The organism is Nostoc sp. (assembly GCF_036917465.1).
In the GTDB taxonomy this organism is placed as follows: Bacteria; Cyanobacteriota; Cyanobacteriia; order Cyanobacteriales; family Nostocaceae; genus Nostoc.
Window position 1 is genome coordinate 1 of the sequence record NZ_JBALDL010000006.1, and the last position, 56,598, is coordinate 56,598.

The 56,598-nt window shown below is 41.5% G+C and carries 64 protein-coding genes, 2 tRNA genes and 4 pseudogenes (1 of these 70 only partly in view); 44 read left to right on the plus strand and 26 right to left on the minus strand.

Annotated elements, in window-relative coordinates:
- Together V7K38_RS01255 and V7K38_RS01260 are read right to left on the minus strand one after the other, a co-directional pair.
- The coding region (locus V7K38_RS01255) for an NACHT domain-containing protein (protein ID WP_334855047.1) at positions 1-3,098 on the minus strand (3,098 nt) is incomplete at its 3' end.
- A 535-nt stretch (positions 3,099-3,633) separates the two neighbouring features.
- A complete protein-coding gene (locus V7K38_RS01260; protein ID WP_334854904.1) occupies positions 3,634-4,599 on the minus strand; it encodes an NAD(P)-dependent alcohol dehydrogenase in 966 nt (321 codons plus the stop codon).
- 135 nt (positions 4,600-4,734) lie between these two features.
- Here V7K38_RS01260 and V7K38_RS01265 point away from each other — a divergent pair, with 135 nt between their 5' ends.
- The 4 genes from V7K38_RS01265 (at position 4,735) to V7K38_RS29510 (ending at position 5,671) form a co-directional block, all read left to right on the plus strand.
- On the plus strand, positions 4,735-4,995 hold the full coding sequence (locus tag V7K38_RS01265; protein ID WP_334854905.1) for an element excision factor XisH family protein: 261 nt from the start codon (positions 4,735-4,737) through the stop codon (positions 4,993-4,995).
- Positions 4,996-5,158: 163 nt separating this feature from the next.
- On the plus strand, positions 5,159-5,302 hold the full coding sequence (locus tag V7K38_RS29500; protein ID WP_442940733.1) for an element excision factor XisH family protein: 144 nt from the start codon (positions 5,159-5,161) through the stop codon (positions 5,300-5,302).
- Positions 5,284-5,520: an element excision factor XisI family protein gene (locus V7K38_RS29505; protein ID WP_442940734.1), complete on the plus strand. Its 237-nt coding sequence runs from the start codon at positions 5,284-5,286 to the stop codon at positions 5,518-5,520. Before V7K38_RS29500 ends, V7K38_RS29505 begins: the two co-directional genes overlap by 19 nt.
- A 1-nt stretch (position 5,521) precedes the next feature.
- The gene (locus V7K38_RS29510) at positions 5,522-5,671 is read left to right on the plus strand and encodes an element excision factor XisI family protein (protein WP_442940735.1); all 150 of its coding nucleotides are present in this window, start codon (positions 5,522-5,524) and stop codon (positions 5,669-5,671) included.
- 35 nt (positions 5,672-5,706) lie between these two features.
- Here V7K38_RS29510 and V7K38_RS01275 read toward each other — a convergent pair whose 3' ends face one another.
- On the minus strand, positions 5,707-6,285 hold the full coding sequence (locus tag V7K38_RS01275; protein ID WP_334854906.1) for a Uma2 family endonuclease: 579 nt from the start codon (positions 6,283-6,285) through the stop codon (positions 5,707-5,709).
- Between the two features lie 899 nt (positions 6,286-7,184).
- Positions 7,185-7,343, minus strand: coding sequence for a hypothetical protein (locus V7K38_RS01280; RefSeq protein WP_334854907.1), 159 nt, complete (start codon positions 7,341-7,343; stop codon positions 7,185-7,187).
- On the opposite strand from V7K38_RS01280, the gene nifB reads away from it, so the two are divergent.
- From nifB to nifD, 7 genes are all read left to right on the plus strand, one after another.
- Positions 7,337-8,788, plus strand: a complete 1,452-nt coding sequence (gene nifB / locus V7K38_RS01285) for a nitrogenase cofactor biosynthesis protein NifB (RefSeq protein WP_334854908.1) — start codon at positions 7,337-7,339, stop codon at positions 8,786-8,788. The genes V7K38_RS01280 and nifB overlap by 7 nt on opposite strands.
- A gap of 127 nt (positions 8,789-8,915) precedes the next feature.
- Positions 8,916-9,272: a 4Fe-4S binding protein gene (locus tag V7K38_RS01290; RefSeq protein ID WP_334854909.1), complete on the plus strand. Its 357-nt coding sequence runs from the start codon at positions 8,916-8,918 to the stop codon at positions 9,270-9,272.
- A 38-nt stretch (positions 9,273-9,310) separates the two neighbouring features.
- On the plus strand, positions 9,311-10,519 hold the full coding sequence (gene nifS / locus V7K38_RS01295) for a cysteine desulfurase NifS (protein ID WP_334854910.1): 1,209 nt from the start codon (positions 9,311-9,313) through the stop codon (positions 10,517-10,519).
- 129 nt (positions 10,520-10,648) lie between these two features.
- Entirely contained in the window at positions 10,649-11,548 is a 900-nt protein-coding gene (gene nifU / locus V7K38_RS01300) for a Fe-S cluster assembly protein NifU (RefSeq protein ID WP_334854911.1), read from the plus strand.
- Positions 11,549-11,864: 316 nt separating this feature from the next.
- Positions 11,865-12,221, plus strand: coding sequence for a globin domain-containing protein (locus tag V7K38_RS01305; RefSeq protein WP_334854912.1), 357 nt, complete (start codon positions 11,865-11,867; stop codon positions 12,219-12,221).
- A gap of 347 nt (positions 12,222-12,568) precedes the next feature.
- Positions 12,569-13,462, plus strand: a complete 894-nt coding sequence (nifH, locus tag V7K38_RS01310) for a nitrogenase iron protein (RefSeq protein WP_334828188.1) — start codon at positions 12,569-12,571, stop codon at positions 13,460-13,462.
- A gap of 156 nt (positions 13,463-13,618) precedes the next feature.
- Complete coding sequence (gene nifD, locus V7K38_RS01315) at positions 13,619-15,085, plus strand: nitrogenase molybdenum-iron protein alpha chain (RefSeq protein ID WP_334854913.1); 1,467 nt, start codon at positions 13,619-13,621, stop codon at positions 15,083-15,085.
- A 373-nt stretch (positions 15,086-15,458) separates the two neighbouring features.
- Here the strand turns inward: nifD and V7K38_RS01320 are convergent, their stop codons facing one another.
- From V7K38_RS01320 to V7K38_RS29515, 9 genes and pseudogenes are all read right to left on the minus strand, one after another.
- On the minus strand, positions 15,459-15,728 hold the full coding sequence (locus V7K38_RS01320) for a hypothetical protein (RefSeq protein ID WP_334854914.1): 270 nt from the start codon (positions 15,726-15,728) through the stop codon (positions 15,459-15,461).
- Between the two features lie 540 nt (positions 15,729-16,268).
- On the minus strand, positions 16,269-16,538 hold the full coding sequence (locus V7K38_RS01325; RefSeq protein ID WP_334854915.1) for a hypothetical protein: 270 nt from the start codon (positions 16,536-16,538) through the stop codon (positions 16,269-16,271).
- On the minus strand, positions 16,538-16,825 hold the full coding sequence (locus tag V7K38_RS01330) for a type II toxin-antitoxin system HigB family toxin (protein WP_334854916.1): 288 nt from the start codon (positions 16,823-16,825) through the stop codon (positions 16,538-16,540). Before V7K38_RS01330 ends, V7K38_RS01325 begins: the two co-directional genes overlap by 1 nt.
- Before the next feature lie 734 nt (positions 16,826-17,559).
- Entirely contained in the window at positions 17,560-18,099 is a 540-nt protein-coding gene (locus tag V7K38_RS01335; RefSeq protein WP_334854917.1) for a DUF2267 domain-containing protein, read from the minus strand.
- 281 nt (positions 18,100-18,380) lie between these two features.
- Positions 18,381-18,876 (minus strand): annotated as a pseudogene (locus V7K38_RS01340) (class I SAM-dependent methyltransferase).
- Between the two features lie 317 nt (positions 18,877-19,193).
- Positions 19,194-21,389 (minus strand): sensor histidine kinase, encoded by a 2,196-nt coding sequence (locus V7K38_RS01350; RefSeq protein ID WP_334854920.1) that lies wholly within the window; start codon positions 21,387-21,389, stop codon positions 19,194-19,196.
- A gap of 300 nt (positions 21,390-21,689) precedes the next feature.
- A complete protein-coding gene (locus tag V7K38_RS01355; RefSeq protein ID WP_334854921.1) occupies positions 21,690-22,115 on the minus strand; it encodes a hypothetical protein in 426 nt (141 codons plus the stop codon).
- Positions 22,116-22,658: 543 nt separating this feature from the next.
- A complete protein-coding gene (locus V7K38_RS01360; RefSeq protein ID WP_334854922.1) occupies positions 22,659-23,618 on the minus strand; it encodes an orange carotenoid protein N-terminal domain-containing protein in 960 nt (319 codons plus the stop codon).
- A 388-nt stretch (positions 23,619-24,006) separates the two neighbouring features.
- Positions 24,007-24,258, minus strand: coding sequence for a TraX family protein (locus V7K38_RS29515; protein WP_442940736.1), 252 nt, complete (start codon positions 24,256-24,258; stop codon positions 24,007-24,009).
- Positions 24,259-24,426: 168 nt separating this feature from the next.
- Between V7K38_RS29515 and V7K38_RS01365 the strand changes: the two genes are divergently transcribed.
- From V7K38_RS01365 to V7K38_RS01395, 7 genes are all read left to right on the plus strand, one after another.
- On the plus strand, positions 24,427-25,005 hold the full coding sequence (locus V7K38_RS01365) for a hypothetical protein (RefSeq protein ID WP_334854923.1): 579 nt from the start codon (positions 24,427-24,429) through the stop codon (positions 25,003-25,005).
- 265 nt (positions 25,006-25,270) lie between these two features.
- The gene (locus V7K38_RS01370; RefSeq protein ID WP_334854924.1) at positions 25,271-25,483 is read left to right on the plus strand and encodes an immunity protein TriTu family protein; all 213 of its coding nucleotides are present in this window, start codon (positions 25,271-25,273) and stop codon (positions 25,481-25,483) included.
- Between the two features lie 296 nt (positions 25,484-25,779).
- Positions 25,780-26,037: a hypothetical protein gene (locus V7K38_RS01375; protein WP_334854925.1), complete on the plus strand. Its 258-nt coding sequence runs from the start codon at positions 25,780-25,782 to the stop codon at positions 26,035-26,037.
- A 136-nt stretch (positions 26,038-26,173) separates the two neighbouring features.
- A complete protein-coding gene (locus tag V7K38_RS01380; RefSeq protein WP_334854926.1) occupies positions 26,174-26,668 on the plus strand; it encodes a COP23 domain-containing protein in 495 nt (164 codons plus the stop codon).
- A 137-nt stretch (positions 26,669-26,805) separates the two neighbouring features.
- Positions 26,806-26,883, plus strand: a tRNA-Met gene (locus V7K38_RS01385).
- Positions 26,883-26,959, plus strand: a tRNA-Met gene (locus V7K38_RS01390). The genes V7K38_RS01385 and V7K38_RS01390 overlap by 1 nt, the downstream gene beginning before the upstream one ends.
- A gap of 666 nt (positions 26,960-27,625) precedes the next feature.
- On the plus strand, positions 27,626-29,152 hold the full coding sequence (locus V7K38_RS01395) for a slipin family protein (protein WP_334855049.1): 1,527 nt from the start codon (positions 27,626-27,628) through the stop codon (positions 29,150-29,152).
- Between the two features lie 69 nt (positions 29,153-29,221).
- On the opposite strand, the gene V7K38_RS01400 is transcribed toward V7K38_RS01395, so the two are convergent.
- Both V7K38_RS01400 and V7K38_RS01405 read right to left on the minus strand, forming a co-directional pair.
- On the minus strand, positions 29,222-29,824 hold the full coding sequence (locus V7K38_RS01400) for a hypothetical protein (RefSeq protein WP_334854927.1): 603 nt from the start codon (positions 29,822-29,824) through the stop codon (positions 29,222-29,224).
- A gap of 169 nt (positions 29,825-29,993) precedes the next feature.
- Complete coding sequence (locus V7K38_RS01405) at positions 29,994-30,140, minus strand: hypothetical protein (protein WP_334854928.1); 147 nt, start codon at positions 30,138-30,140, stop codon at positions 29,994-29,996.
- Positions 30,141-30,206: 66 nt separating this feature from the next.
- Here V7K38_RS01405 and ppk2 point away from each other — a divergent pair, with 66 nt between their 5' ends.
- Positions 30,207-31,160, plus strand: a complete 954-nt coding sequence (ppk2, locus tag V7K38_RS01410; RefSeq protein WP_334854929.1) for a polyphosphate kinase 2 — start codon at positions 30,207-30,209, stop codon at positions 31,158-31,160.
- A complete protein-coding gene (locus V7K38_RS01415) occupies positions 31,129-31,305 on the plus strand; it encodes a hypothetical protein (protein ID WP_334854931.1) in 177 nt (58 codons plus the stop codon). The genes ppk2 and V7K38_RS01415 overlap by 32 nt, the downstream gene beginning before the upstream one ends.
- Positions 31,306-31,472: 167 nt before the next feature.
- Here V7K38_RS01415 and V7K38_RS01420 read toward each other — a convergent pair whose 3' ends face one another.
- From V7K38_RS01420 to V7K38_RS01440, 5 genes and pseudogenes are all read right to left on the minus strand, one after another.
- Positions 31,473-32,807 (minus strand): reverse transcriptase domain-containing protein, encoded by a 1,335-nt coding sequence (locus tag V7K38_RS01420; protein WP_334854932.1) that lies wholly within the window; start codon positions 32,805-32,807, stop codon positions 31,473-31,475.
- Positions 32,808-33,313: 506 nt separating this feature from the next.
- Positions 33,314-33,490 (minus strand): hypothetical protein, encoded by a 177-nt coding sequence (locus tag V7K38_RS01425; RefSeq protein ID WP_334854933.1) that lies wholly within the window; start codon positions 33,488-33,490, stop codon positions 33,314-33,316.
- A gap of 15 nt (positions 33,491-33,505) precedes the next feature.
- Positions 33,506-33,706 (minus strand): type II toxin-antitoxin system VapC family toxin, encoded by a 201-nt coding sequence (locus V7K38_RS01430; protein WP_334854934.1) that lies wholly within the window; start codon positions 33,704-33,706, stop codon positions 33,506-33,508.
- Positions 33,707-33,970, minus strand: coding sequence for a hypothetical protein (locus V7K38_RS01435; protein ID WP_334854936.1), 264 nt, complete (start codon positions 33,968-33,970; stop codon positions 33,707-33,709).
- An 85-nt stretch (positions 33,971-34,055) separates the two neighbouring features.
- Positions 34,056-35,399 (minus strand): annotated as a pseudogene (locus tag V7K38_RS01440) (site-specific integrase); the annotation flags it as partial.
- Positions 35,400-35,701: 302 nt separating this feature from the next.
- Here V7K38_RS01440 and V7K38_RS01445 point away from each other — a divergent pair.
- The 13 genes and pseudogenes from V7K38_RS01445 to V7K38_RS01505 form a co-directional block, all read left to right on the plus strand.
- Positions 35,702-35,881, plus strand: a pseudogene (locus V7K38_RS01445) (hypothetical protein); the annotation flags it as partial.
- Between the two features lie 220 nt (positions 35,882-36,101).
- The gene (gene nifK, locus V7K38_RS01450; RefSeq protein ID WP_334854938.1) at positions 36,102-37,637 is read left to right on the plus strand and encodes a nitrogenase molybdenum-iron protein subunit beta; all 1,536 of its coding nucleotides are present in this window, start codon (positions 36,102-36,104) and stop codon (positions 37,635-37,637) included.
- A 167-nt stretch (positions 37,638-37,804) separates the two neighbouring features.
- A complete protein-coding gene (locus tag V7K38_RS01455; RefSeq protein WP_094327421.1) occupies positions 37,805-38,152 on the plus strand; it encodes a Mo-dependent nitrogenase C-terminal domain-containing protein in 348 nt (115 codons plus the stop codon).
- Positions 38,153-38,302: 150 nt separating this feature from the next.
- Positions 38,303-39,685, plus strand: a complete 1,383-nt coding sequence (gene nifE / locus V7K38_RS01460) for a nitrogenase iron-molybdenum cofactor biosynthesis protein NifE (protein WP_334854939.1) — start codon at positions 38,303-38,305, stop codon at positions 39,683-39,685.
- The gene (gene nifN / locus V7K38_RS01465; protein ID WP_334854940.1) at positions 39,685-41,022 is read left to right on the plus strand and encodes a nitrogenase iron-molybdenum cofactor biosynthesis protein NifN; all 1,338 of its coding nucleotides are present in this window, start codon (positions 39,685-39,687) and stop codon (positions 41,020-41,022) included. The genes nifE and nifN overlap by 1 nt, the downstream gene beginning before the upstream one ends.
- Before the next feature lie 189 nt (positions 41,023-41,211).
- Entirely contained in the window at positions 41,212-41,625 is a 414-nt protein-coding gene (gene nifX, locus V7K38_RS01470) for a nitrogen fixation protein NifX (protein ID WP_334854942.1), read from the plus strand.
- Positions 41,622-42,098 (plus strand): NifX-associated nitrogen fixation protein, encoded by a 477-nt coding sequence (locus tag V7K38_RS01475; RefSeq protein ID WP_334854943.1) that lies wholly within the window; start codon positions 41,622-41,624, stop codon positions 42,096-42,098. The genes nifX and V7K38_RS01475 overlap by 4 nt, the downstream gene beginning before the upstream one ends.
- A gap of 149 nt (positions 42,099-42,247) precedes the next feature.
- Positions 42,248-42,463 (plus strand): CCE_0567 family metalloprotein, encoded by a 216-nt coding sequence (locus tag V7K38_RS01480; RefSeq protein WP_334854944.1) that lies wholly within the window; start codon positions 42,248-42,250, stop codon positions 42,461-42,463.
- Positions 42,460-42,777 (plus strand): nitrogenase-stabilizing/protective protein NifW, encoded by a 318-nt coding sequence (nifW, locus tag V7K38_RS01485; protein WP_334854945.1) that lies wholly within the window; start codon positions 42,460-42,462, stop codon positions 42,775-42,777. The genes V7K38_RS01480 and nifW overlap by 4 nt, the downstream gene beginning before the upstream one ends.
- A 10-nt stretch (positions 42,778-42,787) precedes the next feature.
- Positions 42,788-43,585 carry a HesA/MoeB/ThiF family protein gene (locus V7K38_RS01490; RefSeq protein WP_334854946.1) on the plus strand — a complete coding sequence of 266 codons (798 nt, stop codon included), beginning with the start codon at positions 42,788-42,790 and terminating at the stop codon, positions 43,583-43,585.
- 101 nt (positions 43,586-43,686) lie between these two features.
- Positions 43,687-44,058 (plus strand): HesB/IscA family protein, encoded by a 372-nt coding sequence (locus V7K38_RS01495; RefSeq protein WP_094339971.1) that lies wholly within the window; start codon positions 43,687-43,689, stop codon positions 44,056-44,058.
- A gap of 265 nt (positions 44,059-44,323) precedes the next feature.
- Positions 44,324-44,623 carry a 2Fe-2S iron-sulfur cluster-binding protein gene (locus tag V7K38_RS01500; RefSeq protein WP_334854947.1) on the plus strand — a complete coding sequence of 100 codons (300 nt, stop codon included), beginning with the start codon at positions 44,324-44,326 and terminating at the stop codon, positions 44,621-44,623.
- Between the two features lie 111 nt (positions 44,624-44,734).
- The gene (locus V7K38_RS01505; RefSeq protein ID WP_334854948.1) at positions 44,735-44,986 is read left to right on the plus strand and encodes a FeoA family protein; all 252 of its coding nucleotides are present in this window, start codon (positions 44,735-44,737) and stop codon (positions 44,984-44,986) included.
- 231 nt (positions 44,987-45,217) lie between these two features.
- Here the strand turns inward: V7K38_RS01505 and V7K38_RS01510 are convergent, their stop codons facing one another.
- The gene (locus V7K38_RS01510; protein WP_334854949.1) at positions 45,218-45,427 is read right to left on the minus strand and encodes a TOBE domain-containing protein; all 210 of its coding nucleotides are present in this window, start codon (positions 45,425-45,427) and stop codon (positions 45,218-45,220) included.
- A 659-nt stretch (positions 45,428-46,086) separates the two neighbouring features.
- Between V7K38_RS01510 and V7K38_RS01515 the strand changes: the two genes are divergently transcribed.
- Genes V7K38_RS01515 through V7K38_RS01525 form a run of 3 tightly spaced genes read left to right on the plus strand, consistent with a single transcriptional unit; the run spans position 46,087 to position 48,217 of the window.
- Positions 46,087-46,575 (plus strand): ankyrin repeat domain-containing protein, encoded by a 489-nt coding sequence (locus V7K38_RS01515; protein ID WP_334854950.1) that lies wholly within the window; start codon positions 46,087-46,089, stop codon positions 46,573-46,575.
- On the plus strand, positions 46,538-47,824 hold the full coding sequence (locus tag V7K38_RS01520) for a SagB/ThcOx family dehydrogenase (RefSeq protein WP_334854951.1): 1,287 nt from the start codon (positions 46,538-46,540) through the stop codon (positions 47,822-47,824). Before V7K38_RS01515 ends, V7K38_RS01520 begins: the two co-directional genes overlap by 38 nt.
- A gap of 18 nt (positions 47,825-47,842) precedes the next feature.
- On the plus strand, positions 47,843-48,217 hold the full coding sequence (locus V7K38_RS01525; protein WP_334854952.1) for a hypothetical protein: 375 nt from the start codon (positions 47,843-47,845) through the stop codon (positions 48,215-48,217).
- A gap of 26 nt (positions 48,218-48,243) precedes the next feature.
- On the opposite strand, the gene V7K38_RS01530 is transcribed toward V7K38_RS01525, so the two are convergent.
- On the minus strand, positions 48,244-48,714 hold the full coding sequence (locus V7K38_RS01530) for a hydrogenase maturation protease (protein WP_334854953.1): 471 nt from the start codon (positions 48,712-48,714) through the stop codon (positions 48,244-48,246).
- A 191-nt stretch (positions 48,715-48,905) separates the two neighbouring features.
- Positions 48,906-49,328 (minus strand): hypothetical protein, encoded by a 423-nt coding sequence (locus V7K38_RS01535; protein WP_334854954.1) that lies wholly within the window; start codon positions 49,326-49,328, stop codon positions 48,906-48,908.
- A 114-nt stretch (positions 49,329-49,442) separates the two neighbouring features.
- On the opposite strand from V7K38_RS01535, the gene V7K38_RS01540 reads away from it, so the two are divergent.
- The 4 genes from V7K38_RS01540 (at position 49,443) to V7K38_RS01555 (ending at position 51,117) form a co-directional block, all read left to right on the plus strand.
- Complete coding sequence (locus tag V7K38_RS01540; protein ID WP_334854955.1) at positions 49,443-49,841, plus strand: hypothetical protein; 399 nt, start codon at positions 49,443-49,445, stop codon at positions 49,839-49,841.
- An 18-nt stretch (positions 49,842-49,859) separates the two neighbouring features.
- Entirely contained in the window at positions 49,860-50,510 is a 651-nt protein-coding gene (locus V7K38_RS01545; RefSeq protein WP_334854956.1) for a hypothetical protein, read from the plus strand.
- Between the two features lie 97 nt (positions 50,511-50,607).
- Positions 50,608-50,973, plus strand: coding sequence for a hypothetical protein (locus tag V7K38_RS01550; protein WP_334854957.1), 366 nt, complete (start codon positions 50,608-50,610; stop codon positions 50,971-50,973).
- Positions 50,974-50,976: 3 nt separating this feature from the next.
- A complete protein-coding gene (locus tag V7K38_RS01555; protein WP_334854958.1) occupies positions 50,977-51,117 on the plus strand; it encodes a hypothetical protein in 141 nt (46 codons plus the stop codon).
- Between the two features lie 51 nt (positions 51,118-51,168).
- On the opposite strand, the gene V7K38_RS01560 is transcribed toward V7K38_RS01555, so the two are convergent.
- The 3 genes and pseudogenes from V7K38_RS01560 to V7K38_RS01570 form a co-directional block, all read right to left on the minus strand.
- A complete protein-coding gene (locus V7K38_RS01560; RefSeq protein ID WP_334854960.1) occupies positions 51,169-52,764 on the minus strand; it encodes a nickel-dependent hydrogenase large subunit in 1,596 nt (531 codons plus the stop codon).
- 222 nt (positions 52,765-52,986) lie between these two features.
- A complete protein-coding gene (locus V7K38_RS01565; protein WP_334854961.1) occupies positions 52,987-53,949 on the minus strand; it encodes a hydrogenase small subunit in 963 nt (320 codons plus the stop codon).
- A 185-nt stretch (positions 53,950-54,134) separates the two neighbouring features.
- Positions 54,135-54,518, minus strand: a pseudogene (locus V7K38_RS01570) (Rpn family recombination-promoting nuclease/putative transposase); the annotation flags it as partial.
- A 442-nt stretch (positions 54,519-54,960) separates the two neighbouring features.
- Between V7K38_RS01570 and V7K38_RS01575 the strand changes: the two are divergent.
- The 4 genes in view from V7K38_RS01575 to V7K38_RS01590 are tightly spaced (at most 42 nt apart) and all read left to right on the plus strand, a layout consistent with a single transcriptional unit that may run on beyond the window.
- Entirely contained in the window at positions 54,961-55,932 is a 972-nt protein-coding gene (locus V7K38_RS01575) for a hypothetical protein (RefSeq protein WP_334854962.1), read from the plus strand.
- Between the two features lie 27 nt (positions 55,933-55,959).
- The gene (locus V7K38_RS01580) at positions 55,960-56,226 is read left to right on the plus strand and encodes a hypothetical protein (protein WP_334854963.1); all 267 of its coding nucleotides are present in this window, start codon (positions 55,960-55,962) and stop codon (positions 56,224-56,226) included.
- An 8-nt stretch (positions 56,227-56,234) separates the two neighbouring features.
- Positions 56,235-56,459, plus strand: a complete 225-nt coding sequence (locus tag V7K38_RS01585) for a hypothetical protein (RefSeq protein WP_334854964.1) — start codon at positions 56,235-56,237, stop codon at positions 56,457-56,459.
- 42 nt (positions 56,460-56,501) lie between these two features.
- Positions 56,502-56,598: the 5' end (the start) of a NifU family protein gene (locus V7K38_RS01590; protein ID WP_334855050.1), read on the plus strand. 749 nt of this gene lie beyond the right edge of the window; only the first 97 of its 846 coding nucleotides appear in the window; the start codon lies at positions 56,502-56,504; its stop codon lies off the right edge, out of view.

The following is a 56,598-nucleotide window of genomic DNA, read 5'->3' on the forward strand; positions in this document are numbered from 1 at the left end:
GTGTCGGGGTCATCTTTGAAGTTATTCGCTAATTGTTGGACTGCTGCACGTCGCACATCTTCGTGATCATCCTGGGTAGCGCGTTCTTTGAGCCAGGTTTTGGTGTCGGGGTCATCTTTGAAGTTATTCGCTAATTGTTGGACTGCTGCACGTCGCACATCTTCGTGATCATCCTGGGTAGCGCGTTCTTTGAGCCAAGTTTTGGTGTCGGGGTCATCTTTGAAGTTATTCGCTAATTGTTGGACTGCTGCACGTCGCGCTACCCAGTTATCATTCTGGGTAGCGCGTTCTTTGAGCCAAGTTTTGGTGTCGGGGTCATCTTTGAAGTTCTTCGCTAATTCTTCGACTGCTGCACCTCGTACATAGTTGTGATCATCCTGGGTAGCGCGTTCTTTGAGGATGGATTTAGTGTCGGGGTCATCTTTGAAGTTCTTCGCTAATTGTTGGACTGCTGTACCTCGCACAAAATAGTCATCATCCTGAGTAGCGCGTTCTTTGAGCCAGGTTTTGGTGTCGGGGTCATCTTTGAAGTTCTTCGCTAATTTTTGGACTGCTATATGTCGCACAAAATAGTCATCATCCTGAGTAGCACGTTCTTTGAGCCAGGTTTTGGTGTTGGGGTCATCTTTGAAGTTGTTCGCTAATTGTTGGACTGCTGTACCTCGCACATCTTCGTGATCATCCTGAGTAGCGCGTTCTTTGAGCCAGGTTTTGGTGTCGGGGTCATTTTTGAAGTTGTTCGCTAATTCTTCGACTGCTGCACCTCGTACATAGTTGTGATCATCCTGGGTAGCGCGTTCTTTAAGCCAGGTTTTAGTGTCGAGAGATTCTTGCCAGGTCGTTACAATTGCTATGACTGCTTGAGTGCGAATTTCCCTAACTAACTCAGTTTCTTCTCCATATCGCTGGGGAGCATAATAGTAGCAGAGGTCATATTGAGTTAAGTCTTTTAGCTTGTTAAGTAATTTATTAGCCGTTGACGCGATCGCCGAACGATTTCTCACCTCTACAAGGCACTTAGCCGCTAAAAAGAGGTTGACAAACTTTTCCTCTTCGCCATCTTGCGCCATTAAATACTCAAGAATTTCGCCAACAAATTTAGATTCAATCATTCCCGCAATTAGCAGCAAGACTTCATGCCAACTTTCATCTTTCCAGTGTTTGCCAAAAACTTCATTCTTAAGTTCCTCAATAGTCAGCGTTTGCGTTTCTTTAAACTGCCAGACAAACTCCCAAGCACAGAAATATTCTAAAAATGTCCGATGCACAAAAGCATAATAATCGGCACACAGGAAACATAACATAAAGTTGCGAGTCCGCAGTTGATTAATCATCACCCGCGCAACATCTCTGGGTTTATCAAATTCTATAGTTCTCAGATAGTCAGTCAGAACTTTGACTAAATCATTCTCATTAATCAAATTCCCTGCCAAACCTTTCTCACCAGTTTGCATAAGATAAGCAACCTGACGCAACATCGCTTGCTTATCTTTATAATCAATCGTTTTAGGATCTAACCTCTTATCTTCAATCAAAGCGCGTTCCACATCCCATTGATGCAGCAACACCCGCGATGCTTGATTATAAAGCTCCGCTCTATCTCTTGGTAGCTCTTGATTCCGATTAAGAATTGCCATCATCGTCAACAGCAGAGGATTTCCCGCCAATTCTGCAATAGATTTGGAAGCTGCAATTCCTCTTTGTAGCCGTTCCCGTTTTCTCACCTTATCTACAGCATCGGTAAAAGTTAACTCATGCCAACGGTTGATAAAATCCTGAATTTGTTCTGAGTCTAAATCTTGTAATATAAAGTGGCGAAACTCAGCATTAAGCAATCGTTGCGGTTTATAGCCAATAATCCGAGAAGTGACAATTACCTGCACATCAGGATAGTCATTAGTAAAGCGATGAATATCAGTAATTACATCCTCTCGCTTACCAGGGTCAAATACCTCATCTAAACCATCAAACATCACTAAGGCATTACCAGCTTTTAATTGTTTATCTAGTTCAAGCTGATTGAGATGATGAATTGCCCCACTACAGTTATGAAAGAATTCGAGAAAATTATTGCACTCTTTATCTTCCCGTCGCCGCATATAAGTGCGTAATTCAATTAGCAAGGGAATTGGTAAAGATATAACATTATCCAGTGGTGACTCAGCCCAATTCAAAGCCAGAAATTGCAACAATGTAGACTTCCCGGAACCAGGATCGCCCAAAATCACAATATATTTATAATCTTGCTTTTTATTGACAACATCTAAAACTGAACGGATCGGTTGTTCAAAATAAACCCGTTTGTGGCGTTCTAATTCTTCTAATTCAACAGCTTCTACTTGGTCGCTATCTCGCAGCCGTCTAAGATGTTCTTTAGGTAGTTCGTGAACTTGTGCTAAAACTTGATGAGTTTCCCGGACATTTTGAGCAGTAAAAATCCGCCATAATTTCAGTTCGTTATAGGCATAGCCGCTAGTATCTAAGCTATCTAACTTGAGATTGCCATAGCACTCACGGATTCCTTTTTGATATTCTGGCAAATCAAAGTCAGGAATAATGCCAGCAAACTCTCTTGTGTTCTCTTGGATATTTTCCAGATTTTTGGAATCAAGAATAACTCTGAGTTCAGGAATTCCTTGAATAATATCTTTAACCTTTTGCTGATATTTCTTACCAACCCGCTTCCAGTTAAAATCATCTGGTAAGGGATTTGAAACATTAATTTTATCCCAAATCTCTTGTAATCTATTAGTGTCTATAGCTGGATTATGATCTTTAAAGGCATTTCCCAAAATTTCTTTGACTTCTTGATTTTTGAGAAATTGCTTTATCGGCTGCGTATACTTTTTGATTTCATCTTCAGAAAGTTCTCCACCTTTTAAATCTTCCTGCACAAGTTGTAAAAATTCTTTTAAAGCTTTCCCAGCAGCAATTTCTATGTCTTCTTTCTTAAGTTTCTCTAAAATATTGCCAGGGATGCCTTTTAATAAATCTTTAGCCCAATCTTTAGTAGCATCCTTGGCTAAGTCTTCCAGAATGGGTTTAAAAATCAACCCGGCGGCCTGAGTTACACCCCAAATAGCTAACCAGTCCAGCATAATACTCGCTTCTGTTGAGAGTTTGACTACGAGTATATCCACTAATTTGAGTCATGTTTCCAGATTTCAGGACAGGTTATCTGAAGAACCTCTCTCTAAATCTCTCTCCTAAGCGGCTACGGTGTACACACAAGTCAAATTACCCCCCTTAATCCCCCCTTGGAAAGGGGGGAAACAGGAAATCTAGTTCCCTCCCTTTTGCAAGGCTACGGTGTACACACATCTCTGTACAACACCCAAAATCGTTGGAGATCCCCCTAAATCCCCCTTCTTAAGGGGGACTTTAAGAGACTTTTGCCCCCCTTTTTAAGGGGGGTTGGGGGGATCAAAAGGCTCTGGGGCAACTCTAGAAGACTTGTGTATACACGCCTTTGCAAGGGGAGGGTTAGGGTGGGGTAAAACTAACGCTCAAACCCAAATGAGTAAGCTATTTCAGACTTGTGTGTACACTGTAGCCTAAGAGGAGAGAGACTTTGAATTTTTCTCCATTCCTGCGTCGGGAAGAGGGGGTTAGGTTTCGCGTTGGTTTTTCAGATCAATTGCTAAGTGCGATGTCTACGACGGGCTGCGCGATCGCAATTTTTCCCACAGCCCGCCCAGTTTCGCTATAACTATGAGCCGCCGCTACTTCTTGTAAGGGATATGTGCGATCGATCACCACACGAATTTTACCCGCTTCAATCAATTCTTTGAGAAAAAGCAAGTCTTTGGCGTTAGGTTTCTCAAAGATAAATTTAGCTTTTTGACCGGGAAGGAACGCTGTTAGGATGCTCTCTAACATGACTTCGGGGCTGGGTACGGTGGTGATATAAACTCCATTGGGTTTGAGGACTTTTTTGGTTTGTGAGAGCGATCGCTTACCCACTGCATCAAAAATAATGTCATACTGCGCTATATCTTGAGTGAAATCTTGCTGCGTATAATCAATCACGCGGTCTGCTCCCAAAGATTTCACCAAATCCAAGTTTTTAGTACTGCTAACTCCCGTCACCACTGCCCCTAAAGCCTTGGCAATTTGCACCGCAAAAATCCCCACACCGCCCGCAGCACCATTAATCAAGACAGTTTGTACTGTTTGAATATTTCCTTGCTCTCGCAGTGCTTGCAAAGCCGTGAGTGCTGCTAAAGGCACAGCCGCAGCTTCTTCATAAGATAGATTCGTTGGTTTGAGCGCCGCCAAGTTTTCTGGGATGGCTGCAAATTCGGCATAACCTCCTCCAGGGAAGCTAGTACTACCATAGATAGCATCTCCGGGTTTAAAACGGGTGACACCAGAGCCAACACTTACGACTTCTCCCGCCACATCAAACCCCAGAATTTTCGGAAATTTGCTGCCGGTAATCAAACTCAACATCCCTTGGCGGATTTTCCAATCAACGGGATTAACGCTGCTAGCGCGAACTTTCACAAGTAACTGCGTTGGCTCAATTTTCGGCTGCTCCACATCTTCATACTGCAACACCTCAGCCGCGCCATACCGACGGATAATTACTGCTTTCATAGTATTCTCCTGCTACTCTGGCAATCTGTTTTTCATTATGAATCCACTGTAACGATGTCTACAACGCACCACCTCTACGCATGGATCGCTAGGCGCAGTGACAAAATAGAAATATCAGTCTAAAACTACACCTGTATGCAAACTAGAGATTTATATCACGATAATGTCAAAAATGCTTTGATTAAAGACAAATGGATAATTACTCATGACCCACTGACACTAAAATTTGGTAAAAAAGATTTGTATGTTGATTTAGGTTCTAGACAGATGTTGGCGGCGCAAAAAGCAGAATCTAAAATTGCCGTTGAGATTAAAAGTTTTACTGGCAGATCGGATGTTGATGATTTAGAAAAAACGTTGGATCAGTATATTTTATATCAGGATATATTGACTTAATTAGATGCAGAGCGAGTGCTATATCTTGCAGCAATACGGTTCGGTTAACGTGTTTATTCCTCGAAGATCCCCCCAACCCCCCTTAAAAAGGGGGGCTTAGAACCTTCTTTTACCCCATTTTTAAGGGGGTCGCCGTAGGCGGGGGGATCTTAACCGAACCGTATTGTATCTTGCAGTACCTAACAGTGTTTTTAATGATTTTTTTGAAGAACCTATCGGCAAACTATTACTGAGAAATCATCGTTTTAAGCTGATTACTTTTGATCCAAAACAGGAGGTTATTAAACAATGGATTATACCAAATTAGACCACTATCGCCAGGTGATTGAAACTATCCTCAGTGAATATGCTTCACTACCCTATTCTTACGCCAATATTCAATCAGAAGTGGTATTTGATCGAAACCACGTTGGCGCAGCCTCTCTGAAAGAGACTCGCTATTTGTGGATGGATATAGGTTGGGATCGCGAATGCCTACGGCACGCTACGCGATCGCTGCATTCATGGCTGTCTGGTTCATATTGACTTGATTGATGGCAAAATCTGGATTCAACGGGATGGTACAGAAGAAGGCATCGCCGCCGATTTAGAACGGGCTGGAATTCCTAAAGAACATATAGTGCTTGGCTTTCGTCCACCAGAGTTAAGACCTTACACAGGCTATGGAGTTGCTTAAGGAGCGTAGGCGCAGCCCGTCGTAGACATCGCTTTTCATTCTTCAGTGCTAAATACAACACCTTCATACAGCAGTTCAATCGGACATTCAAATTCAATGCTCGATAAAGTGACGATATCTCCAGCCGTGTAGGGATAGTAAAGCCACATCCTACCTTCTCCTCGGCAGTAACGCTCAACGGAGATTTTTTCCGAGTCAATCAAGATATATTCTTGCAAACTGGGGATTTTCAGATAATAAGTAAATTTTTCATCCCGATCTTTAGCGCTTGTCCCTGGTGAAAGAACTTCGGCAATTAGCTTGGGATGTTGAATAAATTTGCGGGCATTGAGGTCTTGAGGGTCGCAACTGACAATAACATCAGGATAATAGTAGCGACTCTGGGGAGTGAGTTGCACTTTCACATCTGACACATTCGCTCGACAACCTCTAGAACGCAGATGAGGGTACAAAGCTCTGTAGAGATTTAGTGCAATGTCGTTATGGGGAATTGTACCGCCTGTCATGGCAAATACTTCACCATTGGCATATTCATAGCGAACGTCTTGCTGAGGTTCCCATTCTAGATATTCCTCAACGGTCATTTTTGGCGCTTCTTGGGGGATGGCTATCATAACTCAGATTTTTTCACGCTTAGTTTAATTGTAGCCGCTTAGGGGGTTAGGTTTTTGCTAAGGTTTGTAATAAGCAATTCAGAAAAATCATTGCGATCGCACAATCATGTTAGATTATAGTTTGTTGTTTCTCTTAAACACAAAATCCGAGAGTTTCCTACCCATCTCCTGATTGTGGGAATGAAAAAAAAGGAGTTGAAAGTTAACTTTTTTGAAAAATATGTGCAGTAACCACATCCATTTTCATTACCTCATATCGCTTACCAGATAAGACTTAGAACCACAATTGAATATCGTTGTCAAAGCAAAAATTAAATAAATATGAATTGCATTTTTACCCTCAAAAAAATGATATGTTAGATACAGAATTGAATTTCGCACGTTTCTGGAGTACAACGATATAGACTACTCCAGTTTTTCACCCTCAAACCCTTGGCATTTATTGCTTTTGACGGAAATTGAGGGCAATCTGAGTACACATTTAAATAACCCAAGCCCAGTTACAAGTAGATTAAATTCCTTGCTGGGATTGGGTTTTGGCTGAGTACAAAGAAATCCTGAACCCCCATCTATAAACACTAGAACCCTAACCAAAAAAGACTAGAACCCCTACCTGAAAAAAACTTTTTTAATTCTTGTAATGCTTGAAAAATTAGGGTTTTTAGTATTTGAGTACAAAAGTAATAAATCCAATAAATTCTATCCTAGAGAGACGCAACATCTGGCTAGGAGACGGCTGCTATAAATCTTATATCGCCAATCACCTAACGCTCTGAAACAAAACAAAGCGCTAAGTGAGTGGAGGGATGACATAGCACCATGCCTGAAGTGAAGAGAAGTCGCGGCTGTAAGCACCAATTCTACCCAAGAACCGAACGTTGACACACACCAGCCGAACATCAGATATCTATTGCCTGCCTGACTTGAAAACAAGTCGCCCGAACCCAAGGGTTTGCAGGCAGTGTGGAAGACGCGACTTCAATTCTGGGCATAGAGAGCAGCAACATCTCCCACAGTGGCAGCCAAGTCCACCGACCTTTTGCGAAACTCAATGACATCACCGTCTACACGACTCCTCAACTCCAACGCTACGGAATCGCCAACCCAAGCAAAATCAGGTGGTTGCGGCTGCGACAGCCCCAGCAGCGCCACCGTGGAAAGGGATCAAAAGCTCGAAGAACGCATTGCTAAACATCCCTGCTACAGCGAAGACGCTCATCACCACTATGCCCGGTTGCACGTTGCAGTTGCACCAGCTTGCAACATCCAATGCAACTATTGCAACCGCAAATATGATTGCGCTAACGAAAGCCGTCCTGGAGTAGTTAGCGAATTGCTAACACCAGAAGAAGCAGCACACAAAGCTTTGGTCATTGGTGGTAAGATTCCCCAAATGACAGTTGTGGGAATTGCCGGCCCTGGCGACCCATTGGCGAACCCAGAAAAAACTTTCCGCACATTTGAGTTGATTGCAGAGCAAGCACCAGATATTAAGCTGTGTTTATCAACCAATGGTTTAATGCTGCCTGACTATGTTGATCGCATTAAAGAATTAAATATAGATCACGTTACGATCACCATTAACATGGTAGATCCAGAGATCGGTGCATTAATTTATCCTTGGGTTCACTACAAGCGCAAGCGTTATAGAGGTCTTGAAGGCGCAAAAATCCTCCACGAAAGACAGATGGAAGGATTGCAAGCCCTCAAAGATGCTGACATCTTGTGCAAAGTTAACTCCGTGATGATTCCCGGAATTAATGACCATCACTTAGTCGAAGTGAATCGAGTCATTCGTGAGAAAGGTGCATTCTTACACAACATCATGCCATTGATTTCTGCACCAGAACATGGCACACACTTCGGTTTAACCGGTCAACGCGGACCCACACCCAAAGAACTCAAAGAAGTCCAAGACAACTGCTCTGGTAACATGAAAATGATGCGTCACTGTCGCCAGTGCCGCGCCGATGCAGTAGGATTGTTAGGAGAAGACCGCAGCCAGGAATTTTCCAAAGAGAAATTCTTGGAAATGACTCCAGAATATGACATGGAGAAACGTCAAGAAGTTCATGACGGGATTGAGAAGTTTAAAGAAGAACTTAAAGTAGCCAAAGACAAGGCGCTTGCCGGCAAGAAATTTGCCAACAGTCCAAAAATCCTCGTTGCAGTAGCAACTAAAGGCGGCGGATTGGTTAACCAACACTTCGGTCATGCCAAAGAATTCCAAATTTACGAAGTGGATGGAAACGATGCTCGCTTTGTCAGTCATCGCAAAATTGACCAATACTGCCAAAGTGGATACGGCGAAGAAGCTTCTTTTGAGCATATAATGAAAGCGATCGCAGATTGCAAAGCAGTTTTAGTCTCCAAGATTGGTAACAGTCCTCAAGAAAAATTGCAAGAAGCTGGAATACAGGCTATTGAAGCTTACGACGTGATTGAAAAGGTTGCTTTGGAGTTTTACGAGCAATACGTTAAGGAATTAGGGAATAACGAATAGGGCATGGGGCATAGGGCATGGGGCATGGGATAAGAATTATCCTCAATGCCTCCCCTAAACCCAATCCTCAATCCTCAATCCTCAATGCCCAATGCCCAATGCCCCATTCCCAAAAGGAGAATAAATCATGGCTTACAAAATTCTTACTAGCCAGTGTATTTCCTGCAATCTGTGTCTAACGGTATGTCCGACAAATGCAGTCAAAGTGGTTGATGGACAGCACTGGATTGACCCTGAACTTTGTACAAACTGTATTGGTAGTATTCATACCATGCCTCAGTGTAAAGCTGGTTGTCCCACCTGTGACGGTTGCGTTAAGCAGCCTAGCGATTATTGGGAAGGCTGGTTCGCCGATTACAACCGCGTAGTTGCTAAATTAACAAATAAACAAGATTACTGGGAACGTTGGTTTAACTGTTATTCCCAGAAATACTCGGAACAGTTGCAAAAGCGCCAATCCCAAACAATAGGTGCAGAAGCTTAAATAATTCGTAATTCTTAATTCGTAATTAGAAGACAACAATGCAAAATAACTGCATCTATCTCGATAATAATGCCACCACTAAGGTAGACCCACAAGTTATAGAGGTAATGCTACCTTACCTGACGGATTATTACGGCAATCCCTCCAGTATGCATACCTTTGGTGGGCAAGTCGGTAAAGCAGTGAGAACAGCAAGAGAACAACTTGCAGCTATCCTGGGAGCCGATGAGTCAGAAATTGTCTACACAAGTTGCGGTACTGAGGGAGATAACGCGGCGATTCGAGCCGCACTGTTGGCGCAACCTGAAAAGCGACACATCATCACTACCCAAGTAGAACATCCGGCAGTACTCAATGTCTGCAAACAATTAGAAACCCAAGGTTACACTGTTACCTATCTATCAGTAAATCATCAAGGGCAGCTGGATCTAGATGAACTAGAAGCTTCCTTGACGGGTAACACCGCCTTGGTGACAATTATGTATGCTAATAATGAAACCGGAACGGTTTTCCCGATTGAACAAATTGGGTTGCGCGTTAAAGAGTATGGTGCTATCTTCCATGTAGATGCGGTGCAAGCAGTGGGAAAAATCCCGTTGAATATGAAGACTAGCACTGTGGATATGTTAACTCTGTCTGGTCACAAACTGCACGGGCCGAAAGGAATTGGTGCTTTATATATCCGCCGTGGGGTTCGGTTCCGTCCCTTTATTCTTGGGGGACACCAAGAACGCGGACGCAGAGGCGGAACAGAGAATGTTCCAGCAATTATCGCCTTGGGCAAAGCTGCGGAACTGGAACTGTTACACTTAGAAGAATCGATCGCAAAACAAAGAAAGCTGCGCGATCGCCTTGAACAAACTTTACTCGCTACAATTCCCGATTGTGTAGTCAATGGTGACGTTACGCAAAGATTGCCCAACACCACAAATATCGGCTTCAAGTATATTGAAGGTGAAGCTATCTTATTATCCTTGAATAAATACGGTATCTGTGCATCATCCGGTTCTGCTTGCACCTCCGGTTCACTAGAACCTTCCCACGTCCTTCGGGCAATGGGCTTACCCTACACAACTTTGCACGGTTCCATCCGCTTCAGTCTTTGTCGCTACACTACAGAAGCCGAAATCGATCGAGTCATAGAGGTAATGCCCAGCATTGTCGAACGTTTACGCGCCCTCTCACCCTTCAAAAATGATGAAGCCGGTTGGTTGCAAGGACAAGAACAAGCACTGGCGCATCGCTAAGGACTGGGGACTGGGGATTAGGGACTGGGGACTAGGGAAGAATTTTCCCAATACCCAGTACCCAATCCCCCAATCCCCCAATCTAAAATCCAAAATCTAAAATCCAAAATCTAAAATCTAAAATTCATTATGTGGGACTACACCGATAAAGTATTAGAACTGTTTTACAATCCCCTGAATCAGGGAGCGATTGAAGAATCTGGCGAACCTGGGGTTAAGCTTGCAATGGGCGAAATCGGTAGCATTGCTTGTGGCGATGCTCTGAGATTGCACCTGAAAGTTGAGGTAGAATCTGATAAGATTCTAGATGCTCGTTTTCAAACCTTTGGCTGTACTAGTGCGATCGCATCTTCTAGTGCATTAACCGAAATGATCAAAGGTTTAACCTTAGATGAAGCTCTGAAAGTGTCCAATAAAGACATTGCAGATTACCTCGGTGGTTTACCAGAAGCAAAGATGCATTGCTCTGTCATGGGGCAAGAAGCGCTAGAAGCCGCTATCTATAATTATCGTGGCATTCCTCTAGCTACCCATAATGATGACGACGAAGGCGCGTTAGTTTGCAGTTGCTTTGGGATCAGCGAGGCCAGAATTCGCCGCGTCGTTCTAGAAAATAATCTCACTGGTGCCGAAGAGGTAACAAATTATGTAAAAGCTGGTGGCGGATGCGGTTCCTGTTTGGCGAACATCGATGATATAATAAAATCAGTTCAACAGGAATACGCCTCACCTGCTCTCAACAATTACGGCGTACAAGTTGCCACAGAAATTGTTACGTCTAAAGAGCGATCGCTAACAAACGTCCAAAAAATTGCTCTAATTCAAAAGGTTCTCGATGAAGAAGTCAGACCCGTACTCATTGCAGATGGGGGAGATGTAGAACTCTATGATGTAGAAGGCGATCGCGTTAAAGTTGTCCTGCAAGGTGCTTGCGGTTCCTGTTCTAGTAGTACAGCAACTCTGAAAATTGCGATCGAAGCCAGATTACAAGATCGTGTCAGCAAGAGCCTTGTAGTCGAAGCAGTTTAGGAATTGCTGTAGGACTTACATACTCTACAAATACGCCCTAATATGCATTCAGCCAAGAACAGAAAATAGGATTTGAACCGAATCATTGTCTCCACTCAATGCTTCATACCAATTCGCCAAAAGAAAGTCACAGATTCAAACTTAACTTTCTTAATTACAAATTACGTAGACACCCGAAGGATTGCTCCCCTGAAGGTATTACGAATTACGAATTAGTATCAATCCTATCACTATGACGGCTAAGAGCATATAGGCTTCATAGATTAAGCGCCTACTTGCGAATTTCATCATCTAACTCGCTTCAAAGGAACAGAATATGAGTACATTGTACGACAAACTTGGCGGACAACCAGCTATTGAACAAATAGTAGATGAACTCCACAAACGCATTGCCACAGACAACCTCCTCAGTCCCATTTTTGCCGGTACAGATATGCCCAAGCAACGTAATCATCTAGTTGCTTTCTTATCTCAGATTTTTGAGGGGCCAAAGCAATACGCCGGTCGTCCAATGGACAAAACCCACGCCGGAATGAATCTACAGCAACCACACTTCGATGCGATCGCTAAACATCTCGGCGAAGCAATGGCTGTGCGCGGAGAGTCAGCAGAAGACACCAAAGCTGCACTAGAGCGTGTCACAAACATGAAAGGCGCTATTTTAAACAAGTGATAGGACTTATGCATTGATTGTTGACAAATAGCAAAGTCAAGTCCTATTGAGTCTTTCCATCTGAAACACATTATGACGTATTTGTAAATCGTGTAATTTTCTTTGTTCTTTGTCAAAAGAAATGACAAAGGACAAAGGACAAAAAACAAAAAGAAAAAAATTTAACGACGAAATATATGTACCTACTCTCGATCATTTTAGCTGTGGAGCGATCGCCCCCAGCAGGCATTTATGCCAACGCTATCAACGATGCTCTACACGCGCTCACTACTGTCGCTCAACTGGCGTGAACGCAACTGACAAACGCGCATACCCACTAACCAACCAATTGCAGGGAAATACGAATCATGACTGAAGAAAAGATTAGACAGATAGCTTTCTACGGTAAGGGCGGTATCGGTAAATCTACCACTTCCCAAAATACCTTAGCAGCTATGGCAGAAATGGGTCAACGCATCCTCATCGTCGGTTGCGACCCTAAAGCTGACTCTACCCGTTTGATGCTGCACAGCAAAGCTCAAACAAGCGTTCTCCAATTGGCTGCTGAACGTGGTGCAGTAGAAGATATCGAACTTGAAGAAGTAATGCTCACCGGTTTCCGTGACGTTCGTTGCGTAGAATCTGGTGGTCCAGAACCCGGTGTAGGTTGTGCTGGTCGTGGTATCATCACCGCCATCAACTTCTTGGAAGAAAACGGTGCTTATAAAGACGTTGACTTCGTATCCTACGACGTATTGGGTGACGTTGTGTGCGGTGGTTTCGCAATGCCTATTCGTGAAGGTAAAGCCCAAGAAATCTACATCGTTACCTCCGGTGAAATGATGGCAATGTATGCAGCTAACAACATTGCTCGTGGTGTTCTCAAGTATGCTCACACTGGTGGCGTGCGTTTGGGTGGTCTGATTTGTAACAGCCGTAACGTTGACCGGGAAATCGATCTCATCGAAACCTTGGCAAAACGCTTGAACACCCAAATGATTCACTACGTACCTCGTGACAACATTGTTCAACACGCAGAATTGCGTCGGATGACCGTGAACGAGTACGCACCTGATAGCAATCAAAGTCAAGAATATCGCGCATTAGCCACGAAGATTATCGATAACAAGAACCTCACCATCCCCACACCTATTGAGATGGAAGAGTTGGAAGAGTTATTGATTGAATTTGGTGTTCTCGAAAGCGAGGAAAATGCTGCAATGCTAATTGGTAAGAGTGCTGCTGAAGCTCCTGTAGTATAAATCGCTGCTAAGAAATAATGCTTTAGCACAAGGAAAAAGGAAAGATATCAATCTTACCTTTGACCTTTCATCCTCTCGCTTACATCTCCCCCCTAACTTTAGAGGGGACTCCTAGTCCCCCTATGCCCCGATCCTTACGAGTCACAGAGGCTAAATATGACACCTCCAGAAAATCAAAACATCATCGAAGAAAGAAAAGAACTAATTAAAGAAGTTCTAGAGGCTTACCCCGATAAAGCTAAGAAAAAACGGGAAAAGCACTTAGGCGTATACGAAGAAGGTAAGGCCGACTGCGGCGTTAAGTCTAACGTTAAATCCCTTCCTGGTGTCATGACCGCTCGTGGTTGTGCTTACGCCGGTTCTAAAGGTGTGGTTTGGGGCCCTATTAAGGACATGATCCACATCAGCCACGGGCCTGTTGGTTGCGGTTATTATTCTTGGTCTGGTCGTCGTAACTACTACATCGGTACTACAGGCATTGACTCCTTTGGTACCATGAACTTCACCTCTGACTTCCAAGAAAGAGATATCGTCTTTGGTGGAGACAAGAAACTTACCAAGCTCATCCAAGAACTTGATGTACTTTTCCCTCTTAACCGTGGTGTTTCCATTCAATCTGAATGTCCCATCGGTCTAATTGGGGATGACATCGAAGCTGTTGCTCGCAAGACATCGAAAGAAATTGGCAAGCCAGTTGTACCTGTGCGTTGCGAAGGCTTCCGGGGTGTTTCCCAATCTTTGGGACACCACATTGCTAACGACATGATTCGTGACTGGGTTTTCACCAGATCCGACCAAGCTAAGAAAGACGGTACACTCAATTTTGAAGGTACTCCTTATGATGTAGCCGTCATTGGTGACTACAACATCGGTGGAGATGCTTGGGCTAGCCGCATCCTGTTAGAAGAAATCGGCTTGCGCGTAGTCGCTCAGTGGTCAGGTGATGGCACCATCAACGAAATGTTGATGACCCCCAATGTGAAGATGAACCTCATCCACTGTTACCGGTCGATGAACTACATCAGCCGTCACATGGAAGAAGCTTACGGTATTCCCTGGTTAGAATACAACTTCTTCGGCCCCACCAAGATTGCTGAATCTTTACGGGAAATTGCTTCCAAGTTTGACGAAACAATCCAAGCAAACGCTGAGAAAGTTATCGCCAAGTATCAGCCAACAATGGATGCGGTAGTCGGTAAGTACCGCCCCCGCTTAGAAGGTAAGACTGTTGCCATCATGGTTGGTGGTCTACGTCCTCGCCACGTTGTCCCAGCCTTCCTAGACTTGGGCATGAAGATGATAGGTACTGGTTATGAGTTCGCTCATAACGATGACTACAAACGTACCGCTGGCTACATCGAAAACGGCACCATCGTTTATGACGACGTTACCGCTTACGAATTTGAGGAATTTATCAAAGCGCTGAAGCCTGACCTAGTTGCTTCTGGTGTGAAAGAGAAGTACGTCTTCCAAAAGATGGGTCTACCTTTCCGTCAAATGCACTCTTGGGATTACTCCGAACCTAGCGATGCCTCCGGCGGGCTACGCGCCAACGCTCCTAAACATCATAATAATGCAAGGTTTTTTGGCGGCGGGAGAAAAAAGAGCCTATTTCTAGACTAAATGCAAGTTGCAGGGTTATGTAGTAACAATCTATTTTGATGCTTCAGATAGTATAACTCTTATAGAGTCTGGTTTTTAGATTTTTATTGCATTTTGCTCTAAGAAAAACTGTAAGATAAAAGACTATTTTAAATGATGATTTTTTAGATTAAATGGTGCGATCGGCTAGACCGTTGAATACTCTGCCTAAATTAGTCTTTCATTGCTTCACTTAATTTTGAGATGGTGAAACTACTCTAACAAGCCTAGCGATATCTTCTCCAAGTTCATTTTTTCCAACTACGTACTCAACACTACTGTCAACTTCTAAATTATTAAAGCTTTTAGAGTCTTCTAAGAAAGTAGAGTGAAAGTAAAGGTTTTCTGGTTGAGCCTAAATGAACCCAAACCATTTATCCTTATCAATACGAGATATAGTGCTTTTCAAAATCGGCTGTGTTTTTCCATTGAAAGAGTAGACGACTTTCTCGATACCGATTGCAATATCTTCACCATTGCGATTCTTCCCAATTTGATATCGCACTACATCGTGCTGAGAAAGCGATTGAAATTCTAATTGATTTTTCATATAGTACTGATTAAAATACAAATTCCCATTTTTAGAATATATAAACCCCCATTTTTTATCAGAATTTAAACTCAAAATTGTACTCTCTCGAATAATTAGATCATTCTCTGGATTCTGAACACTCTTATGAATAAACTTCTTGGTAGAGTTGAAGCAAAACTCTGAGTTAATCTTTATTTCACTCATAAAATCACAATATCCCTACGTCATTAGCGTGATTTTTTACACTTAACAGACTCAAGACTACTCCTTTCAAACCAAAGTCGTCAAGTTAGTGTAGTAACTATAACTTTCAGTAACACACCAGAGTCTTCCAGCACAGTCCCCAACTCGACAACATACCATTGCATATTTAGAGATTATGTGTCGGATGCACAAGAAGTAGAACGTTTTAGCGATGTCTACGACGGGCTATTCGGCATCGCCCTCACTCGACAATAAACTAGGCGATCGCATTAAACCGTCCAATTCTCAATTAACAATCCCGATACTTTGCCCAAATCGCTATGATTGCGCGTTAATAAAACTAATTTGCGAGATAGTGCGACACCAAATAGCCCGTCGTAAACATTGCCCTAAATCGACAACACGCCACTGTATATTCATAGTTCGCTCTTAGCGGCTTGTCGTTCGCGCAGCATCTCCGTCAGGAGATGGCATCGCCTCTAACTCAGGAATGCTTTCAGTTTCGTAGTTTTCAATTAAAACACCGATAACTTCCATTAGAGACGCAAGCGGATGGATTTCGTCTTCACCAACTTGATCGATGAGACAATCGAGGATCTCAACCAAGTGTTCATATTCCTCTTCTGTGTGCGGAACAAAGACGTTTTCGCCAATGGATGACCAAGCAGTGATGGTTTTATCTAGGTTGAAGCTTTGCATTATTCCTTCCACTTTCCCATATCATATTCTGAATGCGTTAATACAGCCCGAATGTAGACTTTTCGGCGGTTGTAATGAATTGCAGCAATCAGTCTGACTTTGTTAGCACCAATATTAAACACTGCCAATTTACCGACTTGATCTGCTGATGGAAACATTTCACGGAGTTCCACAAATGAGGCAAACTCATTTCCCTTAACCAATTGATACCACTGAGCCAAGGCATTATTTGTATCTGGATAAAGTTTAGCAAATTCATTTAGCCGTTTACGAGTAATAACGTGCATCTAAAAACTCTTAATGTTTTAATAAATCTGTCATCTATATAATTCACCTGCGATCGCTAATCTTATATTCTGATCATCGCGCCAACTTTACAACATTTAGAGAACGACGGGCTATTTGTTGTCGCATTTACTCGACAACTAGGTTGCGATCGCATTAAACCGTCCAATCCTCAATTAACAATCCCGGTACTTTGCCCAAATCCCGATGATTGCGCGTTAATAAAACTAATTTACGTGATAGTGCGTCGCTGAATAGCCCGTTGTAGCGATCGCAGTAACATTCCCTATCATCCTACGCAGATAACTTTGCAGACTTAATTGATCGCTTCTATGCTTCGGCTTCAACACCTTGTTGTACTGATGATTCTAAAACTTTTGTATGCTGCTCTTTGTACTGAATAAGATGGGGATATTGCTTCTAAAGTTCAATGTAGTAATTGCACCAACTTATCAGGGTTATGTCCATTTTGCTGAGATATTATGTGGCGAATTTTACGTATTTGGTTGAACGTATAACCTCAGCATAACGTTCAGCCGTCGAATATACCCAGACTTGTTGGCATTTGCCAAGTGGCGACAATTCCAAGTCAATAGAAAATCACATTTATGATACGAAGCCAGGGCAAGATGTAGTCCATCTCCACTTTTTTTACAGTGAATTAATAAATATATTATATAGAAAGTCTGTTTATGAGTAATCATCACAAACAGACTTGACTTTTTCACCTTTCTAATTAAGCTTGCTCCCAAAGTTGACGGACATAATCAGGTAGCCAGCTAGCAATTTCTTGAATCCGCTCTTGGGAAAGTTCGTCTTTGGTGGCAGAAAATACTGCTTTAACCGCTTGCTCTCGCTCAACCGATCGCGGCATTCCACTTTCGTTAGCAACTCGGAACAAGAAGCGATCGGAATCGATATTGAAAATACCTGGGCCTTTCCAGGGTGGACGAACCCGGCTCAAAAATCCCACAATTGGATTAGTATCTTTCCACAAATCAGACACTTCAAACTGGAGCGCTTTCTCATCTGTAGGTATAGCCTCTGTATGCAGTTCTGCCTCAACGCGATCGCTCGCTTCTGTTGTCATTAAATCGCGCATGACGCGAAACACAACTTCGGTAAAGTCTCTTGCATCATAGGGATCTGCGAATCCGGCTTTGACCTGGACTTTTTCTAGGAACGAGCGATGTTCATCTGCGATCGCAGTTCGAGTATCTTCTATCTCTGTTGGATCAACTTCTGGAATATTTTTTCTAAAACTTTGATCTGGCATTGTTTTTTGTTGTGGTTATTAATTTTGAGTCTTTATGCTTACTTTATGTAAGATCGCACAAATCAAAAACCCTTGGAATCTTCCAGAAGTTTGAGATGACAACTATTCAAAAGTTAGAAATTTATCCGATCTGCTTACAGTAGCAAGGTCATGGTTAAGGGTAAGCGATTTTCTTTCATTTAACACAGCAATTACCGTTCGTAGACATTGCCCATTGGTGTCGAAAAACAGTCACAATAAATAAGTTGGTATAAAAGCAGCCGAAACAGATCCTATTGCTTTTAACCTTTTGAGTTTTTCAACAGTAATTGACAACCACATAAAAACGGGTTTGGATTTTCTATCCGATTGTCCGCAAGCACTTCAATAGTCAGCTTACTGTTGTAAATTAATTCGTCATAATCCATCAACCCATCCCACTTGATTTTGCCAGTCGGGAAACCTAGTTGTGAACTACCATCAGCTATTAACTCTTGCCATTTTTGAATCTCTGGATCTTGCGATTTGCAGTAATCGAGAATGGCAATTAATGCACCAGGCTGGATTTCTTTAAGAGCAAGAACTGGATCTTCAACGACACAGAGGGTAAATCCTGACGCTGCTGCATCAAAGCTATTATCAGGAAAATTAAGATTGCAGAGATCCGATACTTTGAAAGTGATGTCTGCGGATACGTGCTTCATCCAGCATCTTTTCAGAAAGATCGATACCCACAACATTTATTCCTACCGGGTAAGCTGAAAGATTAAGACCTGTTCCTACCGCAGCATCTAGCACAGTTTGTCCTGACTGAAGCTGCAAAGAAGCAATGTGCCAGTAACGCTTTATAATCTACTGCCCCGCGATCGGAGGTTTCAATCACCTGATTTATCTGCATCGATTTTTTAACAACAAATAGGACTATTTATTTAACTAAGCTAATCGTCATTAATTTTTCCAGACTGATTCGCTTGTAGTAAGGGCTTCAGCCCTGCTTTTATGCAACTTAAATGCTGATTAGCTTATCTGTGTCAACTGTATGGTGTGTTAATGCCTAAATATTGTATCTTTTACTACTACTGTAAATAACTTGACAATTTCAAAACAGGATCAAATTAAACCACTGCATCAACTTTTAGCTGGAGAGGAATCTGAATGATAAACTCGGTTCCAAATCCCAAAGTTGAGAAGAACTCTAGTTTGCCGCCATGTTTTTCTGTGATGATTTGGTAGCTAATAGACAGACCCATTCCAGTCCCTTTGCCAACGGGTTTGGTGGTGAAAAAAGGATCGAATATTCGTTGCTGAAATTCTTTAGAAATACCGACTCCGTTATCAGCGATCGCAATTTCTAACCATTTTGAATCAACTACAGATGTGCGAATCTTAATTTGACTAGGATTTTCTTCGATCTCTTGATAGGTACGCTTGGTATTATTTTCTTCTAATGCATCAATCGCATTTACTAAGATATTCATAAATACCTGGTTGAGTGGCCCAGCATAGCATTCTACTAGGGGTACATTGCCGTAGTCTTTAATTACCTCAATTTCAGGTTGTTCTGGTTTAGCTTTGAGGCGGTGTTGCAAAATCATCAAAGTACTATCAATGCCCTCATGAATATCAACCCTTTTAAATTCTGCTTCATCGATGCGGGAGAAGTTTCGCAGCGACAGGACAATTTGGCAAATGCGATCGGTTCCTACTTTCATAGAAGACAATATTTTTGGTAAGTCTTCCTGCAAAAACTCTAGATCGATATCTTTAGCAACCGATTGAATTTTAGCCGCAGGGTTAGGATCGTACTGCTGATACAACTGCACAAACGCTAATAAATCCTGGGTATATTCCTGCACATAATCGAGGTTGGCATGAATAAAGTTGACTGGATTATTTATTTCGTGTGCAACTCCAGCAACTAGTTGTCCGAGACTAGACATTTTTTCGCTTTGAATAACTTGAGATTGAGTGCGTTGCAATTCCCTTAATGCATTTTTGAGTTCAGTAGTACGTTCTTCTACTCGATCTTCTAATTTTTCTTTGCTTTTCTCTAAAGCAGTAAACGATTCATGCAGTTGTTCTGCCATGTGGTTGAAAGAGTTAGACAGGGTATTAAGTTCTTGAATACCGCTAATTTCTACTGTCTGAGCTAAATTGCCGGATGACATTGCCTCACTTGCCCAATTTAGGCGCAGAATCGGTCGTACAATCCAATGGGATGTAAACACACCCATTATTGAGGCAATAATCAATGCACCAAAACAAAGTGCAAGCGTGGTGTACGTACTAGTGTTGATTTGCTCCATAAATGTGTCTTCAGGCACACTCACTACCATCAACCAATTTAAGCCATACTTATCACGCCAAGGTGCAACATCGACAAAATGCCTTTTTCCTTGCACCTCAAGTTTAAAATCTGTGTCTTGGGTGATAGAGCCAAACCCATAGGTTTGGAGGTGTTTAGCAATATTTTGTATGATTGGGTCAGAACTATCGATCGCTTTCAATCGCCGGATATCTTGATTGACGAGAAGAAAAGGCTTCTCTGTACCAGAACTGGCGATTAATGTGCCATCCCGCTCCAAAAGCAACACTCGCCCAGAGTGAGTAATATCTAAACTGCGTAAAAAATCGCTGAGTTTCAGCAGGTGAATATCCGTTGCAATCATTCCTAGTAAGCGATTTTGCGAATCATAGATGGGACGACTGGCAGAAACGCCGATATAGGGGCCAGTTGGAAAATTTGCAGTTACAATCTTTCCCCAAATAGGTTTACCAGCAGCGATTGGTTGGATATACCAAGATTCATTGAAATTGTTCCAATTCCAGCGAGCATTAACCTGAGTTCGATTACCTTGATTATCTGTGGCATAAGTGTAGGTATTATTGGGAGGTTTGGCAGTCCAATCGTCAATAGTGATCGTCTTGCCATCATAACGAGCCACTCCTACCCCTTCACCCGTTGTTAGTCCTATACCAATATAAGTTAGGTTATATGCTTGCATCTGATCCCAGAAATATTTCCCCAGGGTTTGGCGATCGCGCACGTCCAATATTCCCCTGCTGATGGCATTTGCATTGATCTGATTAAGGGTTTGCGGAATGGAGAGATAAGACTTCAGGTGTTCATCCACTACCTCGCTGGTACGATCCATTAACTGTTCTGCTAAGTCGTTAACTGCTCTTTGTCCGTTTTTAAAGGACAAATAACCCACTAAACTGACTGCTGCAAAAATTTGGAGCAAGAAGGGAACAACAAGAACAGTCTGCAAGGGGAACGCTTTAGCTTTGTTGGGATAGTGAGTCTTCATTGCTGGAAGTTGGAAGTTGTAGTAATTTGATTTACTTCTATAGTTCCCAAGATGCCCAGAGACTCATCTTTTTTGAACTTTTTTTAAAAAGCTGCTGTAGGGTGTGTTGTCACAAAGTCCAAGGCATGATCATATTAATCTTTCCTGTCAATGCGTAAATTCTATAATCATAAAACCCTTTAACAGAAAAATTTTCAATCCAAAATACTATAAGGTGCGTTGCTCTTTGTCACAACACACCATAATATCGCTTTATGCAATTATTTGGGTTTGACAAAACTTTGAATAATTGCACATATTCTAACTTGTGGCTGCTGGTTTCTTTCCATTCTTGCTGTCCACACTGGCAATGAATGACGGTTCCTCGGTAGTAGGAGTTTGCGAATCGCCTCGCAGTCCCTTACGACGCTGGTTTTTAGGAACTCCTCCTGCCATACCATACTCGAGACTGCTTTTACCATATCGAGTGCCAACTGCCATTAGCATATGTTCTGTCATATCTCCTAACTGGTCTTCTGTATCTAGCATTTCCCGATACAATTTATCCAAGCTAGAAAGGGCGCTGTTATATGTATTTTCTCTAGTTCGCATCGTTTCAATCAGAGTTGAGAAAGCAGGTAAGCTTAGTCCATTGCCTAAATCTAAATTCGGAGCAATTGAGTTTATACCAGCCGCACGACGCACTGCTTTTTCTAACACTAAGGAAGTTCTTTTTCTCCGAGCCATGAGCTACACCTGATAATACAGTACGGTTAACATTATTTACCTTAAAGTATTTCCGTATGAATTCGGCTGAGAGAATTCCGGCAAATCTGCAATAGTTTTTGCTACAAACGCGATCGCTGTCATAAATGCGCGAAATACTGAAATGAGAAAGCAAACTGGGGTTTGAGAAAGTAAAAGCTGCTTTTGCTTGCGGAAAACACCCAAATGAATAAGTCAAAGCTTGTTTTGCTTGCGGAAAACACCCAAATGAGTAAGTCAAAGCTACTTTTGAGTAAGTCAAAGCTTGTTTTGCTTGCGGAAAACACCCAAATGAGAAAGTAAAAGCAGCTTTTGAGTAAGTCAAATGCCGTTTTGCTAACTAAATTCGGCTTTATCTATATTTTTGCGCTGTAATGGCTAGTTGCGATCGCAAAACATACTGCCTAAAGGGAGCAATCCAAACAACCGCAAGAAATTGCTAAAATATGACTAAAGCTCGGTTTTAGGTGAACCGAGCATGGATTGCAATTTTATTTGATGATCTTGTATTAAGGCAAAGGAATTTTACTTGCGAGTTAGGTTAAGCAGTTCTTTAGGAGAAGCAAGTAAATCAATAGCCACGAAATAAATTTGACCTTGAGGATCAAGTAAAAATCGCCAAGCAATGTTCATCCCAACATTACCTCCAAACCAAGGAGTTTCAACTGTACCAGTAATTTTATGCTGTGTATAACCATCTTCGATAGTTTCCGAAACGCCTTTAGTTGGCTTCATCACTAACCCTTGTCCCTCATCTCTTAGGTAAGAAGTGATAGCTTCTCGGCCAACAATTGGTTTTTGAAAAGGTGGTTGCAATGCCCCGTTGTTAGCAAATAAAGCAACAGCAGCTTCAAAGTTATCTGCATTCATCGCTTCAATGTATTTCAGCACTGTTGGCTCTGTAACTCCCTCAATAGTAAATTGGGGACTTAGGGATGTACGCGGGAACTTAAAGTTTATGACTTCTGCCTGTTTTTTATCAGCCAGAGACGGATCAAACCCCATATTTACTACAGTATTGCGTAGTACAGTAATTTGCTGACTCTGATCGATTTTCTGAACAGCTTCTAGCACTGCTTTAACTTGAGTTGACATTTGATAGCCAACTGGCATCGGAGCTACAATACCCTGTTTCATCCACTCTCCTAACTGCCACCAAAATCCTAGCTTGGCGTTGACACCAAAGTATGCATAAGAACGGCTGATAGAAGTGTCAGCATTACTTGCTAAATCTCTCATTAATTGCGTTTGTTCTTCATGAGACATCCGCTTAATATCGTTGAATATACCTTCCATTAATTGGAGATTTGCTTTTCCAGGAGCAGCTGGAGTAATTGTACGACCTAGTTCAGCGTAGGCATACCAAAGAAATGCCAATTGATCATCAATATTGAGTTCAGCAAACATTGCTGTAGTGGCTGGAACCGCATCTGCCACTTGAGTACTAGAGAAAATATTGCGTGCAGACTCGATAGTATAGTTCATGCTTGTTACCTTAAAGATTTACCTGTTGAATAGTTAATTTCGGCTACATTTTGTAGCTTGGAAGATAAATCTAGGGCTTTTTTTTTGAATGACACAATTATCCCTAGATATCTAAATTCAAATCATTATCATTCACTACTCTGGTATCATAGCTGGTAAACGTTAACAAAAGACTAAGATTTATCTAATGAATATCATTGAATTAAATGTATATACTATTATTTTTTAATTTTATAGGTTCCTAATTTTTTTTGAGGAAAATATCTCTATCTAAAGAAAGATATTAATGATTTAGGATTGCTATAGCATCTATAGCAATCCTAAATCATTGGCGAAAATCCCTCTTTATTTTCTCTGTGTTCTCTACGCCACGCTGCGCGAATAAAAATCAAAACGGATTGCTATATCTGCTATAGATTGGCTGAGATATAATTGCTGCAATTAATAATCTACTACTATAGCGGTATACATTTTGGGTGTGTTTTTCACCTTTAGCCAGAAGCCATGCAAAGAGAGGAAAGCTCAATCGTCCAATAAAGTGCAAGATTCTTAACTCTGGCATTAGCAAATAGCACACACGATCCATAACCATGAACACTGCGGCTAAGATTTTAATGCCAAAAGCTGAAATTTTAATCACAACGTTACAGTTACCTTGGATTCCTTGATATAAAATCCCTAAAATCTTATTAATTTAATATACATAGTTATTCAAAATCCTCGCAATTTGATAACATTAAGAATAAGGGCAATGTATTCGATGGGCTAATTCCACGTCACCCTCTTCAGCAGAGAAAGCAGAAACACTATGGCAAAGCGTAAAAAAAGCAATCTCCAGTGGATTAAAGAAACGCTTGAACTAAAACCTGACCATCGCTGGGAATCTCCATCAGGTTACAAAATATTTGTAGCAGATAGAGGCGCTGTTCGCTTCAATGTTCCCCAGGATTGGATTCTTGAGCCACAAGAAAAATCTTTCAAGTTCCTCGATAAAAAACCGCCCAACGATGATTGCTGCCTAGAAGTATCTTTTAATCGCCTGCCACCCAACGACTGGAGTCAGTTTCCACTAAAATCTACTTTGAAGAAAATACTAGAAGACGATAGTCGCAACGTCATTGCTAGGGGAGAAATTGTTACCATCAAGCGCCAAACCGCCAGAATTGTCTGGACAGAGATGAAGTTCATTGACACTCAAGAAGAAGCACGGGAAGCATTTTCACGAACTTGTATTGGTTTGGGTTCAAATGTTCAGTGCTTGATTACATTCGATTATTGGGTAGATCAAGCAGAACAATTAATACCTGTTTGGGATGAAGCTATGCGTAGCCTCACATTAGGATTATATATTCGTGACCCTATGACCGGACTAGCTTTCCCAGACTAAGCACAAAAATAAATCGTCAGCATCAGTCAAATTCAGGCGTAGGCGTAATTCAGTGCAGACATTATATTTGAGGAAATTGTTTTTTGCAGAGTTGGGGTAAATTAATAATACTCCTACTTTCAATATAAGGAATGAGTCTAAATCCACTAACGCAGCTAATTTCAGAACGAGGTTTTGACCGATTTCAATCAGGATTAAGATCGCGTTTTGCTGGTTATGGCTGGAATATACACTGACTTACTGTAAACCTACTGATAATGCAGCTATGCGTCTTGACTTTGAAACTTCATTGCATCTCGGTAGAGTAACGGTTTGGGAGTCAGGAGCTTGTGAGATGGATATTCTTCAAATCTCAACTGGTAACAATGTCTTTGATGAAAGTCACCAGTTCAACAACGAAAAAGAATTTCATCATACTTATCCAAGACTGGTGATTTTTATGCGTGATATGTTGCGACTTCAGTCAGACGATATTTAGTTAAAAATCAGTATAAATAAATACCAAATCTTGGGTTTGTCTTAGTTGCATTTAGCTATAAGGCTTATTTGATTCGGTATCATAGCCATTTTATCTCCCCTTCACCGCAGGATAAACAGCATTTGTGATTCAAACCTTAAAACTCTGACGTTAAAGATTACTTAAGTCATAATTCAATAGTTACTTTTATCACTAGTTCATAGCTGTTTTAACTCATATCCTTATAAACATAAGACATCAACCAGATTAAAGTTTTTTGAACTTTAATCATCCAGTTTACTAAAGGAGATTGAGTTATGAATATCAAACAGATTCTTGCTGGGGTAGCACTTATTTTACCATTTGCTGTTACTTCTATTCCTTCACAAGCATCAGCATTACAGGTTAATATTAATTCCCACGCTATTAATAGACCCGCTCAAATAATAGCAAAAAAACCACCACAAATTAAGCGTTATGCACCACCAGTCAAAAAGAAAGTGTTAGTTCCTGCACATTGGGAAAAAACAAATCATGGTCGCAAGTGGGTTGCAGCTCGTTATATATACAAATAAAAACGTCTAAAATTCCAATCACTTGGGATATAAGAAGGGAAATCTTCTTATCACTTCCCTACTAAATGAAGTAGGAAAAGTGCTAAATGAATGCAAGGCAAATAAAAACTTTTTACTCAACATTTGAGAGATACTTATGAAATTAGCATCATTGACAAATATTTTGGTTGCAGGTGGAATTGCCCTCAGTGCAACTGCAACCATCAATCAGCCAAGTCAAGCCGAAAGTAGGCGAGGATTTTATTGTGACACATCAGGAAACAAACCTGTGACGGTGTACACAAATTCTAGAGGTGTTAGTGAACCTTGGATTCGCTGGACTTCCAATTACTTCAGAGATGCTGGCTACAATAAACTAACGCGCTGTCAAGACGTAAGCCAACGTTTGGACAATTACCGTCGCAACAGAGACTTGAGATTTATTACTGTCGGCAAAATGAACGGACAAAATGTGATTTGTACCGCCAATCAAGTCAATGGACGCTGTGAAAAGTTGATATTGACTCTCAAACCGAATGAAGATGGGGTACAAGCGCTAAATAATCTCTTAGCTTGGCGGCAACCTTTAAGTAAAAGTAATAGAGCGCCTTACGTTGATTTGAGGGAACATCTAGGGATTCCCAAAGAATAAATTACAGCGATTTTCGTGTGCTACATTTGAAGCGGGATAGTAATAAAGTTATAAAGCTATAGTTTAGGTTCTATATGCCTAACTGGTGCGCCAATCTCTGATACAAGCGTATGCCGCCGAGTACTTTAAACTATATCGTTTGATTAGCTCAGTTGGTTTAGAGCGATCGACTCATAATCGATGCGTCACAGGTTCGACTCCTGTATCAAACCCCAGGAAGTTAGCTCAATTGGTTAGAGCAATCGACTCATAATCGATGTGTCGTAGGTTCGATTCCTGCACTTTCACCCAACCCTGTCCGGGTTAAAAGACAATACCCTTCCAAGGTAGCCAATATGGTACGGGAGAAATCCCAAAACGGTTCGAGTCCGTCATTTTCCAAACTCTGCGATGCAAGTGTTCTGCTGTCGGTCATTACTCGTAAGGGTGATGTTCGGTAGCCACAGTCAAGGAGCAAGCGCAACTGCATTTCTCTCTAACTTGAGTATGTCCCTTCGTTTTCTACATCTAGTTTTCCTTCGGGGATTGTGGATTGGCTATCGAACGGCATATTTGAGCGCAGTTCTCTTTTTCTAAATTGCTATTGAGCAGTCTCTTGAAAAGTAACAGCAATCTTAATCCAGCTTTGGAGAAGCTTTTGCCCACACCTAAACTGTAAACACTTGCACTTGCAGAGTAAATAAATCTTTTGCCCGCACCAGAACTGTAAAAACCTGCACTTGCAGAGTAAATAAATCTTTTGTAGTATATAGTAGTACAAAGAGATGAAACCAATCCTTTAGCCTTTGTCTAGAGGGTTCTAAAGCCTAAGAACCTCTAAATGAATTCTGTGTACTCCAGTACTTAAGCTGTGAGACACAGGTGCTATTTGAGTTCAAGCAGGGTTATAAATGTGTTGATCGAATCTTCTTAGCTAGCTTACTTAAGCGATCGCACAAATTATTTATGCAAATTACTATGTGGCAAACATTTTATATCAAACTTAACGAAATCGGCATCTTATATCACCGCAGTGACTTTAAGAAAATTTTGCAGCCTGGAACACACACATATTTTGGTCGGCATTGGCAAGTAAAAATCTCTGACCTCAACCAGCCACAAGCTCAGATTGAAAACCTAGAACTGTTGTTGCGAAGTCACGAAGCCGAACTACAAGAACATTTATTGATTATCAGAACCGCATTCAACCAAGTTGCGTTAGTCCGCTACGGTCAGAATTGGGTAAGCATTGCACCAAATAAATTGATTGCTTTTTGGCGTGGTTTTATTGAGGTAGAGTCTCATCTCTTCAACTTGGAAGAAAGCTTAGAATTACCTAATTCCTTTGTGCAGCAATTACGCTCAGTTACGTTGAATGGAGTGAAGAAGTTCCAAATCTCAGAGTCTGAAATTGGTTTACTATATCTGCAAAACAATTTTGTGCGACCTCTAGAAGCAGGAGAGTATGCTTTTTGGTCGGTAGATAGAGATGTAACAGTCCGAATTCTCAGCCAAATTATCCCTAACCCAGACTTTCCCCTCGAAGATGTACTCATTGAAAAACATCCCGACTTTATAGCTGCCTACTGTGAAGTCGTGCAATTACAGACTTCGCAAGTTGCAATTGTGCGATATCGAGGGAAAGTGATTTCTATTTTGCCACCCACCAGCCGCAAACTATTTTGGCAGGGTGTTGTAGTGGAAATTCTCGATATTAGCGCTGATGCTCAGTTACAGCCTAGCTTAGTGTCTGAGTTAGTTGAGGGTTCAGCAGAAGTGAAATTGCTCAGTCGTAACTGTTTGCATATTTGCCAAGTTCCCGCCCAGCACGTTGGATTAGTATACATTAATCAAGAGTTTCAAGGACAGCGATCGCCAGGGGTACATGCTTGGTGGTTATTTGGCCGCTCCTTTCAAACCGAAGCCATTGACTTGAGACTACAAAATATGGAAGTATCCGGTCAAGACATCCTCTCTAAAGATAAAGTACCTCTGCGGTTAAATTTAACAGCTGGCTTCCGCATACTCGACCCATTGAGGGCAAAAAACGGGTTATCAGATATTTCTGGTTATTTGTACAAAGAATTACAGTTTGCTTTGCGTGGTGCAGTTGGCGAACGCAACTTAGATACTTTATTAGAAGATAAAGGTGCAATTGATAGAAGCATCTCTGAATACATTCGCCAGAAAGCCGCAGACTATGGAATTGAAGTAGATTCTGTAGGTGTGAAAGATATTATTTTACCTGGTGAAATTAAGACTATCTTGAGCAAGGTAGTCGAGGCAGAAAAAACCGCTCAAGCAAACGTAGTCAGACGTAGAGAAGAAACAGCTGCTACCCGCAGTATGCTAAACACTGCCAAAGTGATGGAAGATAACCCCGTCGCCTTGCGTTTGAAGGAACTCGAAGTATTAGAGCGGATTGCAGAGAAGATCGATCGGATTCAAGTTAACGGTAGCTTGGATAGTATTTTAACAGACTTGATTCGGATGAATCCTCAATAAGCAGAGCAAATATTCACCAAAGAGAGCAGGGAAAGAAGAATGTCTCTTCTCTCTCTGCTTACCAATCTATCAACCGCTTTGAAGCATCCAAACTAAAAATCCTAGAATTTGTTCTACAGGTGGAAGGGGATAATCCATCAAGTCAATAGTGACAGTATTCTCTTCCAGTTTCAGGAATCGCCATTGCGTACCACTGCTAATGGAACCATATATTACCGGAACTAGACGATTTTTTGCAGCGTTGAATCTTTGTGCTGCAACCATTTCGGCAATACATTGTCCAAACCCAGTTCTTAAATCAGCTTTTTTTGCTTCGACAATTACAATGCATGGTGCTTCAATTTCTAGCACTTCCGGCGAACGACTCAAAAGGAAATCACACATTCCATTAAGTCCAACTGCCTCATCAACTGTAAAATCTTCCCCAGAGAATAAACTAATTTGTCGATTTAATATTCGTCTAACTTCCAATAATATTGGGTAAATAATTCCTTCTGAACGTGCTTTTTCACTTGCGGAAGAAACAAGTGGTAGGCTTTCTTCAAGATATGCAGTCAGTGTGGCAGATGCTTCGATAGGTTTCGTGACAGGAAGAAATCGCCCACCCTCCTGTGTTTTTAACCCAAAAGCTTCTTTAACTTTACTGATATTTGTAAACTGACTATAAGGCATAATTTCTAATTACTTTACGGATTCACATTCAGTTTAGCGAGTTAGGGCGATGTCTATGACTGGTTCTTGTCTATCGATTCTTATCAACCGAACAACTGTATAGAATAATTAGATGCTGCAAATATATTTACTGAATCGGTGGTGATGACTTCTTAGATGAAGAGTCAAGTTATTTCGTACCGATTCCTGTCGCTTTGGTTGCAATTGTTGATGATAGCCTGGAGGTTAAAGAATTCTGATCGCATGATGGAGGATGCGATCGCCTACCTTGTTGTCGAGTTGGCGTATCACCGATGACTACAATCATCCTCCGCATCTCGCATCTGTGTATATTTACACTCAATTCGCATTAAAATATATACTTGATAGATAAACTCTAATTATGCCGATTCAATGGCATGGGGTAACAGCGATGTCAATTGATGAAGTTGAAAACCAACAAAATAACGATCTAGTTCAAACTGCCACAGACTTAGTAGAAAAACTAGTAAAGGCAAAAGACAAGAAAAAATCTAAAAAATCCAAACGGATGTTTGATGGTAGCACAGAAGTTTTTGCTAAGAAAATTCCCAAAAAGACTTTTGAAACTGAACTAGAGCAACTCCAAATTGAGCTAGTCAAAATGCAATACTGGATTAAGCACACTGGCTATCGGGTTGTCATCATATTTGAAGGGCGCGATGCTGCCGGCAAAGGAGGAGTAATTAAACGCATTGCCGATCCACTCAATCCTCGTGGCTGTCGTGTAGTGGCTTTGGGAACCCCTTCCGATCGCGAGAAAACTCAGTGGTATTTTCAACGTTACGTGCAACATCTTCCGACAGCCGGCGAAATTGTCCTCTTCGATCGCAGTTGGTACAACCGAGCCGGAGTTGAACGGGTGATGGGTTTTTGTACCGAAGCAGAATATCAAGAATTCATGCAATCTTGCCCGGAATTTGAACGAATGCTGGTGCGATCGGGCATTGTTTTAATTAAATATTGGTTCTCGGTGAGCGATGATGAACAAGAAAAACGCTTTCTCTCTCGCAGTCACGATCCTGCAAGGCGCTGGAAACTCAGCCCAATGGATTTGGAATCACGCGATCGCTGGGTAGAATTCTCCAAAGCCAAAGATACGATGTTTGCGTACACGAATATTCCAGAAGCGCCCTGGTTTACGATTGAAGCAGATGATAAAAAACGGGCGCGGCTCAACTGCATTCATCATTTGTTGAGCAAAGTTCCTTACGAAGATATGACACCTCCCCCCTTAGAGCTTCCGTCTAGACCTGTGGCAGAGGATTATCTTCGCGCCCCCCGCAATGAGCAGTTCTTTGTCCCTCAAGTGTATTGAGCTACAACTTCTCGCTAATAATGACAGTAAACAAGCTGAAGGTTGGTTTCTCAGTGATTTTAGTAGCTTAGAGGGTATCTATTTCTTTAGATTCAGTTGCGATCGCATTATCGATGGCGGAAATTTATCGCGGCGTTGTTTTTGAGTAAATGAGCTCTGGCTTTTTGCAACAAAGCACCCTACATTAAAGATGCGATCGCATTACGACTGTGGACACACATCAAATACCAGTTGTGAACGATAGAAACACACATCAAACTCCAAAAAGAAGTTCATACGTCCTAGCAACAAAGGTACATCATTAGACAAACTCTACGCAAAAACTAACCGAACAAGCTCAAACGATCCAATCTGAGCAGATACAAGCAAACCTCTTGCTTCAACAGGAGCCAAATTACCAGCCAACGTTACAGAAACCGTTTGTTCTTCCCAAATTGCGCCTAGTTGAATACCAATACTATATGGCAGAACGCTAACGCTTGCTCCAGTATCTAACAAGCCTGAAACGTCTACTGATGAGTTACGATAGGTTAATATTAATGGTAACTTTGGCGGGGAAAGCTTTTCAGCCTTCACCGTAGCGCCATAATTCGAGTTGTTGACGATGTGTTTTACTTTCTTGCGGAACGCTTTGTAGTTATCCACTGAGGGAGTACTTTTGAACTTTCCGTTTTTCTGGACTTTAAAGTTCCAGCCGAGGAAATCAAACCCATCTGTCGCGGCGGTGACTTTGGTCTTCTTTTGGCTTACTTGCATTCCGCGTTTACGGAGGAACTCGCCGATTCTTTCAAGTATCTTTATCGCATCATCTTTGGGTCGGAGTATAATAACCATGTCATCCGCGTATCGGACTGATGGTTCTTTGATTCTTCCTTGGTTGTCCTTGGGTTGATGAATACTCTCAATTCCGTTGAGTGCGATGTTTGCTAATAATGGGCTGACCACTCCCCCTTGAGGTGTACCCTGTTCGGGGAATTCTGGGTTTACTCCTGCCTTGAGGCATCGGAAGATACCGAGTTTTAAGCCTTTAGGGGCGATGAGTTCGTCCATTATTGCTGAGTGGTTAATCCTGTCGAAGCACTTTTCAATATCGAGTTCTATAACTCGTTTCTCTGTTCCGTTGCAGGAAGAGCGTAGGTTGTTGTAGATGTATCGTTGTGCATCGTGAGCAGAGCGCCCTGTTCTAAACCCGTAGCTCCTAGCGTGGAAAGTAGCTTCATGTGCTGGTTCTAGTGCATATTTTGCAAGGCATTGCCAAGCTCTATCCGCTATGGTTGGTATCTTAAGCATTCTGGTAGTCCCATCCTTTTTAGGAATTGGGTTTTCCCTTAGTCCTTGATGTTTCCAATTTCCACTATTCACTTTGAGTAGTTCTTCTAAATTGAAGCGTTCCTCGAACGAGAGGGATTTCTTACCATCAATACCAGCCGTCTTTTTGCCAGCATTTAGCTGAGATACTTGTCTTATTGCAAGAAATCGAGCCGAGGTTGATTTTAGAATAAGCTTCTGAAGTGACCTAGCTTTCCGCTTGTCGCCAACTTGAACAGCTTTAAATACGCGCTTTTGAAGGCGAAAGAGAGTCTTGCGGAATTTCTTCCACGGTAGCCCTTTCCAAGATTCACTAGTTTTTACACTGTGTCTAATCATTCTCTTCTCTGGTTTGTATTTTCTGAACACCTCAGTCCAATTACGGACTGTCCTACCCGACTTGTGAGGGTTCCGCTTCTCGTCTAGCCTACTCAGGGTTCGACTTCCCTGAGACTCGCAAATCGTTTTTATTCGTTCCCTCGGAGAGATTGATTGTTCCGTTAGATGTAGCCACTTTGACCATTGGATTCCCTGGACTCTTGCCGTTATTAACATTATTACGGCGGGAATTAGCTCCAATGGAGTCAGGGATTTTAATGTTACGCCCTGCTCTACAATGGGTCACTTTTTGAGGCTCTGTTTCATCATAGGAACTCCCTATTAGCGCCAGTGTCAACCCGCAACAGTCGTCTGATTGCGCCCTGTTCCCAGCTTCACTCTACAAGAAACGAGCTTGTTCGGTGTGGGCAGGTAAGGAGTCAATTCTGAGTCTGAATGGTAGGGCTTTCACCTACATCAAACCGAGAGTTCAGCTTTTAGTGACAGTAATCTGCTGTCAGACTGGATTAGTTATTTACGGACTGATTACCGTGATTCCCTAACCAACGAATCGCACAATATTTTTGTACCACAGGTTGAAAGACAATCACTACATCTAATTCTTGGTTGATAATTTCAGGTGGAAGCTGGATTTGCAAAATTCCATCATCACCAATATATGTTCTAATTTTAATACTTTCCATAAATGACCTCCTAGCTTATATTGTTGCATCTGTAATGCTAATACTTCCACCGCGCGATCGCCTGGTAATTGCGGCTATAAGTTCTACACTAGTTATTGCAGCAATAAATACCTCATTTTTCAGAGTCGGATCGAATAGCCCCAAAACCCAAGCTGATCCAGTTTCACTAATATAACGTTTGACCAATGCGCTACTGTCTATGAAATAAATTCCCATCTAACGGCGTTCCTCGATGATAGTTTCAGAAACAGGCTTTCCCTCGACATGAATTAGCCGTCGCTCAGTTACTGGTTCATAAACAGGATGTTTTATCTGCTTTACGAAGCCAGAATCGATTAGAGCTTGGTGAAATGCTGCTTGCTTGACTGTTTCTTCTTTATCAGCAAGATACTGTTGAATAGTCTGATTAAGCTGCTGAAGTTCTTCTATTTCGAGTGTCTCAAGCTGCTTGATTATCTGTTGGAGAGTTACTAGCGCCATAATTTTTTATTTTCTTTTATCTTAATAATTTTTTATCCATAAATTATACCAAATTATCTGAAACTGGTATAATTTATCAGTAAACTTAACTTTGTTTATAAACCATTTCCATTTTTAACTTCTTAACCTCCAATTTCAATGTTTCATTCTCCACCCTCAATTTAGTATTCTCCTCCCTAATCAACTCCACTTCATTCCTCTTACTCAAAGCTTGATTAATCGCCAACTTACGCATATCTAGGGAAAACCAACGCTGATAAGTTTGGGTATGAACTTGCACACTATGCCCTAAATTATCTGCCGCCGCTTTAATTGGTATCCCCAAAATATGCGCTCTAATTGCCCAAGCATGACGTAAATCATAAGGTTTAAAATCCAATCCTATTTTACGGAACCACCAACTAACTCGCTGTGTTAATGCCGTTATCTCAGCATGATTAGTGTTATCTTTTTTTGCGATCGCACTCCCCAACATCTCCAAATATTTAGGATTTCTCAAATCAAAGTCCTCAATCCATTGTCTATATAAAGGTAATGCTTCTCTCTCACCAGTCTTAGAATCCTTATGGACTTTCCATGTGAAATCTACATTTTCTTGACTCAACCACCAATCAATATCAGGATTAATAAAAAGTTCTCGTGGACGTAAACCAAAAACTGCTAACATTCCATACGTCCAGCGCCAAAGCTGCCAGCTATCTTGAACATTTTGATTTACTTGATTACCTCTGTTATTCAGATAATCTTCAAACTTGAGAATTCCATCAGCTATTTCCGCATCTGTAGGGATAGTGCGGGAATTATTCTCAGGCATTTTGGAATATTTAGATAAATCGATTTCGATTTTAAATGTCATGCAAAATGCCGATATAGCTCTAGCTGCATTATATTTAGCCCATTCCTTATCTATTTGCTCAATTGAACTTATCAAATTTTCTGCGATCGCTAAATCTTTAGGATTCGTAAATCGTTTAGTTCGGGAAAAGTAATAAAAAAAAGTATGTTCACTTTTAGTAGTCCGCTTATGAGTTTTAAAATACTCTTCTTCAAATTCTTCGAGTAATTCTCCTATAGTTTTAAATTCTTTTTTAATTGCCTCATCACCTAAATACTTATCATTCCATTCAAAAGTTTTACGAGCGATTAACTTCCCTAACTCATAAGCTTCTTCCTCAGCCGTTTTCAGTCCATCCAAGTTAGAGGGAATATTCAAACTGATATTGTATTGTTTTCTCCCAGTACCATTGCTATCTTTGTCTCCCGGTTTAATTGGTAACGTGGCCCGTAATTGCAGACTTCCATTCGATTCTCTAATTGTCACCTTTGCCTTTGCAGACTTTAAACGCAGATTAACTTTCTCTAATTCTAGTAGTACTTTCGTTCTCATGTGTTCTTTTTGCTGCTGTGCTTGCAGAGATGAGCAAAAAAACGGGCGATTTTTTAATCACCTTGGTTCAGGACAACATTTAAATGATGCGTGATATCATGTCCGCTTGATTGCTTATTAAACCCGAAGAACCCCACCCCGCCAAAGCCTATCTTTGCCTCCCCTCCCCGCTTGCGGGGAGGGGTTCTTTTATGGGTAATTTGGCGGACATGATATGAGTCCTGAACCTAATTATGCTGTGTTTTTAGCCTATATTTAGTCTAAAAATAAATGTGTTTTCAGCGAACAATGTTTATCGCTGACAGTGTTTACTGCAAACATTAGACTGTTGAAAAAAATTAAACCACAAAAAGGATTACTCCGGCCCTTATCACGGTTATGACGGCTTCGCCATCTTCGCACGTGACATGGACTTGGCACTCAATAGCCCAACCTGGGGATTAATTGGCGCTCCTTGGAATGAAAAAGCTAACGCTAAGAAGGCTGAAGCTAAGGCTAAGGCTAAGGCTAAGGCTGCCGTTTAGGGAAATGTGAGAGTGAGATAAGTAAGGACAACCTGGGGCTAAAACCCCAGGGGGGAGTTGGAAATCCAAATTTCAAAACTGAAAAATTAAAATTTCTTTTGATTTTTGCATTTTGAATTTTGAATCATATTTCCACTCCCTTGTAGAGACGCGATTAATCGCGTCTCTACCCACTCCCACCTCAATAAGTAAAGAATTCAGTAAGCTTGGAGATCCGAAAATGCCTCAGAATCCTGAAAAAATTCAAGATCACGTCGAGTTATTCCACCAACCAGAGTACCAAGAGCTATTTGAAAACAAAAAGCAGTTTGAAAACGGTCACGAAGCCGAAGAAGTACAACGGGTTGCAGAGTGGACAAAGGGTTGGGATTATCGTGAAAAGAACTTCGCTCGTGAAGCTTTAACCGTTAACCCTGCTAAAGGTTGTCAACCATTGGGAGCAATCTTTGCTGCTGTTGGTTTTGAAGGTACTCTACCTTTTGTTCAAGGTTCTCAAGGTTGCGTTGCTTACTTCCGCACCCACTTAACCCGTCACTACAAAGAGCCATTCTCTGGTGTGTCTTCTTCAATGACTGAAGATGCAGCCGTGTTTGGTGGTCTGCAAAATATGATTGACGGCTTGGCGAACTCTTACACTCTCTACAAGCCTAAGATGATCGCTGTCTGCACCACCTGTATGGCAGAAGTAATTGGTGATGACTTACAGTCTTTCATCAACAACGCTAAGGAAGCTGGTTCAGTTCCTCAAGATTTCCCAGTACCTTACGCTCACACTCCTAGCTTTGTCGGTTCCCACATCACTGGTTACGACAACATGATGAAGGGAATTCTTTCTAACTTGACCGCAGGTCATAAGAAAGAAACCAGCAATGGTAAAATCAACTTCATCCCAGGTTTTGACACCTACGTAGGCAACAACCGCGAAATCAAGCGGATTGCTTCTTTGTTCGGCTTTGACTACACAATTTTAGCCGACAACAGCGACTACCTCGATTCACCAAACACAGGTGAATTCAATATGTACCCAGGTGGTACAAAGCTAGAAGATGCAGAAGATTCAATCAATGCGAAAGCTACGATCGCTCTGCAAGCACACTCCACCCTCAAAACCCGCGAGTACATCGAAAAAGAATGGAAGCAACCAACTTCAGTTTCCCGTCCTTGGGGCATTAAGGGTACTGATGAGTTCTTGATGAAACTCAGCGAATTGAGTGGTATCCCCATTCCCGAACAATTGGAAATTGAACGCGGTCAGGCAGTTGATGCCATGACTGACTCCCACTCATGGCTTCACGGCAAGCGCTTCGCTATCTACGGCGAACCAGATTTAGTATACTGCGTAGTTGGCTTTATGCTAGAAATGGGTGCTGAACCTGTGCATATCTTGGTTCACAACAGCAACGACGTATTTGAAGCAGAAATGAAAGAACTGCTTGCTTCTAGCCCCTTTGGTAGCAATGCAACTCTTTGGCCTGGTAAAGACCTGTGGCACATGCGTTCTTTGATGTTCACCGAACCCGTAGACTTGCTCATCGGTAACAGCTACGGTAAGTACCTGTGGCGCGACACCAAGACTCCCTTAGTGAGAATTGGCTATCCTATCATAGATCGTCACCACTTACACCGCTACACCACCATCGGTTATCAAGGTATAATCAACCTCCTTAACTGGGTTGTAAACACCCTGTTTGAAGAAATCGATCGCAACACCAACATTCCTTCTAAGACAGATATTTCCTACGACTTGATTCGTTAGAAATTGCGTAGAAACACAACGTGTTAACTAAAGGGTAAAGAAGGGGAATAGGGACTAGGGGCTGGGGACTAGGGACTGGGAAAACACCCAATGCCCCATGCCCAATCCCCAATGCCCAATCCCCAACTCCCCTTTTTCTTGATAGCATTTACCCAAGGGATTTATACATGGAAACCATCAATCACACTCACGAACACACTCACACTCATCCTCATCCTAATTACCATCCACCTAATCAGAAAAAACCAGGGTGGTTCCACAATCTTCTTAATCCGTTGCGGCGTGTAGTGGATGGAATTCAGGTTAAAAATAATCGCATCGCTCATCTAATTTGCCAAACAATTCCTTGTTGTTGTCCCTTTGAGCGACAAATTAAATTATTTGGGAAGTCTATTGATATCCCACCACTATGTAAACTCAATCCTTTATATGACGAATTTGTAGGATTGCGTTTCCGCGCTCTATCTTACCTTGCCGATGTATGTGGAGAGGATGTCACAAAATACATTTGTTAATTATTGGGCATTGGGCATTGGGCATTGGGCATTGGGCATTGGGCATGGGGCATGGGGCATTGGTCATTGGTAGAGACGCGATTAATCGTGTCTGTACAATAGTCTATCCAAATGACTAATGACAATTAACAATTAAGTACGAGAAGAGAGATGAAAAGCACCCAAGGTAAAATCAACGAGCTGCTGACTGAGACAGGATGCGAGCATAATCAGCACAAACAAGCAGAAAAGAAAAACAAATCATGCGCTCAACAGGCACAACCTGGCGCGGCTCAAGGGGGCTGTGCCTTTGATGGTGCAATGATTTCTCTAGTGCCGATCGCAGATGCTGCTCATTTAGTCCACGGGCCGATCGCCTGTGCTGGTAATTCCTGGGGTAGTCGTGGTAGTCTCTCGTCTGGCCCTCAACTCTACAAAATGGGCTTTACGACTGACTTGGGTGAAAATGATGTTATCTTCGGTGGCGAAAAGAAGCTCTACAAAGCGATTCTGGAACTCAAAGAGCGCTACCAACCAGCAGCAGTATTCGTTTATGCCACTTGCGTTACAGCCTTAATTGGCGATGATATGGATGCTGTCTGCAAAGCTGCGGCTGAAAAAATTGGTATTCCTGTTATTCCCGTCATTGCCCCAGGATTCATTGGCAGTAAAAATCTCGGCAACCGTTTTGGCGGTGAAGCTTTGTTAGAATATGTTGTCGGAACAGCAGAACCGGAACATACAACGCCCTATGATATTAACTTAATCGGTGAATACAACATCGCCGGGGAAATGTGGGGAGTAACACCACTGTTAGAAAAATTAGGCATCCGCATTTTGTCTAAAATTACGGGCGATGCTCGCTACGATGAAATTCGCTACGCCCACCGTGCCAAGCTCAACGTCATGATCTGCTCACGAGCGCTGCTCAATATGGCGAGAAAGATGGAGGAGCGTTACAACATCCCTTACATTGAAGAGTCTTTCTACGGCATCGATGATATGAATCGCTGTCTGCGAAATATCGCTGCTAAATTAGGCGATCCCGATCTACAGGAGCGGACAGAAAAGCTTATTGTAGAAGAAACGGCTGCTTTAGATTTGGCACTTGCTCCTTATCGCGCTCGACTCAAAGGTAAGCGGGTTGTGTTGTATACAGGCGGTGTTAAGAGTTGGTCGATTATTTCGGCTGCTAGGGACTTGGGCATTGAAGTTGTTGCTACCAGTACTCGAAAAAGTACTGAGGAAGATAAAGCCAAAATCAAGAAGTTGATCGGCAACGATGGCATTATGCTGGAGAAGGGCAACGCTAAAGAATTGCTACAGGTGGTTAAAGACACTCGCGCAGATATGCTGATTGCTGGTGGACGTAACCAATACACCGCTTTGAAAGCTCGAATTCCTTTCCTTGATATCAACCAAGAACGTCATCATCCTTATGCAGGTTATGTGGGAATGATTGAGATGGCGCGGGAATTGTACGAAGCTTTGTATAGCCCGATTTGGGAGCAAATACGTAAGCCCGCTCCTTGGGAAGAAGAGGAGGAAGTTTAATGGCGATCGTTACTGTTTCCAATAAATCACTGACGGTTAATCCCCTCAAGCAAAGTCAAGCTTTGGGTGCAACCTTAGCCTTTCTGGGATTGAAAGGGACGATGCCCTTATTCCACGGTTCTCAAGGTTGTACTGCTTTCGCCAAAGTTGTGCTGGTGCGGCATTTCCGGGAAGCGATTCCCCTAGCTACGACGGCGATGACGGAAGTCACTACTATTTTGGGTGGTGAAGAGAATGTGGAGCAAGCAATTCTCACTCTGGTGGAAAAGGCTAACCCAGAAATTATTGGTTTATGTAGTACTGGGTTAACGGAAACTAGAGGCGATGATATTGAAGGATTTCTTAAGGAAATCCGCGATCGCCATCCCGAATTAAATGATTTAGCGATCGTTTTTGCCCCCACCCCAGATTTTAAAGGTGCGTTACAAGATGGCTTTGCTGTTGCTGTCGAAAGCATAGTTAAGGAAATTCCTCGCCCAGGTGGACTCAGAACTGAACAAGTCACGATTTTGGCGGGTTCTGCCTTCACACCAGGAGATGTCCAGGAAATCAAAGAGATAGTCACGTCTTTTGGACTAGTGCCGATCTTTGTACCTGACCTTGGCGCTTCTCTAGATGGACATTTAGAGGATACTTATAGTGCAGTTACAGTCAGTGGGACTACTTTAAAACAGCTACGAGAAGTCGGTAGTTCTGCCTTTACCCTGGCATTGGGTGAAAGTATGCGGGGGGCTGCCAAGATTCTCGAAGAACGGTTTGACACACCTTATGAGGTGTTTAGCGAACTGACTGGATTAGAACCAGTAGATGAATTTATCCAAGCATTGGCGATTCTGAGCGGTAACAGCGTACCCGAAAAATACCGCCGCCAACGCCGTCAGTTGCAAGATGCGATGTTAGACACCCACTTTTATTTCAGTGGAAAACGAGTTTCCCTAGCGTTGGAACCAGATTTGTTGTGGTCAACAGTGCATTTTCTGCAATCGATGGGAGCGCAAATTCATGCGGCGGTGACAACCACGCGATCGCACCTCTTAGAAAAACTCCCGGTTAAAAGTATCACCATCGGCGATTTGGAAGACTTTGAGAGTCTAGCAGGTGGTTCTGATTTGCTGATTGGTAACTCGAATGTGGGCGCGATCGCTAAACGGCTCTCGATTCCTCTTTATCGTCTAGGATTGCCCATTTATGACCGCTTAGGTAATGGTCAATTTACCAAAGTTGGCTATCGAGGGACGATGGAACTTGTGTTTGGCATCGGCAACCTGTTTTTAGAGCAAGAAGAAGCGAGAGTTAAGCGGTTCCAAGAATTAGGAACTGTGAGCGCTGAGTTTTGAATTCACACTTTAAATTCAAAACAGTTCAGTTAAGAATTGATCCTCCCTAACCCTCCTTAAAAAGGAGGGAATCGAGCAATTAAATTAGCCCCCCTTAAAAAGGGGGGGGTGGGGGGATCTTCCGAGGCTAAATATCACTAACTGAACCGGATTGCTTCAAAATTCAAAACTTTAGAGAGGAGAGTTACGATGAAAATTGCCTTTACGACAAGTGATGGAGTTCATATTAATACTCACTTTGGAGGCTCAGAACAAATTGATGTTTATGAAATTTCCGATGAAGGATATCACTTTGTAGAAGCTCTCAAATTTAATTATGAAATCAAGGAAGAGAATAATGAGAGCAAACTTGCACCAAAAATTGAAGCATTAGTTGACTGCACAATTATTTATGTTGTGGCAATTGGTGGTAGCGCTGCGGCTCGTTTAATCAAGAAAGGTGTCACTCCAGTAAAGGCGCGATCGGAAGAAGACGAAATTAGTGAAGTGCTAAATAAGCTAGTGAAAACCCTCAAAGGTAATCCTCCACCTTGGTTGCGTAAAGCTTTACAGCCAAAAACCAAAAACTTTGCTGATGAAATTGAAGACGAAGCAACAGTATGACCACAAATAATAGTGTTAACGGAACTGCTACAACTGAAGTCTTGAACTCACCTTTCCTTAAGGTGCTAATTAAACAAATTCGTGGTCAAGACAGTTATGGAGTTTATCGTAGTTGGTCGGATGAGTTAATTCTCAAACCCTTTATTGTCACCAAACAAAAGAAACGGGAAATCTCCGTTGAGGGTGAAGTCGATCCGATCACACAAGCCCGAATTATGGCATTTTTTAGGGCTGTAGCGGCTGGGATTGAACAAGAAACAGGTTTAATATCCCAGGTTGTGGTTGATTTAAGCCATGAAGGATTTGGCTGGGCGCTAGTTTTTTCTGGTCGTCTCTTGCTAGCTGTAAGAACTTTGCGAGATGCTCAACGCTTTGGCTTTGACTCAGTAGAGAAATTAGCAGAAGAGGGAGAAAACCACGTCAAAAAAGGTATTGATTTGGCGAAACGTTTTCCTGAAGTTGGCAACATTTAATTATTTAGGAGTTAGGAGTTAGGAGTTAAAACTTAGGAGTTAATAATTAATCTAACTCTTAAGTAATGATTCAAAATTTACAATTTCTAACTTCTAATTTATCACTGCTAACTCCTCACTCCTAACTTCAAAATAAGGAGTGGCTGATTGTGCAAGCAGAAGAAACGAGCATTGAGGAACTACAACGACAAATCAGACGGCTTAACAGCAAAGCCGGTCAAATGAAAATGGATCTGCATGATTTAGCTGAAGGTCTGCCAACAGATTATAAACAACTTATGGATGTTGCCGCCGCAACTTATGAAATCTATCGCCAGTTAGATGAACTTAAGCAACATCTGAAACAATTGGAGAATGCGAAATGACTGGAACAATTGATGAATTAAAGAAGCTCGTAGATGCAGAAGAATTTTTTCAATTCTTTAATATGTCCTACGATGTACAAGTTGTGAATGTAAATCGTCTACATATTCTGAAAAAGTTCTCTCAATACATCCAAGAAATTGATAATAAGTCTCCTGACTTGAGCGAAGAAGAGAGACTAAATCAATATTCTTTAGCTTTGCAAAAAGCTTATCAGGTATTTATCGAATCAACACCTCACGAACAAAAGCTGTTCAAAGTGTTTAACGACAAGCCGAAAAATGTAGTCACACTGACAGAAATCACTTCTGATTAGGAGGTATAAATTGGTTAACCTAACGCCTACCGAATTAGAACGCTATCGTCGCCAAATGATGCTTCCGAATTTTGGCGAAGCAGCACAGAAACGCTTGAAGTCAGCGACAGTTTTGGTTACAGGTGTGGGAGGATTAGGCGGTACGGCGGCGCTTTACTTAGCAGTAGCGGGCGTTGGGCGGCTAATCCTAGTCCGGGGTGGTGACTTGCGGCAAGATGATATGAATCGTCAGGTTCTCATGACTGATGATTGGGTAGGTAAGCCAAGGGTATTCAAAGCTAAAGAAACTCTGGATGCGATTAATCCTGATGTCCAAGTGGAAGCTGTTCATGATTACATCACCCCGGAAAATGTAGATTCGTTAGTGCAGTCTGCTGATATGGCTCTTGATTGCGCCCACAACTTTACAGAGCGCAATTTGTTAAATGAAGCCTGTGTGCGATCGCGTAAGCCAATGGTGGAAGCCGCAATGAATGGGATGGAGGCTTACCTAACAACGATTATTCCTGGTGTGACTCCTTGTTTATCTTGTCTGTTTCCAGAAAAGCCTGATTGGGATCAGCGCGGCTTTTCAGTTCTAGGCGCTGTTTCTGGAACACTAGCTTGTCTAACGGCGCTGGAAGCTATCAAGTTGATCACCGGGTTTAGTCAGCCTCTATTATCGCAATTGCTGACAATCGACCTAAATCGGATGGAATTTGCTAAACGCCGTTCTCACCGCGATCGCTCTTGTCCAGTATGCGGCAATAGTGCGCCTTGGAGACACGCGCAAGCCAATTCAATGGAACCCACAGTCAATAGTCATTAGTCATTGGTCATTGGTGAATAACAAAGGACAAATGACAACTGACAAATGACAACCCTACACCTGAAATCAGAACAACTAATCGCTACAAATCAGGAGAACTGATGGCCGTAATTTTATCAGAAAAAGCAGAATTTCATCTGCGAGCATTCCTCAAAGGTTCCGCACCCGACGCTAATGGCGCAACTAAAGGTGTCCGCATCTCGGTAAAAGATGGTGGTTGCAGTGGCTATGAATATGCAATTGATATCACCAGCAAGCCCCAACCAGATGATTTGGTAAGTCACCAAGGCAAAGTTGTAGTTTACGTTGATGCCAAAAGTGCGCCGTTATTAGACGGAGTTATCGTTGACTTCGTTGAGGGAGTGATGGAAAGCGGTTTTAAATTCATCAACCCCAATGCAACTGATACCTGCGGTTGTGGAAAGTCCTTCAAAACAGACGACGGTACGCCTACTGGTGTACCTTGCAGCTAACATCATTCCGTTAGTACCAAATTTGATTGTAGAGGCTTTCTGTAGATGCGGTAAGCGTTCGCGGAGCGTCTCGTAGAGAAGCCATGCCGCAGGCTTATCGCCTTGCCTTAAGGTAGCTTTTAGTTCGCTTTGCATCCCTTACCTCTATAGAGAAGCCAACTAAACTTTGCATCTCCGTAAGAAAGAGGGGAGCAAAAAGTAGGATAGGTTGCTCAAAAACTTCGGAAATTAAACCAACTGTATAACGTTTGAGGAGAATCGGAAAATGGCTTCCTACCAAGTTAGATTAATCAACAAAAAAGAAGACATTGATACAACAATTGAAGTTGATGAAGAGACTACCATTTTAGAAGCAGCAGAAGAAAATGGTATTGAGTTGCCTTTTTCTTGTCACGCAGGTTCTTGCTCTAGCTGTGTAGGCAAGATTGTTGAAGGTGAAGTTAATCAAGAAGATCAAAACTTCCTGGATGACGATCAAGTTTCTAAAGGATACGCTCTACTTTGTGTAACTTATCCTCGTTCTAATTGCACAATTAAGACACATCAAGAAGCATATCTTGTTTAAAATATTACCTTGGTTGCTACCTTTTGCAACCAAATAAAATATGAAGGATGAGGGATGAGGGATGAAAATAAGCTTCATTCTTCCCTTCATAATTCCTAATTTAGAATTAAAATGTTTACTCCCTTTAATGTGACTGGTTGTTCATTAGAATTATTGAGAACAGGAGAGCGAGGAATCGTCAGTTTCTGTAAAAGTCAGGATGAAACAATCTTAAAAACACTGATATCAATAGGGATAATACCAGGAGCCACTATTACTTTAGAACAACACTTTCCATTATTACTTATTAAAACAGGAAACAAATTTTTAACGCTAGATATAGAAAGTGTCCGCGCTATTTATGTCCGTATTGTTGATAATTAAATTATTCTTTATAAGAATATTATATTTAAAAAATAATTTTTACTTTGTAATTAAGAGTTTACAGGGAAAGAAAGAATTTATTAGAACTCAACTGACGCATCAATTACACAATGTAGGGGCAATTCATGAATTGCCCCTACATTACTTTTCGCGTAAGTCTTTTTATAGACATGAATGCAATTTGGTATTACAGATAGAGCCGCTTGCAAGAAAAGGCAACTTACCTATTTTCTACTCAATAGCAACTATTACATCTGATGATTTAATCACGGCATAAGCCTGCTTACCTTCTGCAAGTCCCAGCTTTTCTGCTGATGATTTTGTGATTATTGACACTAACTCTACTCCTGGTGCAATTTCTAAAGTTACTTCAGTATTCACTGTACCAGGTACAACTTTTATTACAGTACCTTTTAGAGAATTCCGAGCGCTAATTTCCATGTTTTGTCTGTGCTTTACTTATTACTACCTAAACAAACTAGCAAATTTTGGTTAATAAAGGAAGTTATTTGAGATTTCTTAATAACTTTTAGGGGTATAAAAGGAAATCTCAGTATAATATCTCTATTTTATTAAACACAAGATTCAATAGAAACGTAATATCAAATGTGAGTAAGACAAAACAATAGGCTTGAGCAAATTATTAAATTTAGGCAAAATTACGCAGCAATGTACTAGTGACTGGCTATTTTCTAAAATAGTCTATTTGCTATTAGTCTAGATTTTGAAATAACATTGTAAGAAACACTGCATTTTAATTGTACTTCAATATTTATCTTAGATATATTTGGGGATCTTTATAAATGATTCATAATTCAAAGTTATCAGGGTGATAATATATAACTAAGCTAAATTGTTGCTAGTTAACTTAGTACTTAAGCAACCCAAAATTGTTAGGTGAGGGCGGGGAATAGGGAATGGGGAAAAATTTTTAATTTTACCAAAGTTTTTAATACCTAGCAAAGTTGCTTTGGTAAACTACTAGACTTTAGCTACTCGTATAGCATTGTAAAATAATGGTGGGTAATGCCCACCATTAAGTTTTCCAAGCATAAGATTGCTTAGAAAATACTTAATTTTGTGACGTTGAAAGAATAATTATGAGTCAATTCAACAGACAAGAGTTGAGTGAAATAACAACCCAATGGCTAATAGCAAAAAGCTATAGTCCTGGCGATTTAAATCAGCCAGGAGAAAATGGCGATACAGCTTTGATGAAAGCTACAAGAGAGGGAATTTATGCAGTCGTCAAAGAACTAATTGATGCTGGTGTGGATATCAATGCTAGAAATAGCGACTGCAACAATGCTTTGTGGTTTGCTTGTTTTGGAAATCACTACGATTTAATTAATTTGCTGCTAGCTGTAAACATTAACATTGATAACCAAAATGATAACGGTGCAACTGTTTTAATGTACGCAGCATCAGCCGGAAAGACAGAAGTCGTCAAGTTACTTTTACAACATCATCCTAACTTATATTTGAAAAACTTAGACGACTATAAAGCGATAGATTTCGCCAGTAATGTAGAAGTTTTAAGGATACTTAAAAATGCCATCAAGTCAGATATCGGGCAAAGCCTATCATGATGCTACCAAGCATTCTTACTTATCGGTACAACTCGATCCAAATTATGTAGATGCCTCAACACAGCCATCTGCATTTAAAGTTTATCCAAAATTTTATCGGAGAGTGAAATTAAATCTCAATAATCCTGTTCATTCTTTTATTTCGTTAACCAGTGCGATAACTCTGGAGAAAATGTATAAAGATGGGCCTTATAAACTGCGGGTAAATCCATCAGCAGGCGCTTTATACCCGACGGAAGTTTATGTACAGGTTCGTGGTGTTGAGGGAATAGTAGATGGTATATATCATGTAGAAGTTGAGAATAATTGTCTAACTCTCATCTATGAATTAATCGATGATGGTTTAGAGAGTTATATTATACCGGGTAAATGTATCAATGGATTCATCTTTTTAATTAGTTGTGTTTATTATAGGTCTAGCTGGAAATATCAAAATAGAAGCATCAGATATTGCTTCCTAGATAGCGGACACCATTTAGGTGCAATTGCAGCTTCAGCTTTTCTCCACAACCGAGATATACAACTAATTTTTGACTTTGATAAACTCACTCTCAATTCAGATTTGGGATTTGAGAATAAAGAATTTATTACTGCTTGTGCGGTGTCAGGAGAAATCCAAGAAAAAAAAATCAGGCGGTTAAGGCTGAAAGTTCCTTTTGTCTGTGGTACTGATTATTTTGAATCCAATCAATTTATTGAAGATGCCTATCAAGCAACTATTTTACAAAAGAGTCGCCAGCAGAAATTAGAGTATCCTCAATTTAATTTTGATAAGGATAAATTTTATCAAATTGTTTGGGATAGACGTTCTATTAGACGTTTCCGGAAAGAGTCTATTTCTCAAGAAGATTATTTATATGTAGTGCAACAACTTCAACAGTCAATACCGACAGAAAACTATGAGGAAATAGAAATTTACTTAGTCGTGCATCGAGTAGAGGGAATGACACCTGGGTTATATAAAGGTACGTATCTGGTTAAAACTGGTAATTTTAGTGAAAAGACGGGTTACTTATGTATTAATCAGGCTATTGCTAAAGATAGCGCTGTAACTTTATTTTTTGTGTCAGATTATTTAAATTATCAAACTGCTATGCAAATAGCTGGTTTTCTCGGACAGAGACTTTATTTAACTAGTAATTATTTGGGGATTCAGTGTAGTGAAATAGGTGCTTATTATGATGATGAAACCAAGAAATTATTAGAAACAAATAAAGATGTACTTTATGGAATGGTGATTGGAATATAAGCAGGAAGCTAGAGAGAGATGGGTAGAAATATGTATTACTTTAATAGTGATGACTCACATCCTATACAACCGACCTCAGCAGATATTATACTGCGGCAGCAATTAGAAGATTCTATTAGTAGATACTTTTATGAAGCTTGCGATCGCACTATTCAAAATCTGCTGTCTGATTGTCGGTGGTATGTCACAACCCACGCCAATGCTCTGACATTGGTTATTGAATGTCCCGATCAAGTTACTAATTGGCGGATTTTACAAAAAATCGTGCCAATGGGGACATTGCTATATGGAATTGTTAGCAGTGCTAAAATCCGTGTTTGTCCGCCAGAGAGTCAAGGCGTACCTTTTGAAATGAGGGTAGATGAACTTTCTGTTTATCGGGATTGGGCGTAATTCGATTTTGGATTTTGGATTTTGGATTAGTTAATATTTTGTTTGATAAGTGCAGCTACCTCTTGAAAAACTAAATCAGCAGAATGTTTAATAGCAGGACTTAATTCCAGTCCCAAGGCAAGATTTGCAGCCTCAATTAAATAAACTGTGACATCTTCGGGAAAGTCATTTTGAAAGATTTTCCGTCCGGCGGCTAAAGCATTATCCCAGCGAAAATCATGCAAGTTATAACTAGGTTCGGGCATTGCTTCCAGTTCTTTTCCTGGAACTTTAAACACAGCACCAGGCTCAGAATTAGTTGAACTTGCATCAATAATTACTAATTGTTTACTACCTCTAGCTTGAAACATTACTTCCATTCCTGCGGTGCCACAGTCATAAACTCGCACATGAGGATGAGGATTTTCAGCTAGATATTTTTGTAAGCGTTGGGCAATGATTACGCCTACTGCGTCGTCACTGCGGTTGAGATTTCCGCAACCAATAATAGTTAGCATAGAATAAGATTTAATTGTTTAAGCGGTTGCAAATTCAATCAAAGCGCGATCGCTTGGAGGATGGAGCAATTACAATTCAATAATCAACGGTAAGTAAAGTTTCTAAATTAGGCAATCAGCAGTGACCAAAACAGAGGCTTTGACTAAATAATGTAGACAAAGCCTCTGAAAAATAATTTATCAGCAGGAAATTAGAACTTTACACCATGTTTCTTGGCGATTTCATTCAGTTTATCATACTGATCTTGTGACACTTTAGTTAATATCTCTTCAGCCTGTTCTTTAGTACTTCCCTCTTTAGGAATTAAGTACTTGATATAAAGAGACACAAAATCTGCTGCGATCGCTAAACCGGATAAAGCATGTTGGTCTGCTTCTTTGCCAGCGATCGCAGCTACCAAACCTACTTTAATTGGGTCTGGTTTAACTTTCATGAACTGCTCGACAAGTTTAGGAACGTAGTCTTCTGGTGGCAAATTATCTAACTTACTTCTATCAGGAGTAAAGTTACATTCTGCGGCTTTTGCCTGTTCTAAAACACACCATTCTATGTATTCTTGCAATGCTGCATCGGGAACGCGAGGGAGATAATTATGTAGCGCTAAATCAGACACAAGCTTACCGTGTAAATTGGTGTTTTATGCAAATGCATTAATGCAAGCCTAACTCACTGTTTATGGAAGTTTTAGTATGTTAAGCTACGACTGTTGAATCAGCTGATTGTGTAAATGATTAATCCTGAGTCTGAGCCATGTTTGCGCTTTTATCAGCCATTGCCTATAATTACGCAACGGGAAGAGACACAAGCAATTTTGAGTCATGGATCATTTGATGAGTTGATGGTGTTACCTCTGGCGTTGGGCGAACATTATCCCGACTGGAAATATGCTCAAGATGTGTGCCTTAAACTTGCCAACCATGCTGACGATCGCATTCGTGCTAATGCTTGCTTAGGGCTGGCCTACGTGGCGCGTACCCAAGGTAAGTTAGAAAAGCACTTAGTTAAACCAGTGATATTGCGGGAATTACGAAGTCAAACTGAATGGCGGTGGCGGATTGAAGATGCGATCGCCGATATTAATAACTATCTCGGTTGGCGTTTAGCCCAAGCTAGGCTGGGAAAATAGTTTTTTATTCTCAACATCATGCCTCGCATTCAGCTAGCATATCCTAAAATTCCCGGTAGCAAAAACTACCCCTCCAGTCGCTGTATTGCTTTTGATAAATACGACGGTACGAATCTGCATTGGGTTTGGGAAGTCGAATTAGGGTGGTATGGGTTTGGGACTCGGCGCGATCGCTTTGATTTGGATGAGAGGGGTATTGCTGAGTTCAACGCCGCCCATCCGGGGCTAGAAGAGGCTTCTAACCTGTTTCAAAAGCTTTTCGCCACCCCCCTAGACAAACTGTTTCGAGAAAACCCCGCTTACAATAGCCCAGAAATCACCGTCTTCACTGAATTTTTCGGGGCGAATTCCTTCGCGGGGATGCACAAACCCGAAGAACCGAAACAACTGATTCTCTTTGATGTAGAAACTAATCGCGGGATGATTCCCCCCGAACAGTTTGTACAAGATTTTAGTAATTTAGCGATCGCCCGCGTTGTCTATCGTGGCAAACTCACCGGACAATTTGTAGAAGATGTCCGCGCTGGGAAGTATGGCGTAGCTGAGGGTGTAGTCTGCAAAGGTGGTAGTAATCCTGCTGATTTGTGGATGGTAAAAATCAAAACTAACACCTATATGAAAAAGCTACAGCAAGCCTTCCAAGATGACTGGGAAAATTATTGGGAGTGATAGCGAGAACAATATGGTTTTAAATGTTACAGAGATTTTTAATGCACTATGTTAGCTGTGCCACGTCGCTACTAAGCCCTGCATCTTACTACCAGAAATGCCTACTTTTGATCGCCTTGAAATACGCATTAATCCATCTATTTCTAGCAATTGGATACAGAGTAAAGGAATTTGTGTTGCTGAAATTTATATTAACAATGAACCGTTAATAGAGTTAGTACGTCAAATCGAAGAACTATTTGTCCGAGCAGAGATTGAGAAACGTCGTGCTGAAGGTGAAAAAATCCGTGAGATTGATTTCCTCGCAAGAGATTATCTCTATTTACCACTCTCAATGGTTGTGTTACCTTCGCGTAATCTTCTCAATGAACCTTGGAATCACAACTTTAGCCTAGAAGCAGGCGATCCAAGAATTGGTAAGGCAACTGTTTTGGGTTGTACATGCGGGGTGATTCAGTGTTGATTTATGCTAGTTCGCATCACCCTTAATGAGTCAACTGTACAGTGGTCAGAATTTAGTCAGTTTCATCGTGATTGGCAACTTGATTTAGGTCAATTCAGATTTGACCGAGAGCAGTATGAGCCTGAACTTTCTAAACCAGGCTAACTACAGAAATTTTGGTGCGTTACCCTACGACTAACGCACCTGACAACTAAATTAAGCAGTGCGAAAACGCGCTAACTCTTCACCAGTCTTCGCATCATGGGCGTGAACTGTACACACCAAACATGAATCAAACGATCGCGCCACATGACCAACTTCCACCGGATCGCTAGAATCGTAAATGGGTGTCCCAATTAGCGCTTCTTCAATAGGGCCGCGGATTCCTTCACCGTCACGAGGGCCGATATTCCAAGTACCTGGGGCAATAACTTGGTAATTCTTAATCTTACCGCCCTCTACTTCTACCCAGTGCGATAAAGAACCCCGCGCTGCTTCCGTTGCACCCCAACCACGACCATCTTTTTCTTTAGGTTTGATATACCAAGGGTCGTTTAATTTGAATTCGCGTAAACAGTGTTCAGCTTGACGATATAACTTGACAAGTTCGTGAACTCGTGCTAGCTGACGCACATGAACACTAGCACCACCCATGTTTTTGAACACATCGAGGATGAAGGGGTCGTAATGTTGCCAAGATTCGCCATGTTTACCACCAGCTACTAATTGCCGCGCTAAGGGGCCAGTTTCCAAACGTCCGAAGTCTTTGTGAAGGACTGCACTCGACCAAGAGTAGGCGTTATCGAAGTCTTTGGTATTGATTGCAGTGGGTTTAGTAGTGCGATCGCTAGGGTGAATATCTTCTGTCCCTTCATCGTACCAAGAACGAGTTGTATTCTCGCGGATAAATGACTGATCCATTAAAACGTGAGTGTCTGCGAAGCTGTCGTACACTCCACTTTTCATAATCATCGCCGCATTTCGCCCTTCGATAGTCGGCTTTTGGTATTTATCTTCATGGGCTAAATATCCCCAAGTGACATATTTACCAACACCAGCGCCATATCTATCTAAACCGATATCTAAACCCATGCGCCAATAAAAACCTAAGTCGGAATCTCGATGATTTCGGTCTTCATCTAACCAATTTCTAAAGTCATCATAAGTTTGGATTTGTTCGTAGCGTTCTAAAGAACAACCCAACCACACTGGTTCTAACCAATTGGTGCGGAAATATTCGAGAAGCGCCCAAGCGCGGGTGATGTCCGTTAAGGTTGGGGCGCACATCACACCACCAGGCACCATATAACTGCTGTGGGGCCATTGTCCGCCCAATAGTGCATAAATTTCTACAGGTTTCGCAGAAATTGTGATGCCTAGTTCATAAGATTTGCCTGTAAAAGCAGCAAAGCGTCTCACAGCTTCGTCATAAAAGCGACTATTGCGGTATTTTCTATTTGTTAAATCAATGGCAAACAAACCATAAAAATAGCGAGGGATGCTTTGAATTGTCTCGACAATTTGACCAAGATTTCTCGCTAAAATTGCATTGCGGGGAACTTCAGTTTCCCAGGCTGTATCTAATGCCCAAGATGCACAAGTTAGGTGAGAACCGCCACAAATTCCACAAATGCGAGGCGTGACAATTAATCCTGCTTGGGGATCTTTACCGCGCAGGATAACTTCAAATCCGCGAAATAATTCGGCGTGTGTCCAAGCGTTGACTACCCGCCCATTTTCAATATCAACTCGGACATCTAAATCGCCTTCAACTCTACCAACGGGCGAAATATCTAATGATTGAATTGTCATTTGTTATTTGTCCTTCGTTATTTGTTATTTGTCCTTGGTCATTTGTTGTTCAATAAGAGGTTGTTTGAAAAATGGTGACTTGAAGTATCCAAAACTTTAGATCCTCCTAAATCCTCCTTAAAAAGGAGGACTTTGAAAAGGTTATTCCCCCCTTTTGAAGGGGGGCTAGAGGGGATCTGGATACAAGCGTAGACTTTTCAAACATTCTCTAATGACCAATGACTAAACAGTAAAAAAGTCTTCTTCTGCCCAAGGTGGTGCTGCATCTTTGGCGACCATTGTGAGTAAGGCGTAGTCTTTTTTGTTGAATCCTGGCGGTAATTCTTTGGGAACTCCCATGACTGTTTGGGTTTTAAATACAGTTCCTGGTTTGAGGTCAAAGAAGGGAAATTCTGGTTCTGTGCAACCTAAACAAGGCATTCCGGCGCGAGTTTTGGATGAAACGCGGTTCCATAAGATGCGGTTGCAGGAAGAATGAGTCATGGGGCCGCGACAACCCAAATCATAAAATAAGCATCCTTTACGCTGACCAAATTCGGCAGTTGATGCTTTGTAGGCAAAGTGGACGTTGCGGGTACAACCTGTTTGGGTATAGGTGTTAAAGAAGGTTTGGGGACGATTTAGTTCATCGAAAGCAATGTCTGCTATGCGTCCAGTAGCGATCGCAACTAATATCTGCGTAATCCAGTCGGGATGAGCAGGACATCCAGGTATATTAATTACAGGTAATCCGGCTTGTGATAGGAAATCTTTCCCTAAAAAGCCGCCTTCTTGACGTTTGAGAAATTGCAAACCTTCCGATTCGCTAGGATTTGGAGACATGGCGGGAATTCCTCCCCAGGTGGCACAGTCTCCCACCGCGACGATAAATTGAGCAACTTTAGCAAGGTCTGCTAACCAATCTTTCATGGCGCGATCGGCAAACCGATTCCATTCGCCAGTACCGTTGGGAGCGTTAACAACACTGCCTTCAAATACCAAGATATCTAAGGGAATTTTGCCAGAAATGCAATCCCGCAGAAGTGTTTGTAAGTTGTTGCCTAGTTCCACTCCCAAGGATGGATGCCAAAGTAAATTGATGCCAAAGTCGGCAATTAAATCGCAGACTGTCGGTTCTTCAGCGTTGAGGAATGACATGGTGTTGCCGGAACAAGCACCACCTTGTAGCCATAGTACGTTAGTCATCGGCTAGGTATTTTTCTATTGTTTCCCATGCATGATGTAGGTGATAATGCTTGTAAAGTCTCACCTGTTTATCAATATTTATTTTTCAATCTTAAGATATTTTTTTATCTAATTCACTTTCATTAAAAAAGAATTAATCATTAACAACAAATTAAATCCCCTCAAGATTATTTTCAATAGCGTTGTTCGTCGAGATAGACGCGGGTTACTCGTTGGGAGTTGAGTAATTCTGTATATCTTTCGGTATCTCCAGTATCAACGCTGCGGTTGGGGAAGATGACGACACCACGCCAATTGTTAGTTAATTCGGTTTTATCAAGATAGTTAAAGATTTCAGTAAATAAACGTGAGTATAATTTTTTGTCTGGTTGAAATTGCACTTCGGCAAAATAAATCGGTAATTCTGGCGTATTTGGGAAAAAGACACCATCGATTCTAAAGGTCAGTTGTTTGACTTCTACTGAAGAAAATTGATAAACACTAGCTAGTTGGGGCGGTTGGTTAATCAGTTCAAAAAAAGTACTGGGGATACTCTGAAAGATCCGAGAAAAGATACTGTCTGTTTTCAAGGGAGCTTGTTTTACAGCTGATGAAGATATTTTACACAACTACTAACCCGTGGCAACTATTTTGAGTACAATAAATATTATGTATGTCAACAATTCAATAAAAAATATTTAAATTGTATAAGATGATGATACAAAAAGTATTTAAAAAATATTAGGTGTTTAAAACTGACATTAATATTAGCAATTTCCCCCTAGAATTTTAGAACTAGGGTGTTTTATAGTATTGTATTGAGCATGGCATAAGACATTGGCTATAGGGGATTAAGTTTTTTCCCTAGTTTCTAGTCTTTAATCCTAGCTCAAATAAAAAAGGGGAATTCCGCCTAAAGGACTCGAAGCCTGCGTAAATCAGTATGGCCCGTGATTAGATGCGTTTACGTATCTCAATCATTCGTGGGCGTTAACAGATTCAATTCCCAATTGGCTAGAGTACGGCAGAGTTATGATCCCCAGCATTACAGATTCAGCAGTGAAGGCTGCGGTAGCAGCTGTTGCTTCAGAGTCAGCCACAGCAGAAGAAAAAATTCAGATGCTGATTGAGATAGCGCAAGGTTTTCAAAAAAAACCCAAAGCTGCCCAAGACTTGCGAAATGCAGTTGGGTTATATTACCGGGCTTATGAGATGTGTGGTGAGGAGTATCCCCTATTAAAAGCCAGGGCTAAAGTTGGCATGGCGGGGACATTACAGGCAATACCGGATGCTGATTACCAACTGTTGATGCAAGCGAAAGTCGGTTATGAAGAGGCATTACCGATTTTACAACAATTAGCAACGCCTGAGGAAGTGGCGGAGACGCAGATGAATTTTGGGCTAGTGTTGCAGTCGCTAGTGCCATTTAATTTGGCGCGAATAACCGACAGCATCCAGGCTTATCATGAGGCGTTGCGGGTATTTACTTGGGAAGATTACCCCCAAGAATACGCGATTTTGTATAACAATATTGCGATCGCTTACCTTTCCATGCCTCTAGCATCAGAACGGGAATACTTGCGTCAAGGATTGGCTGTGCAATCATTTGAGGTAGCACTAAAGCATATTACTCTGATCGATCATCCGAGAGAATATGCGATGTTGCAGAATAATTTAGGTAACGCTTTGCAATATTTAGTAAGTTCTCATCCTGTGGAGAATAACTTACGTGCGATCGCAGCTTATGACGAAGCCTTAAAAGTGCGTAATCCCAAAGATACACCTTTAGAGTACGCTAACACAATTTCCAATAAAGCCAACGCCCTATTCAACTTACCAGACGACCACGAAAAACCAGAAGCTGGTAATCCCCAAAATCTTTTGCAAGCGCGTATCTACTATCAAAATGCTTTAGAAATATTTACGGAACACCAACAAATTACACAAGCAGAGGTAGTAGTCCAAGCATTACAAGATGTCGAAACAGAGTTAAACAATTCATAGTTCATAATTCGTAGCGGACAAAACAGCATGAGAGATATTTCTACTTACCCAAATGTGATAAATTTTCTCACCAGTTTAGCAGATGGCGATCTGAACATAGCAACAGAATTAGTGTGGCTAATCATCGCCACAGCCTTGTCTATGGTCGGCGGTGCAATTGGTGGAATGCTGTTAGCTGGCAAAGACATAGGCTATCATCTTTCAGCAATGCTTGGTGCATTATTTGCCCCTGCGGGTGTAATTCCTGCTATCCTCTTAGGGCTGGTTGCCTTAAATTTCTTAACAAATTATTAGGATAAAATATGTTAGAGATAGGATGGTTTTCTGCTAAGTTATTTTTTAAAGGAAAGCTACTACGCGACCCAGTGTATTTTGTCAAACAAACTACTATCGGTATTGCTGTAGGTTTCTTACTACTAGTGTTACTTGCACAAGCACCAATTCCCTTCTACCTACCAATAATATTATCTAGCTTCGTGACAGGCATGATTATGCCGTTTCTCTTCAAGGATTTTAAAACGAAGTGATTTTTCCTTTGTAAATAACCAATGCCCAATGCCCAATTCCCCATGCCCAATCTTGAAGAATTAGTTCAGGAAATTAATCGTTTTGAGGCAATTATATCCGAATGGGATGAAAGCCAACGGTGTGTAGCAGTGGGTCTAA

Bases quoted from the DNA above. Each gene is read 5' to 3' on its own strand.
- V7K38_RS01260 (WP_334854904.1), bottom strand. From the start codon at position 4,599: ATGAAAGCAGTAATTATCCGTCGGTATGGCGCGGCTGAGGTGTTGCAG.
- V7K38_RS01265 (WP_334854905.1), top strand. From the start codon at position 4,735: ATGCAAACTAGAGATTTATATCACGATAATGTCAAAAATGCTTTGATT.
- V7K38_RS29505 (WP_442940734.1), top strand. From the start codon at position 5,284: ATGGATTATACCAAATTAGACCACTATCGCCAGGTGATTGAAACTATC.
- V7K38_RS01275 (WP_334854906.1), bottom strand. From the start codon at position 6,285: ATGATAGCCATCCCCCAAGAAGCGCCAAAAATGACCGTTGAGGAATAT.
- nifB (WP_334854908.1), top strand. From the start codon at position 7,337: ATGACATCACCGTCTACACGACTCCTCAACTCCAACGCTACGGAATCG.
- V7K38_RS01280 (WP_334854907.1), bottom strand. From the start codon at position 7,343: ATGTCATTGAGTTTCGCAAAAGGTCGGTGGACTTGGCTGCCACTGTGG.
- V7K38_RS01290 (WP_334854909.1), top strand. From the start codon at position 8,916: ATGGCTTACAAAATTCTTACTAGCCAGTGTATTTCCTGCAATCTGTGT.
- nifS (WP_334854910.1), top strand. From the start codon at position 9,311: ATGCAAAATAACTGCATCTATCTCGATAATAATGCCACCACTAAGGTA.
- nifU (WP_334854911.1), top strand. From the start codon at position 10,649: ATGTGGGACTACACCGATAAAGTATTAGAACTGTTTTACAATCCCCTG.
- V7K38_RS01305 (WP_334854912.1), top strand. From the start codon at position 11,865: ATGAGTACATTGTACGACAAACTTGGCGGACAACCAGCTATTGAACAA.
- nifH (WP_334828188.1), top strand. From the start codon at position 12,569: ATGACTGAAGAAAAGATTAGACAGATAGCTTTCTACGGTAAGGGCGGT.
- nifD (WP_334854913.1), top strand. From the start codon at position 13,619: ATGACACCTCCAGAAAATCAAAACATCATCGAAGAAAGAAAAGAACTA.
- V7K38_RS01325 (WP_334854915.1), bottom strand. From the start codon at position 16,538: ATGCAAAGCTTCAACCTAGATAAAACCATCACTGCTTGGTCATCCATT.
- V7K38_RS01330 (WP_334854916.1), bottom strand. From the start codon at position 16,825: ATGCACGTTATTACTCGTAAACGGCTAAATGAATTTGCTAAACTTTAT.
- V7K38_RS01335 (WP_334854917.1), bottom strand. From the start codon at position 18,099: ATGCCAGATCAAAGTTTTAGAAAAAATATTCCAGAAGTTGATCCAACA.
- V7K38_RS01350 (WP_334854920.1), bottom strand. From the start codon at position 21,389: ATGAAGACTCACTATCCCAACAAAGCTAAAGCGTTCCCCTTGCAGACT.
- V7K38_RS01355 (WP_334854921.1), bottom strand. From the start codon at position 22,115: ATGGCTCGGAGAAAAAGAACTTCCTTAGTGTTAGAAAAAGCAGTGCGT.
- V7K38_RS01360 (WP_334854922.1), bottom strand. From the start codon at position 23,618: ATGAACTATACTATCGAGTCTGCACGCAATATTTTCTCTAGTACTCAA.
- V7K38_RS01365 (WP_334854923.1), top strand. From the start codon at position 24,427: ATGGCAAAGCGTAAAAAAAGCAATCTCCAGTGGATTAAAGAAACGCTT.
- V7K38_RS01370 (WP_334854924.1), top strand. From the start codon at position 25,271: ATGCGTCTTGACTTTGAAACTTCATTGCATCTCGGTAGAGTAACGGTT.
- V7K38_RS01375 (WP_334854925.1), top strand. From the start codon at position 25,780: ATGAATATCAAACAGATTCTTGCTGGGGTAGCACTTATTTTACCATTT.
- V7K38_RS01380 (WP_334854926.1), top strand. From the start codon at position 26,174: ATGAAATTAGCATCATTGACAAATATTTTGGTTGCAGGTGGAATTGCC.
- V7K38_RS01395 (WP_334855049.1), top strand. From the start codon at position 27,626: ATGTGGCAAACATTTTATATCAAACTTAACGAAATCGGCATCTTATAT.
- V7K38_RS01400 (WP_334854927.1), bottom strand. From the start codon at position 29,824: ATGCCTTATAGTCAGTTTACAAATATCAGTAAAGTTAAAGAAGCTTTT.
- V7K38_RS01405 (WP_334854928.1), bottom strand. From the start codon at position 30,140: ATGCGGAGGATGATTGTAGTCATCGGTGATACGCCAACTCGACAACAA.
- ppk2 (WP_334854929.1), top strand. From the start codon at position 30,207: ATGCCGATTCAATGGCATGGGGTAACAGCGATGTCAATTGATGAAGTT.
- V7K38_RS01415 (WP_334854931.1), top strand. From the start codon at position 31,129: ATGAGCAGTTCTTTGTCCCTCAAGTGTATTGAGCTACAACTTCTCGCT.
- V7K38_RS01420 (WP_334854932.1), bottom strand. From the start codon at position 32,807: ATGATTAGACACAGTGTAAAAACTAGTGAATCTTGGAAAGGGCTACCG.
- V7K38_RS01425 (WP_334854933.1), bottom strand. From the start codon at position 33,490: ATGGAAAGTATTAAAATTAGAACATATATTGGTGATGATGGAATTTTG.
- V7K38_RS01430 (WP_334854934.1), bottom strand. From the start codon at position 33,706: ATGGGAATTTATTTCATAGACAGTAGCGCATTGGTCAAACGTTATATT.
- V7K38_RS01435 (WP_334854936.1), bottom strand. From the start codon at position 33,970: ATGGCGCTAGTAACTCTCCAACAGATAATCAAGCAGCTTGAGACACTC.
- nifK (WP_334854938.1), top strand. From the start codon at position 36,102: ATGCCTCAGAATCCTGAAAAAATTCAAGATCACGTCGAGTTATTCCAC.
- V7K38_RS01455 (WP_094327421.1), top strand. From the start codon at position 37,805: ATGGAAACCATCAATCACACTCACGAACACACTCACACTCATCCTCAT.
- nifE (WP_334854939.1), top strand. From the start codon at position 38,303: ATGAAAAGCACCCAAGGTAAAATCAACGAGCTGCTGACTGAGACAGGA.
- nifN (WP_334854940.1), top strand. From the start codon at position 39,685: ATGGCGATCGTTACTGTTTCCAATAAATCACTGACGGTTAATCCCCTC.
- nifX (WP_334854942.1), top strand. From the start codon at position 41,212: ATGAAAATTGCCTTTACGACAAGTGATGGAGTTCATATTAATACTCAC.
- V7K38_RS01475 (WP_334854943.1), top strand. From the start codon at position 41,622: ATGACCACAAATAATAGTGTTAACGGAACTGCTACAACTGAAGTCTTG.
- nifW (WP_334854945.1), top strand. From the start codon at position 42,460: ATGACTGGAACAATTGATGAATTAAAGAAGCTCGTAGATGCAGAAGAA.
- V7K38_RS01495 (WP_094339971.1), top strand. From the start codon at position 43,687: ATGGCCGTAATTTTATCAGAAAAAGCAGAATTTCATCTGCGAGCATTC.
- V7K38_RS01500 (WP_334854947.1), top strand. From the start codon at position 44,324: ATGGCTTCCTACCAAGTTAGATTAATCAACAAAAAAGAAGACATTGAT.
- V7K38_RS01505 (WP_334854948.1), top strand. From the start codon at position 44,735: ATGTTTACTCCCTTTAATGTGACTGGTTGTTCATTAGAATTATTGAGA.
- V7K38_RS01510 (WP_334854949.1), bottom strand. From the start codon at position 45,427: ATGGAAATTAGCGCTCGGAATTCTCTAAAAGGTACTGTAATAAAAGTT.
- V7K38_RS01515 (WP_334854950.1), top strand. From the start codon at position 46,087: ATGAGTCAATTCAACAGACAAGAGTTGAGTGAAATAACAACCCAATGG.
- V7K38_RS01520 (WP_334854951.1), top strand. From the start codon at position 46,538: ATGCCATCAAGTCAGATATCGGGCAAAGCCTATCATGATGCTACCAAG.
- V7K38_RS01525 (WP_334854952.1), top strand. From the start codon at position 47,843: ATGGGTAGAAATATGTATTACTTTAATAGTGATGACTCACATCCTATA.
- V7K38_RS01530 (WP_334854953.1), bottom strand. From the start codon at position 48,714: ATGCTAACTATTATTGGTTGCGGAAATCTCAACCGCAGTGACGACGCA.
- V7K38_RS01540 (WP_334854955.1), top strand. From the start codon at position 49,443: ATGATTAATCCTGAGTCTGAGCCATGTTTGCGCTTTTATCAGCCATTG.
- V7K38_RS01545 (WP_334854956.1), top strand. From the start codon at position 49,860: ATGCCTCGCATTCAGCTAGCATATCCTAAAATTCCCGGTAGCAAAAAC.
- V7K38_RS01550 (WP_334854957.1), top strand. From the start codon at position 50,608: ATGCCTACTTTTGATCGCCTTGAAATACGCATTAATCCATCTATTTCT.
- V7K38_RS01555 (WP_334854958.1), top strand. From the start codon at position 50,977: ATGCTAGTTCGCATCACCCTTAATGAGTCAACTGTACAGTGGTCAGAA.
- V7K38_RS01560 (WP_334854960.1), bottom strand. From the start codon at position 52,764: ATGACAATTCAATCATTAGATATTTCGCCCGTTGGTAGAGTTGAAGGC.
- V7K38_RS01565 (WP_334854961.1), bottom strand. From the start codon at position 53,949: ATGACTAACGTACTATGGCTACAAGGTGGTGCTTGTTCCGGCAACACC.
- V7K38_RS01575 (WP_334854962.1), top strand. From the start codon at position 54,961: ATGATCCCCAGCATTACAGATTCAGCAGTGAAGGCTGCGGTAGCAGCT.
- V7K38_RS01580 (WP_334854963.1), top strand. From the start codon at position 55,960: ATGAGAGATATTTCTACTTACCCAAATGTGATAAATTTTCTCACCAGT.
- V7K38_RS01585 (WP_334854964.1), top strand. From the start codon at position 56,235: ATGTTAGAGATAGGATGGTTTTCTGCTAAGTTATTTTTTAAAGGAAAG.